At 71.7% G+C, this 57671-nt stretch carries 48 protein-coding genes and 4 pseudogenes (1 of these 52 running past the window's edge); 15 read left to right on the top strand and 37 right to left on the bottom strand.

What is annotated here, in order from left to right; translation table 11 throughout:
- The 3 genes from AC07AB_RS19140 to AC07AB_RS19130 form a co-directional block, all read left to right on the top strand.
- A protein-coding gene (locus tag AC07AB_RS19140) for an aldo/keto reductase (protein ID WP_478568023.1) crosses the window boundary here: on the top strand, positions 1-770 show its 3' portion. Its footprint begins 223 nt before the window's first position; only the last 770 of its 993 coding nucleotides appear in the window; its start codon lies off the left edge, out of view; it ends in the stop codon at positions 768-770.
- Positions 771-940: 170 nt separating this feature from the next.
- The gene (locus AC07AB_RS19135) at positions 941-2107 is read left to right on the top strand and encodes a PQQ-dependent sugar dehydrogenase (protein ID WP_478568020.1); all 1167 of its coding nucleotides are present in this window, start codon (positions 941-943) and stop codon (positions 2105-2107) included.
- Positions 2108-2220: 113 nt separating this feature from the next.
- Complete coding sequence (locus AC07AB_RS19130) at positions 2221-2385, top strand: DUF6191 domain-containing protein (protein ID WP_478568017.1); 165 nt, start codon at positions 2221-2223, stop codon at positions 2383-2385.
- Between the two features lie 79 nt (positions 2386-2464).
- Here the strand turns inward: AC07AB_RS19130 and AC07AB_RS19125 are convergent, their stop codons facing one another.
- The 8 genes from AC07AB_RS19125 to AC07AB_RS19090 all read right to left on the bottom strand — a co-directional run bounded on the left by AC07AB_RS19125 (position 2465) and on the right by AC07AB_RS19090 (position 14853).
- The gene (locus AC07AB_RS19125) at positions 2465-5518 is read right to left on the bottom strand and encodes a helix-turn-helix transcriptional regulator (RefSeq protein ID WP_478568568.1); all 3054 of its coding nucleotides are present in this window, start codon (positions 5516-5518) and stop codon (positions 2465-2467) included.
- Positions 5519-5561: 43 nt separating this feature from the next.
- The gene (locus tag AC07AB_RS19120; protein WP_478568014.1) at positions 5562-5771 is read right to left on the bottom strand and encodes a hypothetical protein; all 210 of its coding nucleotides are present in this window, start codon (positions 5769-5771) and stop codon (positions 5562-5564) included.
- A gap of 209 nt (positions 5772-5980) precedes the next feature.
- Positions 5981-6628, bottom strand: a complete 648-nt coding sequence (locus AC07AB_RS19115; RefSeq protein WP_478568011.1) for a hypothetical protein — start codon at positions 6626-6628, stop codon at positions 5981-5983.
- Positions 6629-6758: 130 nt separating this feature from the next.
- Positions 6759-8885 (bottom strand): phosphocholine-specific phospholipase C, encoded by a 2127-nt coding sequence (locus tag AC07AB_RS19110; RefSeq protein WP_478568008.1) that lies wholly within the window; start codon positions 8883-8885, stop codon positions 6759-6761.
- Positions 8886-9169: 284 nt separating this feature from the next.
- Complete coding sequence (locus tag AC07AB_RS19105) at positions 9170-11200, bottom strand: ABC transporter ATP-binding protein (protein ID WP_478568005.1); 2031 nt, start codon at positions 11198-11200, stop codon at positions 9170-9172.
- 10 nt (positions 11201-11210) lie between these two features.
- The gene (locus AC07AB_RS19100; protein WP_478568002.1) at positions 11211-12110 is read right to left on the bottom strand and encodes an ABC transporter permease; all 900 of its coding nucleotides are present in this window, start codon (positions 12108-12110) and stop codon (positions 11211-11213) included.
- The gene (locus AC07AB_RS19095) at positions 12107-13057 is read right to left on the bottom strand and encodes an ABC transporter permease (RefSeq protein ID WP_478567999.1); all 951 of its coding nucleotides are present in this window, start codon (positions 13055-13057) and stop codon (positions 12107-12109) included. The genes AC07AB_RS19100 and AC07AB_RS19095 overlap by 4 nt, the downstream gene beginning before the upstream one ends.
- The gene (locus tag AC07AB_RS19090) at positions 13054-14853 is read right to left on the bottom strand and encodes a peptide ABC transporter substrate-binding protein (RefSeq protein WP_478567996.1); all 1800 of its coding nucleotides are present in this window, start codon (positions 14851-14853) and stop codon (positions 13054-13056) included. The genes AC07AB_RS19095 and AC07AB_RS19090 overlap by 4 nt, the downstream gene beginning before the upstream one ends.
- A 207-nt stretch (positions 14854-15060) precedes the next feature.
- Here AC07AB_RS19090 and AC07AB_RS19085 point away from each other — a divergent pair, with 207 nt between their 5' ends.
- Positions 15061-16218, top strand: coding sequence for an ROK family protein (locus AC07AB_RS19085; RefSeq protein ID WP_478567993.1), 1158 nt, complete (start codon positions 15061-15063; stop codon positions 16216-16218).
- Between the two features lie 74 nt (positions 16219-16292).
- Positions 16293-17798 (top strand): M81 family metallopeptidase, encoded by a 1506-nt coding sequence (locus AC07AB_RS19080; protein ID WP_478567990.1) that lies wholly within the window; start codon positions 16293-16295, stop codon positions 17796-17798.
- A 17-nt stretch (positions 17799-17815) separates the two neighbouring features.
- Here AC07AB_RS19080 and AC07AB_RS19075 read toward each other — a convergent pair whose 3' ends face one another.
- Complete coding sequence (locus AC07AB_RS19075) at positions 17816-18793, bottom strand: ArsR family transcriptional regulator (protein WP_478567987.1); 978 nt, start codon at positions 18791-18793, stop codon at positions 17816-17818.
- A 178-nt stretch (positions 18794-18971) separates the two neighbouring features.
- Between AC07AB_RS19075 and AC07AB_RS19070 the strand changes: the two genes are divergently transcribed.
- Positions 18972-20210, top strand: a complete 1239-nt coding sequence (locus tag AC07AB_RS19070; protein ID WP_478567984.1) for an alpha/beta hydrolase family protein — start codon at positions 18972-18974, stop codon at positions 20208-20210.
- Positions 20211-20298: 88 nt separating this feature from the next.
- On the opposite strand, the gene gatB is transcribed toward AC07AB_RS19070, so the two are convergent.
- From gatB to AC07AB_RS19035, 7 genes are all read right to left on the bottom strand, one after another.
- Positions 20299-21807, bottom strand: coding sequence for an Asp-tRNA(Asn)/Glu-tRNA(Gln) amidotransferase subunit GatB (gatB, locus tag AC07AB_RS19065; RefSeq protein ID WP_478567981.1), 1509 nt, complete (start codon positions 21805-21807; stop codon positions 20299-20301).
- Positions 21808-21821: 14 nt separating this feature from the next.
- Positions 21822-22064: a hypothetical protein gene (locus AC07AB_RS19060; RefSeq protein ID WP_363132168.1), complete on the bottom strand. Its 243-nt coding sequence runs from the start codon at positions 22062-22064 to the stop codon at positions 21822-21824.
- Positions 22061-23554, bottom strand: a complete 1494-nt coding sequence (gene gatA, locus AC07AB_RS19055) for an Asp-tRNA(Asn)/Glu-tRNA(Gln) amidotransferase subunit GatA (protein ID WP_478567978.1) — start codon at positions 23552-23554, stop codon at positions 22061-22063. The genes AC07AB_RS19060 and gatA overlap by 4 nt, the downstream gene beginning before the upstream one ends.
- A 1-nt stretch (position 23555) precedes the next feature.
- Positions 23556-23852: an Asp-tRNA(Asn)/Glu-tRNA(Gln) amidotransferase subunit GatC gene (gene gatC / locus AC07AB_RS19050; protein WP_478567975.1), complete on the bottom strand. Its 297-nt coding sequence runs from the start codon at positions 23850-23852 to the stop codon at positions 23556-23558.
- Positions 23853-24115: 263 nt separating this feature from the next.
- Complete coding sequence (locus tag AC07AB_RS19045) at positions 24116-26269, bottom strand: putative bifunctional diguanylate cyclase/phosphodiesterase (RefSeq protein WP_478567972.1); 2154 nt, start codon at positions 26267-26269, stop codon at positions 24116-24118.
- Positions 26270-26454: 185 nt separating this feature from the next.
- Positions 26455-28644, bottom strand: coding sequence for an NAD-dependent DNA ligase LigA (ligA, locus tag AC07AB_RS19040; RefSeq protein ID WP_478567969.1), 2190 nt, complete (start codon positions 28642-28644; stop codon positions 26455-26457).
- Positions 28645-28677: 33 nt separating this feature from the next.
- The gene (locus tag AC07AB_RS19035; protein ID WP_478568565.1) at positions 28678-29673 is read right to left on the bottom strand and encodes a methionine synthase; all 996 of its coding nucleotides are present in this window, start codon (positions 29671-29673) and stop codon (positions 28678-28680) included.
- Positions 29674-29775: 102 nt separating this feature from the next.
- On the opposite strand from AC07AB_RS19035, the gene AC07AB_RS19030 reads away from it, so the two are divergent.
- Positions 29776-30225 carry a DUF3592 domain-containing protein gene (locus tag AC07AB_RS19030; protein WP_478567966.1) on the top strand — a complete coding sequence of 150 codons (450 nt, stop codon included), beginning with the start codon at positions 29776-29778 and terminating at the stop codon, positions 30223-30225.
- A gap of 39 nt (positions 30226-30264) precedes the next feature.
- On the opposite strand, the gene AC07AB_RS19025 is transcribed toward AC07AB_RS19030, so the two are convergent.
- The 5 genes from AC07AB_RS19025 to AC07AB_RS19005 all read right to left on the bottom strand — a co-directional run bounded on the left by AC07AB_RS19025 (position 30265) and on the right by AC07AB_RS19005 (position 36435).
- A complete protein-coding gene (locus AC07AB_RS19025) occupies positions 30265-30954 on the bottom strand; it encodes an SDR family oxidoreductase (protein WP_478567963.1) in 690 nt (229 codons plus the stop codon).
- 24 nt (positions 30955-30978) lie between these two features.
- Positions 30979-31518 (bottom strand): LOG family protein, encoded by a 540-nt coding sequence (locus tag AC07AB_RS19020; protein ID WP_363132158.1) that lies wholly within the window; start codon positions 31516-31518, stop codon positions 30979-30981.
- Positions 31519-31752: 234 nt separating this feature from the next.
- On the bottom strand, positions 31753-33081 hold the full coding sequence (gene gdhA, locus AC07AB_RS19015) for an NADP-specific glutamate dehydrogenase (protein ID WP_478568562.1): 1329 nt from the start codon (positions 33079-33081) through the stop codon (positions 31753-31755).
- Positions 33082-33797: 716 nt separating this feature from the next.
- Positions 33798-34931: an FAD-dependent oxidoreductase gene (locus AC07AB_RS19010; RefSeq protein WP_478567960.1), complete on the bottom strand. Its 1134-nt coding sequence runs from the start codon at positions 34929-34931 to the stop codon at positions 33798-33800.
- 577 nt (positions 34932-35508) lie between these two features.
- Positions 35509-36435 (bottom strand): alpha/beta hydrolase family protein, encoded by a 927-nt coding sequence (locus AC07AB_RS19005; protein ID WP_478567958.1) that lies wholly within the window; start codon positions 36433-36435, stop codon positions 35509-35511.
- A gap of 150 nt (positions 36436-36585) precedes the next feature.
- Here AC07AB_RS19005 and AC07AB_RS19000 point away from each other — a divergent pair, with 150 nt between their 5' ends.
- Positions 36586-37170 carry a TetR/AcrR family transcriptional regulator gene (locus AC07AB_RS19000; RefSeq protein ID WP_478567955.1) on the top strand — a complete coding sequence of 195 codons (585 nt, stop codon included), beginning with the start codon at positions 36586-36588 and terminating at the stop codon, positions 37168-37170.
- Positions 37171-37882: 712 nt separating this feature from the next.
- Here AC07AB_RS19000 and AC07AB_RS18995 read toward each other — a convergent pair.
- Positions 37883-38125 (bottom strand): winged helix-turn-helix domain-containing protein, encoded by a 243-nt coding sequence (locus AC07AB_RS18995; protein WP_478567952.1) that lies wholly within the window; start codon positions 38123-38125, stop codon positions 37883-37885.
- 23 nt (positions 38126-38148) lie between these two features.
- Between AC07AB_RS18995 and AC07AB_RS18990 the strand changes: the two are divergent.
- Together AC07AB_RS18990 and AC07AB_RS18985 are read left to right on the top strand one after the other, a co-directional pair.
- A pseudogene (locus tag AC07AB_RS18990) lies at positions 38149-38472 on the top strand (NmrA family NAD(P)-binding protein); the annotation flags it as partial.
- Positions 38473-38821: 349 nt separating this feature from the next.
- Positions 38822-39229 (top strand): annotated as a pseudogene (locus AC07AB_RS18985) (alpha/beta fold hydrolase); the annotation flags it as partial.
- Here AC07AB_RS18985 and AC07AB_RS18980 read toward each other — a convergent pair.
- Positions 39226-39369: a hypothetical protein gene (locus AC07AB_RS18980; protein ID WP_478567949.1), complete on the bottom strand. Its 144-nt coding sequence runs from the start codon at positions 39367-39369 to the stop codon at positions 39226-39228. The pseudogene AC07AB_RS18985 and the gene AC07AB_RS18980 sit on opposite strands and share 4 nt — an antisense overlap.
- A gap of 73 nt (positions 39370-39442) precedes the next feature.
- Positions 39443-39613: pseudogene (locus AC07AB_RS18975) on the bottom strand (winged helix-turn-helix transcriptional regulator); the annotation flags it as partial.
- A 153-nt stretch (positions 39614-39766) separates the two neighbouring features.
- Between AC07AB_RS18975 and AC07AB_RS18970 the strand changes: the two are divergent.
- Positions 39767-40639, top strand: coding sequence for an NmrA family NAD(P)-binding protein (locus AC07AB_RS18970; RefSeq protein WP_478567946.1), 873 nt, complete (start codon positions 39767-39769; stop codon positions 40637-40639).
- Between the two features lie 19 nt (positions 40640-40658).
- Here AC07AB_RS18970 and AC07AB_RS18965 read toward each other — a convergent pair whose 3' ends face one another.
- Positions 40659-41096: a hypothetical protein gene (locus tag AC07AB_RS18965; RefSeq protein WP_478567944.1), complete on the bottom strand. Its 438-nt coding sequence runs from the start codon at positions 41094-41096 to the stop codon at positions 40659-40661.
- Between the two features lie 330 nt (positions 41097-41426).
- On the bottom strand, positions 41427-42077 hold the full coding sequence (locus AC07AB_RS18960; RefSeq protein WP_478567941.1) for a TetR/AcrR family transcriptional regulator: 651 nt from the start codon (positions 42075-42077) through the stop codon (positions 41427-41429).
- Positions 42078-42299: 222 nt separating this feature from the next.
- Here AC07AB_RS18960 and AC07AB_RS18955 point away from each other — a divergent pair, with 222 nt between their 5' ends.
- Positions 42300-43457: a serine hydrolase domain-containing protein gene (locus tag AC07AB_RS18955; RefSeq protein ID WP_478567939.1), complete on the top strand. Its 1158-nt coding sequence runs from the start codon at positions 42300-42302 to the stop codon at positions 43455-43457.
- Positions 43458-43747: 290 nt separating this feature from the next.
- Here the strand turns inward: AC07AB_RS18955 and AC07AB_RS18950 are convergent, their stop codons facing one another.
- Entirely contained in the window at positions 43748-44056 is a 309-nt protein-coding gene (locus AC07AB_RS18950) for a type II toxin-antitoxin system prevent-host-death family antitoxin (RefSeq protein ID WP_478567936.1), read from the bottom strand.
- Positions 44057-44147: 91 nt separating this feature from the next.
- On the opposite strand from AC07AB_RS18950, the gene AC07AB_RS18945 reads away from it, so the two are divergent.
- The gene (locus AC07AB_RS18945) at positions 44148-44555 is read left to right on the top strand and encodes a VOC family protein (RefSeq protein ID WP_478567933.1); all 408 of its coding nucleotides are present in this window, start codon (positions 44148-44150) and stop codon (positions 44553-44555) included.
- Between the two features lie 32 nt (positions 44556-44587).
- Here the strand turns inward: AC07AB_RS18945 and AC07AB_RS18940 are convergent.
- From AC07AB_RS18940 to AC07AB_RS18920, 5 genes and pseudogenes are all read right to left on the bottom strand, one after another.
- Positions 44588-44689: pseudogene (locus AC07AB_RS18940) on the bottom strand (aminomethyltransferase beta-barrel domain-containing protein); the annotation flags it as partial.
- Between the two features lie 116 nt (positions 44690-44805).
- Entirely contained in the window at positions 44806-45654 is an 849-nt protein-coding gene (locus AC07AB_RS18935) for an RloB family protein (RefSeq protein WP_478567930.1), read from the bottom strand.
- Positions 45651-46925, bottom strand: coding sequence for an AAA family ATPase (locus tag AC07AB_RS18930; RefSeq protein ID WP_478567927.1), 1275 nt, complete (start codon positions 46923-46925; stop codon positions 45651-45653). The genes AC07AB_RS18935 and AC07AB_RS18930 overlap by 4 nt, the downstream gene beginning before the upstream one ends.
- A gap of 118 nt (positions 46926-47043) precedes the next feature.
- Positions 47044-48192: a tRNA 2-thiouridine(34) synthase MnmA gene (gene mnmA, locus AC07AB_RS18925; RefSeq protein ID WP_478567924.1), complete on the bottom strand. Its 1149-nt coding sequence runs from the start codon at positions 48190-48192 to the stop codon at positions 47044-47046.
- Positions 48193-48233: 41 nt separating this feature from the next.
- Positions 48234-49403, bottom strand: coding sequence for a cysteine desulfurase family protein (locus AC07AB_RS18920; RefSeq protein ID WP_478567921.1), 1170 nt, complete (start codon positions 49401-49403; stop codon positions 48234-48236).
- A gap of 234 nt (positions 49404-49637) precedes the next feature.
- Between AC07AB_RS18920 and AC07AB_RS18915 the strand changes: the two genes are divergently transcribed.
- Positions 49638-50474, top strand: a complete 837-nt coding sequence (locus AC07AB_RS18915; protein ID WP_478567918.1) for an alpha/beta fold hydrolase — start codon at positions 49638-49640, stop codon at positions 50472-50474.
- A gap of 117 nt (positions 50475-50591) precedes the next feature.
- On the opposite strand, the gene AC07AB_RS18910 is transcribed toward AC07AB_RS18915, so the two are convergent.
- A complete protein-coding gene (locus AC07AB_RS18910) occupies positions 50592-51434 on the bottom strand; it encodes a thioesterase family protein (RefSeq protein WP_478567915.1) in 843 nt (280 codons plus the stop codon).
- Positions 51435-51762: 328 nt separating this feature from the next.
- Between AC07AB_RS18910 and AC07AB_RS18905 the strand changes: the two genes are divergently transcribed.
- Positions 51763-52368: a trimeric intracellular cation channel family protein gene (locus tag AC07AB_RS18905; RefSeq protein ID WP_478568559.1), complete on the top strand. Its 606-nt coding sequence runs from the start codon at positions 51763-51765 to the stop codon at positions 52366-52368.
- Positions 52369-52515: 147 nt separating this feature from the next.
- On the opposite strand, the gene AC07AB_RS18900 is transcribed toward AC07AB_RS18905, so the two are convergent.
- The 4 genes from AC07AB_RS18900 to AC07AB_RS18885 all read right to left on the bottom strand — a co-directional run bounded on the left by AC07AB_RS18900 (position 52516) and on the right by AC07AB_RS18885 (position 57483).
- Positions 52516-53964, bottom strand: coding sequence for a M1 family metallopeptidase (locus AC07AB_RS18900; RefSeq protein ID WP_478567912.1), 1449 nt, complete (start codon positions 53962-53964; stop codon positions 52516-52518).
- Between the two features lie 299 nt (positions 53965-54263).
- Positions 54264-55379, bottom strand: coding sequence for an ABC transporter ATP-binding protein (locus AC07AB_RS18895; protein ID WP_478567909.1), 1116 nt, complete (start codon positions 55377-55379; stop codon positions 54264-54266).
- Positions 55380-55390: 11 nt separating this feature from the next.
- Positions 55391-56488, bottom strand: coding sequence for an ABC transporter ATP-binding protein (locus tag AC07AB_RS18890; protein WP_478567906.1), 1098 nt, complete (start codon positions 56486-56488; stop codon positions 55391-55393).
- Positions 56485-57483: an ABC transporter permease gene (locus AC07AB_RS18885; protein ID WP_478567903.1), complete on the bottom strand. Its 999-nt coding sequence runs from the start codon at positions 57481-57483 to the stop codon at positions 56485-56487. The genes AC07AB_RS18890 and AC07AB_RS18885 overlap by 4 nt, the downstream gene beginning before the upstream one ends.
- Positions 57484-57671 lie beyond the last annotated feature (188 nt).

The raw sequence follows: 57671 nt of genomic DNA, 5'->3' as shown, positions 1-57671 counted from the left end.
GTTCGGACGTCTTCGTCTCCACCAAGTGCGGGCTGCTGGTCGGCGAGCAGCACATCGTCTCCAACGGCCGTCCCGGCTATGTGAAGCGTGCCTGCGACGCCTCGCTGAGGCGGCTCCAGACCGACGCCATCGACCTGTACCAGCTGCACCGGCCCGACCCCGAGGTGCCGATCGAGGAGACCTGGGGGGCGATGGCGGAGCTGGTCGCGGCCGGCAAGGTCCGCTCGCTGGGGCTGTGCGCCGTGGGCGCGCGGGCGCACCGGCGGTCGGGCGGCGGCCTGTACGACACCACGATCCGGCAGTTGGCGCGGCTCCAGCAGATCTTTCCGGTCAGCTGTGTGCAGGCGGAGCTGTCGGTGTGGTCGCCGGAGGCGCTGGACGCGCTGGTGCCGTGGTGCGCGGCGCGGGGCGTCGGCGTGCTGGCGGCGATGCCGCTGGGCAACGGCTTCCTCAGCGGGACGCTCACGCCGGGGCAGGGTTTCGAGCCGGAGGACGTACGGGCCCGGCATCCGCGCTTCACGGCCGAGATGATGGCCGCGAACCAGCCGATCGTGGCGGGGCTGCGGCGGGTCGCCGAGCGGCACGGGGCGACGGCGGCGCAGGTGGCGCTGGCGTGGGTGCTGGCGCAGGGCCCGCATGTGGTGCCGGTGCCGGGCACGAAGAAGGAGCGGTGGGCGGTGCAGAACGCCGGGGCCGCCGGACTGCAGCTGACGCACTCGGACTTCGCGGAGATCGCGGCGCTGCCGCCGGTGCGGGACTCCTGGGTCTGACGGGCCGTCCGGCAGAAGGGTTCGCGGAGGGGGCGCACGCCGGAGCGTGCCGCGCAGCCGCGTGGATTCGGCCCGTACGGCGCCGGCGGGCCGGGGTGCGGGGCGGAGCCCCGGTGTATAAGGAACAGGACCGCGCCCCGGCGCACCTCCCCCGGCGAGAGGACCCCACCGTGCGACGTCCCACCGTCACCGCCGCGCTGGCCGCTGCCGCCCTGCTGCTCGTGGCGGGCTGCTCGTCCGGTGACGACGGCCTCCCCGGAGAGCGGAAGGCCACCGGCGCGCCGGACGGCACGCCCCCGTCGGCGAACGGATCTTCGGCCCCGGCTGCGGTCTCCGCGCCCGCCAAGGGCTCGGTACGGGTGGAGCGTACGGTCGCGACCGGGCTCAAGTCGCCCTGGGGGCTCGCGCCGCTGCCCGGCGGCGACCTGCTGGTGTCCTCCCGCGACACGGGCAGGATCGTCCGGGTGGGCGCCGAGGACGGCAAGCGGACGGAGCTGGGCACCGTGCCGGGCGTCGCGGCGGCGGGGGAGGGCGGACTCCTCGGCCTCGCGCTCTCCCCGGACTACGGCTCGGACCACATGGTGTACGCGTACTTCACCACCGACTCCGACAACCGCGTCGCCCGCATGCCCTACGACGAGAAGAAGCCGGCCGGCCACCAGCTCGGGGCCCCGAACACGGTGTTCCGCGGCATCCCGAAGGGCTCCAACCACAACGGCGGCCGCATCGCCTTCGGCCCCGACAGGATGCTCTACGCCGGTACGGGCGACAGCGGGCAGCGCGACCTCGCCCAGGACGAGAAGTCCTTCGGCGGGAAGATCCTGCGGATGACGCCCGACGGGCAGCCGGCGGACGGGAATCCGCACCCCGGCTCGGTGGTCTACTCCCTGGGCCACCGCAATGTGCAGGGCCTCGCCTGGGACGCCGACAAGCGGCTGTGGGCCGACGAGTTCGGCCAGGACACCTGGGACGAGCTCAACCTCATCGAGCCGGGCAAGAACTACGGCTGGCCGGTGGTCGAGGGCAAGAGCGAGAAGAGCGGCTACATCGCCCCGGTCGAGCAGTGGAAGACCTCCGAGGCGTCCCCCAGCGGCCTCGCCTACGCCCAGGGCTCCCTGTGGATGGCGGGGCTGCGCGGCGAACGCCTGTGGCGCGTACCGCTCAAGGGGGCGCGGCCGGTGGCCGAGCCGCAGTCGTTCCTGGAGAAGAAGTACGGGCGGCTGCGCACGGTCGTCCCCACGGACGACGGCGGCCTGTGGCTCGCCACGAGCAACACCGACGGCCGCGGCGACCCGACGGGCGAGGACGACCGCATCCTCCGGCTGAAGGTCAGCTGAATCCGACGGCCACCCCTTGACCTGGGCAGGGGCGCGGCCCTTCGGTCCCCGGCCCATTCGGCGGCCCCCCATCTACAATGTACGGGGGGACCACCACGTCACCGGGGGTTCAAGTGTTCAACATCTTCGAGGCGATCTTCGCTCCTGGCCGCAAGCACACCGAGGACGAGCAGAACCGCCTGGAGCTGACCCGCGAGGACGTCGGCGACGGCACACCGGGCCACGGCCCGATAGACCTCGACTCGGGCCAGGTCGTCATACGGCCGCAGGAGCACTGACCCGCAGGAGCGCCGCCTCGCGGGAGCACTGACACCGCGCGAACGCCGCCCCGGGCGCTCCGGCCGGAGCGCCGCCGGCTCAGGCGCTCTCCGGAGCGCTGAACAGCCGCAGCCGGTGCGCCAGCGCGCCCGCCTCGCCACGCCCCGACACCCCCAGCTTCGCCAGGATGTTGGAGACATGCACGCTCGCCGTCTTCGGCGAGATGAAAAGCTCCTCGGCTATCTGCCGGTTGCTGCGGCCGGCCGCGACGAGCCGCAGTACATCGCGCTCGCGCCGGGTCAGACCGAGCGACTCGGCCGGATCGGCGGGGCGGCTCGGGGCGGCGGGCCTACCGGCGGGCGGCGCGTCGACCGGCAGCCGAGCGCGGGCGGCCAGCTGCTCCAGGTCCTCGCGCAGCGGCCTGGCGCCGAGCCCGACGGCGACGTCATGGGCCCGCGCCAGCAGCCCCGCCGCCTGCTCACGGGCCGCGCCGCCGCCCTCGGCGAGGAGCGCTTCGGCCCACCGGTGGCGGGCCCGCGCCAGTTCGTACGGCCGCTCCAGCGGCTCCAAGGCGGTGGCCGCCGCCATCCAGCGCCCGGGGTCGCCGGTGCCTTCCGCGCGCCGGATCTCGGCCTCCAGCAGCAGTGCGTAGGCCCGCCAGAGCGGCACCGGCTGGGCGATCCCCTTCGCCGCCCGCCCGATCCGGCGCAGCGCCTCCGCCCGGCCCGCCTCGGCACGCGGCAATCCGCGCGCGTCGGCCTCGGCGGTGGCCGCGGCGAGCAGCAGCGGCCAGGCATACCGTCCCGCGGTGGGCGGGACCCCGGTCGCCAGCACCTCGTCCAGCGCCGCGCGGACGTCGTCGATCCGGCCCCGCGCCGCGGCGAGTTCGAGACCGAAGCGCGCGAGGACGAGGGTGTGCTGCGGCTGCAGGTCGTGGCTGCCGTAGTGCTCGCGGGCGAGGGCGAGCTCGCGCTCGGCCGTCTCCCAGTCCCCGCGGGCCAGCGCGATCCTGGTGAGCCTGCTGGCGGCAGTCCCGCGCGGCTTGGCGCTCCGCGCGAGACGGCGGACCTTCAGCACGGCCCGCTCCACCTCGCCCCAACGCCCCAAGGAATACAGCGAGTCGGCCTGATTGCCGTACGCCCATGCCTGGGCGTCCGACAGCCCGAAGCCGGCCAGCACCTCGATGCCCTCGGCCGTCACCTCGACGGCCTCCGCCGACCGGCCCACGCCCTCCAGCGCGGAGGCCAGGTTGGTGTAGCAGCGCCCGAGCATGCCGATGTGGCTCAGCACGCCGGCCCGCCCGAGCTCGACGACCCGGTCGCGGACCGCGCGCATTTCGGCGAGGCCGCCCGCCACGTCCCCGGCCTCGGCCGTGAGCCCGCCCAGCGTGAGGCGCGCGTTCAGCTCGATGCCCTCGGCGCCGACGAGCCGGGCGAGCTCGATGGCGCGCTCCGCCATGCCGAAAGTCTCCGGGCCGGGGGCGTGGGTCGCGTCCAAGGCGGCGGCCAGCGCCAGCACATCGGCGTGCACGGAGGACGGCGGCATCCCGCGCACCAGCTCCCGGGCCCGGTCCAGCTCGGCCCGCCCGTCGCCGCGGGCCAGCCCCTCCATCAGCTTGGCCCGCTGGTTCCAGAACCAGGCGGCCCGCAGCGGGGCATGTTCCTCGTCCAGCTCGCGCAACGCCCACTTGATGACGGCCAGCGCGCGCTCCTGATCCCCCGACAGATGGGCGGCGACGACGGCCTCGGCCAGCAGGTCGAGGTGGCGCAGCGCCTCGCCGTCGCAGCCGCGGACGGGGTAGCCGTCGGCGTGGTCGATGGGCCGCTGCGCCTCGCGGACTTCGGCCGGGGCGATCTCCCACAGTTCCAGCGCCCGTTCCAGCAGCCGCAGTTGTTCGGCGTAGGCGTATCTGCGCCGCGAGTGCACGGCCGCTTCGAGGGCGGCGGGCAGCGCCTTCGCCGCGTCGTGCGCGTGGTACCAGTAGCTGGCGAGGCGGGCGGGGCGCTCCTCCGCCCGTACGACCGCGGGGTCGGACTCCAGGGCCCGCGCGTAGCGCCGGTTGAGGCGGGAGCGCTCGCCGGGCAGCAGGTCCTCGCCGACGGCCTCGCGGACCAGGGAGTGCCGGAAGCGGTAGCCGTCGCCGTCGGGTGTGGGCAGCAGGATGCCGGCGCCGACCGCTGTCCGCGCCGCCTCGATGAGGGCGTCCTCGTCGAGCCCGGCGACCGCGCGCAGCAGGTCGTACTCGACGGCGGAGCCGCCCTCCGCGGCGGCGCGCACCACGCGCTGGACGTCCTCCGGCAGCGCTTCGACGCGGACGAGCAGCAGGTCGCGGAGCGATTCGCTGAGCCCGGCGCGGACTCCGTCGGCGAGGGAGCGGGCCAGCTCCTCCACGAAGAAGGCGTTGCCGTCGGAGCGCTCGAAGACGCGGTCGAGCAGCGAGCGGCCGGGCCGGGAACCGGCGATCCCGGCGAGCTGGTCGCTCACCTCGGCGCGCGTGAAGCGCGGCAGCTCGATGCGGTGGACGGTGCGCATCCGGTCCAGCTCGGCGAGGAAGGGCCGCAGCGGGTGGCGGCGGTGGATGTCGTCGGAGCGGTAGGTGGCGACGATGACCAGGCGGGCCCGGTCCAGGGAGCGGAAGAGGTAGCCGAGCAGTTCGCGGGTGGAACGGTCGGCCCAGTGCAGGTCTTCGAGGGCGACGACGAGGGTCCGGTCGGCGGCGAGCCGCTCCAGCAGCCGTGCGGTGAGCTCGAAGAGCCGGGCCCGGCCGTCCTCGCCGCGCGATTCGCGGGCCGTCTCGCCCAGCTCGGGCAGCAGCCGGGCCAGCTCGCCCTCCTGCCCGGCGGCGGCCTCGGCGAGGGCGTCCCCGAGCTGTCGGCGCAGGGAGCGCAGGGCGGTGGAGACGGGGGCGAACGGCAGGCCGTCGGCGCCGATCTCCACGCAGCCGCCGACTGCGGTGACGGCGCCACCCGCGCGGGCGGCGGTCAGGAACTCCTCGATGAGCCGGCTCTTGCCGACGCCCGCCTCGCCGCCGACCAGCAGCGCCTGAGGCTCGCCCACGGCGGCGCGTTCGAGCGTGCCGGTGAGCGCCGCGAGTTCCGTGGCGCGGCCGACGAACACCGGGCTGACAGAGGTGATCCGCACATCGCCGAGCATCGCACAGCCCACTGACATCCCGGCCGGCCTGGTTCCCGGGCGTTCACGCGGTCGCCCGGCGCGCGCGGGCTCCGTCGACCCGCCGGACCGTACGGCTCGCCCGCCTCTCCCCGCCGTCGCGCTCCTCTCCCGCGTCGCGCCGGGCGCGGCGGATGGCGGCGCGGACCCGGCGGGCCTCGTTGAGGAGGCGCTGTCGGGCGGCCTCACGGCGGAGTTCGGCGGCGCGGCGCTGGTGCATTTCGTAGTGGAACATCGTGTGTCTCCCTGGTGGGACGGCTTCTCGCGGTACGAGAAGCCTCGTCCCCCAGGGAGACCCGGCGCATCGGGAAGGTGCCGCATCTTCCGCCCCGAAGGGGCCTTAGGAAGCGCGCCGGAAGGTGCCTTATGAAGCCCGGCCTGAAGGGGCCTTGGAAAGCGCGGCCTCAGCGCCCGCTCGTCGCGGGGACCTTGGGAAGCGCGGCCTCAGCGCCCGCTCGTCGCGGGGACCTTGGGAAGCGCGGCGAAGAGGTCGAAGTACATGCCCGCGGAGATCAGTACGCCGATGACGCCGAGCGCCACGCCGCCCCACGCGACGGCCCGGACCCAGGGGGCCAGCGGGCCGGCCGGGGAGGTGCGGGAGCGGGAGGCGAGGACGGCGGCCGCGATCACGACGGCGATGAGCGCGAAGACGCCGTTGACGAGGGCCGTGGTGTGCCAGGGGGCGCCGTAGACGGTGCCGATCTGGTCGGTCGACCCACCCGACTGGACCTTGATCTGTCCGGTGAGGGTCTTGCGTTCGGCGAGCAGTGTGCCGAGCCAGGTGCCGCTCAGGGAGGCGAAGCCGAGGGCCGCGGAGACGACGGCCGCGGCTCCGGCGAACACGCCGGAGGAAGCGGGCCGCACGGCGGGGTCCTCGGGGGCCGCGTCCTCCTCCTCGGCGCCGTCCCTCCCGTCGGCGTCCGTGTCGGCGTCGGCGTCGAGCCCCGCCTCACTGACCTCGGAAATGCTTCCCCCGGCAGCACCCTCCTCCTTCACGGCCTCCTTCTTGGAAAGCGGGGACGTCTCATCGGCCGGGCCGTCCGCCCCGGCGTCGGTCTTGGCTGTCTTCGTCTTGGTGCTGTCCGTGTCCATGGCCGCACACCGTAGGGGTACTTTCTGAGAGCCGTCTGAGCGCCCCCGCACAGCCGGCCTCCGCGTGCCCCCGCGCATTCCGGCGGACCCCCCGCGCACCCCTTTGACCAGGGCGGCGGCCGGGTTCGCGTCAGCCGGTGACCGACTCCTTTCCGTTCTCGATGTGCCCCATCAGCCGGCGCCGGAACGCGGCGTCCTCCTTGGCGGTGAGCCGGAGGTCGTACCAGCCGTGCGCCCGCGCCGCCTCGTACGGCAGGGTGCGGCTGCGGCCCGGCGCGAGGGTGACGGTCCGGGGCCGCGCGTGCCCGTACGCCTCGACGCTCAGGGTGAGCGTCAGCGTCTCGCTCCCCCGGTTGTCCAGGGTCAGGTGCAGCTCGCGCCGCCGGGTGCTGACGGTGCTGCTGACGTGCAGCCCGGCGGCGGCGCCACGGTCGGCTCCGGCGTACTCGCGGCGGAAGCCGTTGGGCCCGGTGAGCGTGAAGTCGTACGCGCCCTTCTTGACCGGTACGTCCCAGGTGTCCGACCCCAGGACATCGCGGTGGCGCGGGGTGGCGTACTCCCCCGCGTACGGGTAGAGCGCGAAGTGCGCGCTCGCCGCGCCGGTGTTGTGCAGCGCGAGGCGGAACGTGCCCGCTTCGCGGTCGTACGAGCCGTGCGCGTCTGGCTGGTAGGGCAGCGGCCGGGCCGGGCGGGTCCCCTCCTCCTGGTGCGGCATCTTCTGGTCGGCCGGCGGTTTGGGGTTCCAGCGGCCGGTGAACGGGGGGATCGGGCCGGGGCGGTCGACGGCCGGCCGGCGGCGCCCGCGCGAGAAGTCGAAGGCTCCGGTCAGATCGCCGCACGCGGTGCGCCGCCACGCGCTGATGTTGGGCTCGCGCACCCCCAGCCAGCGCTCCAGGAAGCGGGTGATGGAGGTGTGGTCGAAGAGCTGCGAGCAGGCGTAACCGCCGACGGTCCAGGGCGAGATGACGACCATGGGGACGCGGATGCCCAGCCCCACGGGGCGGTTCTTCCAGAACTCGTCCTTGGTGCCGTCCGGGGGCACGGGCGGCGGCACGTGGTCGAAGAAGCCGTCGTTCTCGTCGTAGGTGAGGAAGAGGGCGGTGTGCCGCCAGACGTCCGGGTTCTTGCCGAGAGCGTCGAGGATCTTGTAGACGATGGTGGCGCTGGCGATCGGCGAGGACGAGCCGGGGTGCTCGGATTCGACGGCTGACGGCACGATGTAGGAGACCTGCGGGAGCTTGCCGGAGGCGACGTCGTGGGCGAAGGCGGTGGCGGTGGTGCCGGGCTCGCCGCGGTGCAGGGCGCGCCGGTAGAGGCTGCGTTCGTCGGCGGTCAGGGCGGCGACGCCCTCGGCGAGGAGCTTCTCCAGCCGGGCCCGCCCGGCGGTGTCGGCGGCGCCCAGCTTGGCGTAGTAGGCGGTCATGTTGTGCACGCCGTCGACCTTGGCGAGGGCCTTGCGGGCGATGGCCTTGAAGCTCGCGTAGAACTCCAGGTTGTTGTCGGTGAAGTTGTCCCACTCCTGGTAGACCTGCCAGCTGTGGCCGGCGCGCTGGAGCCGCTCGGCGTAGGTGGTCCAGGCGTAGCCGGGGTGGGTGTCCTCGTCGTACGCGTCGTTGCCGACGGCCCGCGCGCCGCCGCCCGGCTCGAAGCCGGTCCAGCCGCTGACCAGGTGGTTGCGGTTGGGGCTGGTGGAGGAGTGGATGGCGGAGTGGTAGGCGTCGCAGACGGTGAAGGTGTCGGCGAGTTCGTAGTGCAGGGGCACGTCGGTGCGGTCGTAGTGCGCCATGGTGGCGGCGGTCTTGGCGGTGACCCAGCCGTCCATCCAGCCGCCGCGCCACGCCTTGCCGCCGCCCTCCCAGCTGTGGTCGAGCGCCCCGATGTACTGGAGGTCCTTCTTCTGCGCGGCGGCGGCCTCGCGGACGGCGAAGGGCAGGACGGTCCCGACGCCGAGCGGGCCGGGCTGCTCGAAGACGCTCTTGCCGCTCGGCAGTTTGATGGCGTTGCGGTCGGCGTAGCCGCGTACGCCCCTCAGCGCGCCGAAGTAGTGATCGAAGGAACGATTCTCCTGCATCAGCACGACCACATGCCGGATGTCGCCCAGGCCGCCGGGCCTGACGCCCCGTCCGGCCACCGCCGCCTCCGGCTCGGCCGCGAGCGCCTGCTGGAGCGACGGCGGCAGGAGTGATCCGGCGGCGGCCGCGGCGGCGGCGCCCGTGCCCAGTGCCAGTGCGCGTCTACGCGTTATCTCGGATGACAAGCTCGACCTCCCAGTCGATGGCCAATGGTCCAGTGCTGTGCCATTGGAGACTTGGGGGGACGCTAGCGACGGCAGGTGGACAGGGGAAGACCTCGCACCGACGCGGCGGTTACGAACTGGACGTCAACGCTCCGCACGAGGGCGCGCGAACGCGACGGAGAGGACGCGCGGACACGGGGCGGGGAGAGCGGCTGTACGAGGACGCGCCGCGGCGGGGACGCCCGTACGAGGCGCGGCGGGGGACGCCCGTACCAGCGCGACGTGCCCCGCCGCCGCCCCCGCCCCTACGCCCCCGCCGGCACCAGCGGAAAGTGGCAGGCCACCCGGTGTCCCACCGCGGTCGGCTCGGCCGGCGGCGGCTCCGTGGTGGCGCAGACGTCCTGGGCGATCGGGCAGCGCGTGCGGAACCGGCAGCCGGACGGCGGCGCGGCGGCCGAGGGGGTCTCGCCGCCGAGCGGGGAACCGGTGGACTCGGCCGTCGGGTCGGGCTCGTTGACCGTGTCGAGCAGCCCGCGGGTATAGGGGTGCAGCGGGGCGCCGAAGACCGCCTCGGCGGGGCCGGTCTCGACGAGCTTGCCCAGGTACATCACCCCGACCGTGTCGGCCAGGTACCGCACCACCGCGAGGTCGTGCGAGATGAAGAGGTAGGTCAGGCCCTTGTCCCGTTGCAGGTCGCGCATCAGGTTGAGGATCTGCGCCTGCACGGAGACGTCCAGCGCGGAGACCGGTTCGTCGGCGACGACGAGGTCGGGGCTGAGCGCCAGCGCCCGTGCGAGGCCCAGGCGCTGGCGCTGGCCGCCGGAGAACTCGTGCGGGTAGCGGTCCACGGCCCCGCGCGGCAGCCCGACCTCGTCGAGGAGTTCGGCGATGCGCGCGTCCTGCGCGGCCCGGTCGCCGATTCCCTGGATGACGAGCGGCTCGCGCAGGATCGCGCCGACGCGGGCGCGCGGGTCCATGGAGGCGTACGAGTCCTGGAACATCAGCTGCACCTCCCTGCGGTGCGCGCGCAGTTCCTTCCGCCCGAGGGCGGTGATGTCCTGGCCGCCGAAGCGGATCTCCCCGCTGGTCGGCGCCTCCAGCCCGACGACCATCCGGCCGAGGGTGGACTTGCCGCAGCCGGACTCGCCGACGATGCCGAACGTCTCGCCGCGCTTGACGGTCAGCGAGACCCCGGCCACCGCGCTGACGGCGGAGGCGCCCTTGCGGCGGGCGAACGGTCCGCCGTGCAGCGGGTATTCCTTGGCGACCTCGCGCAGTGCGAGGAGCGTCTCGTCGGTGCGTACGGGCGCGGCGGCCGGCGCCGGGGGCACGACCTCGGCGACGGGGTCGGTGTCCGGGGAGACGGGGTGGAAGCAGGCGAAGGCGTGCTCGCCCGCGCCGTCGACGGCCTCCGTCAGCTCCGGCTCCGCCGACCGGCACTCGTCGGTGGCGAAGCCGCAGCGCGGCGCGAACCGGCACCCGGTGGGCCGTACGACCAAGGACGGCGGCAGCCCGGGGATGGTGGCGAGCGGCTGCGACTCGTCGGCGGCGCGCTCGGGCAGGGCGGCGAAGAGGGCCTGGGTGTAGCGGTGCCGGGGGGCCGCGAACAGGGGGCGTACGCCCGCCCGTTCGGCGACCTTGCCCGCGTACATCACGGCGACCTTGTCGACCCGCTTGGCGATCACCCCGAGGTCGTGCGTGACCAGGATCATCGCCATGCCGAGGCGGTCGCGGAGCTCGTCGATGAGTTCCAGGATCTGGTGCTGGGTGGTGACGTCCAGGGCCGTCGTCGGCTCGTCCGCGATGAGCAGCTTGGGTTCGCAGACCAGGGCCATGGCGATGGCGACGCGCTGCCGCATGCCGCCGCTGAGCTGGTGCGGGTAGTTCCTCATCCGCTCGCCGGGCTGCGGCATGCCTACCAGCCGGAGGGTCTCCTCGGCCTTCTGCCATGCCTGAGCCTTGGTGGCCCCGGTGTGCAGCAGGAGGGGTTCGGCGACCTGGGCGCCGATGGTCATGGTGGGGTTGAGGGAGGTCAGCGGGTCCTGGAAGACCATGCCGATGGTGTTGCCGCGCACATCGCGCAGTACGGGCTGGGCGGCGGCGGCCAGGTCGGTGCCGTCGAAGAGGATCCGGCCGCCGCTGACGCGCCCCCCGCTCGGGAGGAGCCCGAGCACGGACAGCGCGGTCATGGTCTTTCCGCAGCCGGACTCCCCGACGATGCCGAGGGCCTCGCCCGGCGCGAGGTCGAGGCTGACGCCGTCGAGGGCGTGCACGGTGCGGGTGCGGGAGGCGATCTCGACGTGCAGGTCTTCGATGGCCAGGAGCTTGTCGGTCATGGTGGTTGCCTCAGTTCTTCTGGAGCCGCACGTCGAAGGCGTCGCGCAGGCCGTCGCCGATGAAGTTGAAGGCGGCGACGACGAGGACGATCGCGATGCCGGGCGGGAAGATCAGCCACCAGTAGCCGACCTGCGTGTAGGTGATGCCGGAGGAGAGCATGGAGCCCCAGTCGGCGGCGGGCGGCGGGATCGACAGGCCGAGGAAGGACAGATAGGCGACGTAGAGGATGGCGTCGGCGATCTGGAAGGTGGCGTTGACGATGACCGTGCCGATGGCGTTCGGGACGATGTGCTTGAAGACGGCCCGGGTGCCGCCGCCGCCCATCAGCCGCATGGCGTGGATGTAGTCGCGGCTGCGCAGGGCGAGGGCCTCGCCGCGGATGAGGCGGGCCGGGGAGAGCCAGGCGACGGAGGCGATGATCAGGATCAGCACCGGCTTGCTGGGCGTGATGATCGCGGCGACGACGACGAGCAGGAAGAGCGCGGGGATGGCGAGGGCCGCGTCGGTGATGCGCATCATCGTGGCGTCGACCCAGCCGCCGAAGTATCCGGCGACGGCCCCGTAGACGGTGCCGAAGAGGGTGGCCAGCAGGCCGGCGGCGAGGCCGACCTCCAGGGAGGTCTGGCCGCCGTACATCAGCCGGCCGAGCATGTCGTAACCGAGGTCGGTGGTGCCCAGGAGGTGGCCGGGGCTGCCGGGGGCCAGGTTGGCCTGGCTCAGGTCGGTGTGCACCTGGTCGGTGTGGAGGATCAGCGGGCCGAGGAAGCAGAACGCGATCAGGCCGACGAGCAGCACCGCGCCGAGCAGGGCGAGCTTGTTGCGGGCGAAGACGGTCAGCGTGCGGCGGGCGAGGCTGGGGGTGGCGACGGCGGCTTCCGGCTGCGTCGCCTCGACGGCTGCGGCGGTCACGAGACGCTCCTGATCCGGGGGTCGAGGACGGCGTACGCGATATCGGTGATCAGCGAGCCGATGACGGTGGCGACGCCGACGACGAGGGTGACGCCGAGCAGTACGGGGAAGTCGGAGCCCTGCGCCGAGTTCCAGAAGAGCAGCCCCATCCCCGGGTAGTTGAACATCGACTCGACAACGAGGGCGCCGCTGATGAGGGTGGGGAGGTAGAGGCCGAGGAGGGTGGCGAGCGGGATGAGAGCGTTGCGCAGTACGTGCCGGGCCATGATGCGGGCCTCGGACTGCCCCTTGGCGCGCGCGGTGCGTACGTACTCCTCGCTGAGGTTGTCCAGCACGGCCGAGCGCATATAGCGGCTGAAGGCGGCGATGATGCCGAGCGCCATCGTGACCACCGGCAGCACCAGCGCGGACAGGTTGGAGAGGATGCCGCCGATCGTCTCGGCCTGTGGGGCCTCGGCGGGGAACAGCTGGAGTTGCTGGCTGAAGACCAGGATGAGGACGAGGCCGAGGAAGAAGACGGGCGTGGCGTAGGCCAGGAAGGCGGCGCCGGTCAGCGCGTAGTCGGCGGCCTTGCCGCGGCGCACGGCCTGGATGATGCCGAGCGGGATGGCGAGGATCGCGGCGAGCACGATGGCGAGGCCGGTCAGTACGAGCGTCTTGGGCAGCCGTTCGCCGATCAGCGAGGCGACGCTCTGGTTGAGCTTGTACGACTCGCCGAGGTCGCCGGTCAGCAGCCGGCCGAGGTACTGCACGTACTGGACGGGCAGCGAACGGTCGTATCCCTGCTGGTGGTTGAAGTGCGCGATGGCGTCGGGGGTGGCGCGCGGTCCGAGGATCGCGCGGGCCGGGCCGCCGGGCAGCAGGTGCAGGAGGACGAAGACGATGACGGAGACGAGGAGCAGGACGATGACCGCCTGCCCGACGCGTTTGATGAGGAAGCGGGTCACTTGCCCTCGCCGCCCTTCTTCACGAAGTACCAGTCCTGGGGCGAGAGGGAGAGCGTCGGGTTCTGGCCGACGCCGCGCAGATCGTTGCGGATGACGGAGACCTGGTACGCGGGGTTGGGCGTCCACAGGACGGGCACCTGATCGGCCACGTACTGGGCGTACTCGCGCATCGCGGCCGGGTCGCCGGAGTACTCGGTGGCCTTGACGAGCTGGTCGGTCCTCGGGTCGGACCAGTTGCCCATGTTGGAGGGCGCGTTGGTCGCGAAGAGTGTCTCGCCGCTGGGGGCGGGCGGGAAGTACCAGCTGCCCTGGGAGCCGAAGAAGCCCATCTGCCAGCTCTTGCAGGCGGCTTCGGTCTCCTTGCAGGGGACGGTGGTGCCGAGCACGGTGTTGAGCGGCTGCTGGCGGATCTCGAAGTCGATGCCGACCTTGCTCATCGCGGACTTCATCACCTGCATGGTGTTGGAGGTCTCGGTCGAGCCGGACTGGGAGAGCAGTTCCAGCTTGAGCTGCTGCCCCTTCTTGATCCCCTTGCCGCACTGGTCGTCGCCGGTGCCGGGCTTCGCGCACCGCATGGCGCCGTCGCGCGAGACCCAGCCGTGGCCGGTGAGCAGCTTCTCGGCGGCCGCCGGGTCGTACGGGTAGGGGTCCTTGGGGAGCAGGCTGGCGGGTACCGGGCCGCGGGTGGCGGCGGCGGAGCCCTGCCAGACGACCTTGGAGATCTCCTTCTGGTCGATGAGGTGCTGGAGCGCCTGGCGGATGTAGAGCTGGCGCAGCATGGGGCCCGCCGTGGGGCTGTTGAAGTTCAGGACGATGTAGGTGATCGCCCAGCCTTCCCACGGGTCGATGCGGTAGCCCATCTCCTTGAACTTCTTCGACTGGGCCATCACCGAGGGCGGGATGTAGCCGTAGTCGACGCCGCCCGCGCGCAACACGTTGAACTCGGAGTCGGCGGTGGTGAAGGGCTTGAAGACGACGCGGTCCAGGTGCGGCTTGTCGGGGCCGCTGTACTTCTTGTTGGGTACGAGCGCGACCTCGCCGTTGGTGGTCCACTTCTCGATCCGCCAGGGGCCGGCGACGGTCTTCCACAGCGGGTCGGTGGAGAACTTGGAGAGCTGCTTGCCGTGCGCGGTCAGCCGGGTGAAGACCTTCTTCGGGTCCTCGTGGTCCGGGTTCCAGGCGTGTTCGGGCAGCGGCTTGAAGTACTGGAGCGTGTTGTTGGTGAACCAGTCCGGGTTGTACGAGCGGTCGAGCCGCAGCCGGAAGGTGTGCGCGTCCAGGACGTCGAAGCTCTTGACGTTGTCCGGCATCAGGCCGGGCGAATAGCCGCCCCAGTCCTTCTTGTTGGCCTTGATCAGGTCGAACCAGAACTTGACGTCGGAGGCGGTGACGGGCTTCCCGTCGGACCAGTCGTAGCCCTTCTTGAGCTTGACGGTCACTTCCTTGTTGCCGTCGCCGTAGACGGGCATGCCGTCGGCGAGGTTGCCCGGGCTGTCCATCGTCAGCTTGTCGCCCTTCTGCTCCGGGTTGAAGAGCAGCGGGTAGAGCAGGTTCTGGATGGAGCTGTTGTACGTGGCCAGGTAGCCGGGCGCGCCGATCGGGAAGATCCAGTTGGGGGTGGCGGCGGGCGGCAGCGCCATGGTGGCCGTGCCGCCCTCGACCTTCACGCCACCGCTGGCGCCGAGTTCGGTGACGGCGGAGCTCTTCGGGCCGCAGCCGCTGAGCAGGCCGACGCCCAGCACCGCCGCGAGAAGAGCGGCGACGGGCCCGCGTATTCGGATCTTGCGCAGCCCCATGCCGCCTCCATAGTCAACCGATCGAAGATTGCGAGCAAAGTACGGACGAATACGAAAAGAAGTCAAGGGTCTAGCGCACAAGCCTTCGATTGATGTCTACTGTCAGCGAACCAAAGGCCGCACTTGCTTCGTTCGCCGAATGAAGTTCTCCGAACGAGAAGCCCTGACGAAGCCCCGACGAAGCCACCCGACAGAAGGGCCGCCAACATGACGGCAGCGGACGAGCAGTCCGGCTCCGCCGCACACGTCCTCGATCTCGTCGCGAGCGGCGCCGCCACCTCGCGTGCCGATCTCGTACGGGAGCTGGGGCTCGCCGCCTCCACCGTCTCCGCCCGCGTCCAGGAGCTCGTCGACGCGGGGCTGCTGACCGAGGGCGGCGAGGGCGCCTCGCGCGGCGGGCGCCGCCCCCGGCTGTTGCGCATACCGGACAGCGGGGCCGTCGCCCTCGCCGCCGACCTCGGCAGCCACCACGCCCGGATCGGCGCGGTCGGCCTGACCGACGCCGTCTTCGACACCTCCGAGCACGGCTTCGACCTCACCGCCGGCCCCGGCCCCGCCCTCGACCTGCTCGCCGCCCGGCTCGGCGAGCTCGCGGACCAGCAGCGCGCGGCGGGCCGTGCGGTACGGGCGGTGGGCGTCGGCTTCCCCGGCCCCGTCGACACCGCCACCGGCCGGGTCATCGCGCCCTCCCGGATGCCCGGCTGGCACCTGTACGAACTGGGCGACCGCCTCCGCGACCGGCTCGGCCTGCCCGTGCTCGTCGACAACGACGCCAACCTCATGGCCGCCGGCGAGCACCGCGCCGCCCACCCGGCGCTGCGCCACCTCGTGGTCGTCAAGGCCGGGCGCGGCATCGGCTCCGGCGTCATCAGCGGCGGCCGGCTCTACCGCGGCGCGGGCGGCAGCGCGGGAGACATAAGCCACGTCCGGGTGGACGCGGCGGCGGAGCGCCCCTGCTCCTGCGGGAACATCGGCTGCCTGGAGACCGTGGCCAGCGGCGCGGCCATCTCCGCGGCGCTGCGCGAGGGCGGCATCGCCGCGGACGGCGCCGCCGACATACTGCGCCTGGTCGCCGACGGCGAGCCGCTCGCCACGACGCTGGTCCGCCAGGCGGGGCGGCACATCGGCGGGGTGCTCTCCGTGGTCGTCAACTTCTTCAACCCCGAGGCGGTCGTGCTGGGCGGCGCCCTGTCCCAGGCCGAGCCGCTGGTCGCCGCGGTCCGGGGCGTCCTGTACGAGCGGTGCCTGCCGATGGCGACCAGCGCGCTGACGATAGCGGCGGCGACCTGCGGACCGGACGCGGGGCTGCTGGGCGCGGGCCACGCGGCGCTGCGCGAGTGCGCGGCGGGCATGCCGGGGCCTTGAGCCTCGCTTGAGGAGAGCCCCCGCCCCTTGAGAACCCATCGAACGGTCCGCCACCCCACGGAAAGTGAGCAACCATGACCACCCCCACCGGCCGCCTCCGCATAGGCATCGGCGGCATGTCCATCGAGTCCAGCACCTTCTGCCCGCACCGCTCCACGTACGACGACTTCCGCGTCACCCGCGACGCGGACCTGCTCGCCCGCTACACGTGGACCGGCCCCGGCAGCGACCTCGACGGCCTGGTGGAGTGGGTGCCGCTCGTGCACGCCGTGTCCCTGCCCGGCGGGGCGGTCGAGCGGGAGACGTACGACCGGATCAAGACCGAGCTGGCCGACCGCCTCCGGGCCGCGGGCCCCCTCGACGGACTGGTCTACGACATCCACGGCGCGATGAGCGTGGTGGGCCTGGAGGACGCCGAGGGCGACCTCACCGACGCCGTACGGTCCGCGGTCGGCCCCGACGCGCTGATCTCCGCCGCCATGGACCTGCACGGCAACGTCTCCCGCCGCTTCGCCGACCAGCTCGACCTCATCACTGCCCACCGCCTCGCCCCGCACGAGGACGCCTGGGACACCCGTGAGCGCGCGGCCCGCAAGCTCGTGGAGCGCCTCACCTCCGGCAAGGGCCGCCCGAGCGTCGCGTGGGTGCAGATCCCCGTGCTGCTCCCCGGCGAGAAGACCAGCACCCGGCTGGAGCCCGCCAAGTCCCTGTACGGGCGGCTGGCCGGCATCGAGGCGATGGACGGCATCGTGGACGCCGCGATCTGGGTGGGTTACGCCTGGGCGGACGAGCCGCGCTGCAAGGCGGCCGTGGTCGTCACGGGCGACGACGCCGAACTCGCCGTGGAGCAGGCGCGCTCGCTGGCCGAGGAGTACTGGCGGGTGCGCCGCGACTTCGTCTTCGTCGGCCCGACCGCCGACGCGGACACCGCCATCGCCAAGGCCGTCGCCTCCGACGCCCGCCCGTTCCTGATCAGCGACTCCGGCGACAACCCCACCGCGGGCGGCGCCGGCGACCTGCCCCACATGCTCGAACGCCTCCTCGCCGACGAGGAGCTGGCGTCCGGCCGCAGCACCGCGATCCACCCGGGCATCATGGACCCGGCGGCGGTGGCGGCGTGCTTCGAGGCCGGCGTCGGCGCGACGGTGAACCTGTCGGTCGGCGGCCACATCAGCAAGTGCGAGCCGTACGCGCTCACCGGCACGGTCACCGCCCTCCAGGGCGCGACCGCGGCCGACGGCGACGGCCCGCGCGGCAACCCGGCCTACGACGAGGGCGGCCGGACCGCCGCCGTCACCTGCGGCGGCGTGACCACCGTGCTCACCGAGCGCCGCAAGCCCTTCCATACCCTCGCCGACTTCGGGGAGCTGGACCCGCGCACGTACGACCTGGTGGTCGTCAAGATCGGCTACCTGGAGCCGGAGCTGTACGACATGGCCGCCGACTGGCTCCTCGCCCTCACCCCCGGCGGCGTCGACCAGGACCTCCTGCGCCTGGGCCACCACCGCGTGGAGCGCCCCCTGTACCCCTTCGACGACGAGGGCTTCGAGGACCCGGACCTGACGGTCACCCTGCTGTAGGGCCGGGTCACAGGCTCTCAGCCCCGGCCCCGTACCAGCAGCGTCCCCAGCGCCGTCCGCCGGTGCAGGACCGCGCGCCCGGCGCGGACCGTGGTGATCAGGCCCGCGCCGCGCAGCGCCGCGGCGTGGGCGGACGCGGTGGCGTTGCCGACCTTCAGCCGCCGGGCGAGGCCGGTGGTGGTGTGCTCGTCGGCGAGCACGAGCAGTGCGTCGAGCCGGGTCCGCCCCAGCACCCCGGCCAGCGCGTCGCCGGGGTCGTGCGCACCGTCCGCGGCGGTCAGCGCGGGCGGCAGGACGGTGCCGACCGGATAGGTCACATACAGCGGGCGGCCGGGCAGGTCGGCGACGAGCGGATGCCCCGTCCAGTGGAAGGTGGGCACGAGCACCACGCCCCGGCCGCCCAGGCGGATCTCCCGCTCCGAGGGGCCCGCGAACTCCCAGACGCCGTCGTCGCCGAGCCGCGCTCCGGGGACGAGCGCGGTGAGCGCGGCGCCGATGCCGTGCTCGGCGACGGCCAGCGCGTGGCGGGCGAACTCCGCCTGGTGCAGGTCCTGCACCAGGCCCCAGGCCGGGCGCAGCATGGCGTCGAAGGCCGTGTGCTGGGCGCGGCGCAGGAGCTGCCAGGAGTCGGCGTCGCCCCGGTGCAGGCCGCGGATCCACGGCGGGGCCGGGGACGCGTGCCGGGCGTACACCCGCTCCATCTCGGCGCGCACCAGCGCCGGGCGCGCGGCCCGTACGGTGTCCAGCCCCTCGTCGAGGGTGTCGCTGAACACGTCGATGAACTGCGGTGCCACCGCCCCCGGCACGAGATCGCGCAGTGGTGCGGCCGTGTTCGGCAGGGACCGCATCGCCCGCTGCCGCCAGTGGCCGAAGAGCAGCCGGCCGTCGCGGCGGCACATCATGGAGAGCGCCGCGTTCAGCTCCTGCAAGGGCGCCGGCCGGGGTGCGAACCGGACCCGGGCGAAGTCCGCCGCCGTGAGCCGAATCCGTACCACTACTCCCCCTCGCCGCGCCGCGCCATCGTTTCGGCCAGGCCCGAAACCTTCGCCCGCGCTCCCCGCCGGACCTCAGTATCGGCGCACGCCCCTTCATTCACACAGAGGGCGGCGGACCGGGACAAGGAGCACAGGGGAAGGCGGACGAGTCATGATCAGCGGCGCGGGAGGACTGGGTATGGACCGGCGGACCGTGGTGCGGTCGGCGGCGCTGGCGACGGCCGGAGCGCTGCTCGCGAGCGGCGGCGCGGGCGTCGCACGAGCCCGTCCGGGAACAGCGGCCGCGGACGGCGTCACCCTGCGACTGCCGAAGCCGACCGGCCCGTACCGTACGGGCGTCACCACCCTCTATCTGGTCGACCGGCGCAGGCCCGACCCCTGGGACCCCGAGATCCGTGTACGGGAGGTGATGGTCACGGTCTACTACCCGGCCCGTGCCGTCCGCGGCTTCCAGGTCGCGCGCCAGATGACGGAGGAGGCCGCGGCCGTCTTCGCGGAGATCGCTCCCTTGACGCACCCGCAACTCCCGAAGACCGGGGTGGACTGGGCCGCCACCAGCACCCATTCCCATACGGACGCGCCCGCGCGGCCCGTACCGTCCCCGGTGCTGCTCTACAGCCCAGGCGGCGGCGACCCACGCACCTTGGGCACGGGCGTGGCCGAGGAACTGGCGAGCCGCGGCTATGTGGTGGTGACCATCGACCATCCCGGCGACGCAGCCGTGGTGTCCTTCCCCACCGAACTTCGCGGCAGGACCGGTACGGTCCGCCCGACCGTGTTCCGGGGCGATCCCCGGGAGCAGCCGAAGGTGTTCCGCACGGCGATCGACACCCGCGTGGCGGACATCGGCTTCGTACTGGACCGACTGGAGACCCTCGCATCCGGTCACAACCCGGACCCGACGGGCCGCCCCATACCGAAAGATCTAGACCGGGCACTGGACCTGCGGAGGGTGGGCGCCTACGGCCACTCGGCGGGCGGCACGGCCGTGGCGGAGGCGATGTACGAGGACTGCCGCATCGACGCGGCGATCAACCTGGAGGGCTATCTGGACTACGCCCCACAGGCCCCCGGCCGCCCGGGGCCGCTCCTCCCGGTCGCCCGGCACGGCGTGCGCCGCCCGCTGCTCCTGCTGGGCACAGCGGGCTTCCCGCACCGAAGAGAACTGTCCCGCTCCTGGTCCGCCCTGCTCACCCACCCCCGCGGCCACACCCACCACGCCCGCCTCGGCGACGCCGCGCACTGGGTGTTCACCGACTACGCCGCCATGGCCCCGCAGATGCAGACCGCGGGCCTGATGACCCCGGCCGACAGAACCTCCCTGATCGGCACGGCCGCCCCGACCCGCTCGATCCCCCTGGTCCGCGGCCACGTGCTCACGTTCTTCGCCCGGCACCTGCCGACGCGTCCGCGCTGACCCGCCGGAGGGGCGGCGATATACGAGCCGGCCGCCCCCTTCCGTCTCGGAAGGGGGCGGCCGGCTCGTATGCGTACAGCAGCGGGTGTCAGCCCTCGACCCCCAGCCGCTCCAGGATCAGTTCGCGGACGCGAGCGGCGTCCGCCTGGCCCCGGGTGGCCTTCATGACCGCGCCGACCAGGGCGCCCGCGGCGGCGACCTTGCCGCCGCGGATCTTGTCGGCGATGGCGGCGTTGGCGGCGATGGCCTCGTCCACGGCCGTGCCCAGCGCGCCCTCGTCGGAGACGACCGCGAGGCCGCGCTTGCCGACGACCTCGTCCGGCGAGCCTTCGCCGGCGAGCACGCCCTCGATGACCTGGCGGGCCAGCTTGTCGTTGAGGGAGCCCTCGGCGACCAGCGCGCAGACGCGCGCGACCTGGGCCGGGGTGATCGGCAGGGCGGCGAGGTCGACGCCGTCCTCGTTGGAGCGGCGGGCCAGCTCGCCCATCCACCACTTGCGGGCCTGGTCGGCCGGTGCGCCCGCGTCGATCGTCTGCACGATCAGGTCCACCGCGCCCGCGTTGAGGATCGACTGCATGTCGTGCTCGGAGACGCCCCACTCCTCGCGCAGCCGGTTGCGGCGCAGGCGCGGCAGCTCGGGCAGTGCGGCCCGCAGCTTCTCCACCCATTCGCGGGCGGGAGCCACCGGCACCAGGTCGGGCTCCGGGAAGTACCGGTAGTCCTCGGCGTTGTCCTTGATGCGGCCGGAGGTGGTGGAGCCGTCCTCCTCGTGGAAGTGCCGGGTCTCCTGGACGATCGTGCCGCCGGAGGAGAGCACCGCCGCGTGCCGCTGGATCTCGAAGCGGGCGGCGCGCTCCACGGAGCGCAGCGAGTTGACGTTCTTCGTCTCGCTGCGCGTGCCGAACTTCTCCACGCCCTGGGGGCGCAGCGACAGGTTCACGTCACAGCGCATCTGGCCCTGCTCCATGCGTGCCTCGGAGACGCCGAGCGCCTTGATGAGCTCGCGCAGCTCGGCCACGTACGCCTTGGCGACCTCGGGGGCCCGTTCGCCGGCGCCCTCGATCGGCTTGGTGACGATCTCGATGAGCGGGATGCCGGCCCGGTTGTAGTCCAGCAGCGAGTGGGAGGCGCCCTGGATACGGCCGGTGGCGCCGCCCACGTGGGTGGACTTGCCGGTGTCCTCCTCCATGTGGGCGCGCTCGATCTGCACGCGGAAGATCTCGCCGTCCTCCAGCTGGACGTCCAGATAGCCGTTGAAGGCGATCGGCTCGTCGTACTGGGAGGTCTGGAAGTTCTTCGGCATGTCCGGATAGAAGTAGTTCTTCCGGGCGAAGCGGCACCACTCGGCGATCTCGCAGTTGAGGGCGAGGCCGATCTTGATGGCCGACTCGACGCCGATCTCGTTGACGACCGGCAGCGCGCCGGGCAGACCGAGGCAGGTCGGGCAGGTCTGGCTGTTGGCGTCCTGCCCCAGCTCGGTGGAGCAGCCGCAGAACATCTTGGTCTTGGTGCCGAGCTCGACGTGCACCTCAAGGCCCATTACGGGGTCGTAGGTGGCCAGCGCGTCGTCGTACGACACCAGGTCGGTGACAGTCACGGAAAACTAACCTCTCAGCCCTGCAGGACGTCGTCGTCGCCCATGCGGCGCAGCTCGCGTACGAGCAGGGCGACGCCGGTGGCGATGGCGGCGGCCGAGACGACCGCGTCGATCAGCTGGAGCGTGTCCTGCTCGAAGCGGGCCTTCTTGGCCTGCTTCGCGACGCTGATCGCACCGAAGAGCGTGGTGCCGATGGACAGGTACGTGCCGGGCTTGGACTTCTTGAAGCCCTTGGCCTTCTCAAGCTTTCCACTCATAGCGACGGTGCCTCCTCAAGCAGCGGGTGTCCCCAACGTGCCTCGAAGGCGGCCTCCACGGCCGCTCCGACACGGTAGAGCCGGTCATCGGCCATGGCGGGGGCGATGATCTGGAGCCCAACGGGCAGCCCGTCCTCGGGCGCCAGTCCGCAGGGCAGCGACATGGCCGCGTTGCCCGCCATGTTGGTCGGGATGGTGCACAGGTCGGCGAGGTACATCGCCATGGGGTCGTCCGAACGCTCCCCGATGGGGAAGGCGGTGGTCGGCGTCGTCGGCGAGATCAGCACGTCCACGGATGCGAAGGCCCGCTCGAAGTCGCGCGTGATGAGCGTGCGGACCTTCTGCGCGGAACCGTAGTACGCGTCGTAGTAGCCGGAGCTGAGCGCGTACGTGCCGAGGATGATGCGGCGCTTGACCTCGTCGCCGAAGCCGGCCTCGCGGGTCAGCGCGGTGACGTCCTCCGCCGACTTCGTGCCGTCGTCGCCGACCCGCAGGCCATAGCGCATGGCGTCGAAGCGGGCCAGGTTGGAGGAGCACTCGGACGGCGCGATCAGGTAGTACGCGGCCAGGGCCTTGTCGAAGGACGGGCAGGAGATCTCCACGACCTCCGCGCCGAGCTCGCGCAGCAGCTCCACGGACTCGTTGAACCGCTGCATGACGCCGGCCTGGTAGCCCTCGCCCGCGAACTCCTTGACGACGCCGACGCGCATGCCCTTGACGTCGCCGTTGCGCGCCGCCTCGACGACGGACGGGACCGGTGCGTCGATGGACGTCGAGTCGAGCGGGTCGTGCCCGGCGATGGCCTCGTGCAGGAGGGCCGCGTCCAGGACCGTACGGGCGCAGGGCCCGCCCTGGTCGAGGGAGGACGAGAAGGCGACCATGCCGTAACGGGAGACGCCGCCGTAGGTGGGCTTGACGCCGACGGTGCCGGTGACGGCGGCCGGCTGGCGGATCGAGCCGCCGGTGTCGGTGCCGATGGCGAGCGGGGCCTCGTACGAGGCGATGGCCGCGGACGAGCCGCCGCCGGAGCCGCCGGGGATGCGGGTGAGGTCCCAGGGGTTGCCGGTCGGGCCGTACGCGCTGTTCTCGGTGGAGGACCCCATGGCGAACTCGTCCATGTTGGTCTTGCCGAGGATGACGATGTCGGCTTCCTTGAGGCGCCGGGTCACCGTCGCGTCGTACGGCGGGATCCACCCTTCGAGGATCTTGGAACCGACGGTGGTCGGGATCCCCTTCGTGGTGAAGATGTCCTTGAGCGCGAGCGGCACGCCGGCCAGCGGGCCGAGCTTCTCGCCGTTCTCGCGCTTCTCGTCCACGCGGCGGGCCTGCGCGAGCGCGCCGTCCCGGTCCACGTGCAGGAAGGCGTGCACCTTCTCGTCCACGGCCTCGATGCGGGCCAGGTGGGCCTCGGTGACGGCGACGGCGGTCACCTCGCCCGAGGCGATCTTCTCTGCGGTCTCGGCGGCGGTGAGCCTGGTGAGATCGGTCATGTCAGTCCTCCCCCAGGATCTGCGGCACCTTGAAACGCTGCTGCTCCTGGGCCGGGGCGCCGGAGAGCGCCTCCTGCGGGGTCAGCGACGGACGGACCTCGTCCGGTCGCATGACGTTGGTCAGCGGCAGCGGGTGGGACGTCGGCGGTACGTCCTCGTCGGCCACATCGGAGACGCGGGCGACCGCGCCGATGATGTCGTCGAGCTGTCCGGCGAAGTGCGCAAGCTCTTCGTCCTTCAGCTCCAGACGCGCCAGCCGGGCGAGGTGGGCGACCTCCTCGCGCGTGATGCCAGGCATGCAGCGATCCTCAGGGTGGGTGTGTAGGTGTCGGGCCCAATCCTATGGCTCCGAATGCGGTGCCCGCGAAACCCTTTCCGCTGCCCCGGTCCGAGGCCGCCGGCGCGGACCGTGCCAGGCGCCTCACCGGCCCGTTTACGGGCCCGGGTGCAGGTCCCGTTTACGGGCCCGGGTGCGGGTACGGGCCTCCAGCTCGCGCGAGGTCTCGGCTCACGCGCGTACGGCCCCCGCCGGCCCCCGCTCGCCCTTCTCCGCCCCGAGGCTCAGAGCGCCGGGCGGCGCGACACCGTTCCCGCCTCCTCGGCCGGGGCCGGGTCGGTGGGCAGCTCGGGCTCCTCCGGTGGCGCGGGGGCCGCGGCGGGCCGCGGCTCGCCCTCGCGGTGCCAGCCGCTCTTGCTGCGCAGCCGCAGCCAGGCCGTGGTCTCGTCCGGCGGCATCGCGGCGGCGACCAGCCAGCCTTGCACCGCGTCGCAGCCCAGGTCGCGCAGCCGCTCCCAGGTCTCGTCGTCCTCGACGCCCTCGGCCACCACGATGAGGCCGAGCGAGTGGGCGAGGTCCAGGGTGCAGCGGACGATCTCGGCGTCCTCGGTGTCGACGACGAGCCGGGCCACGAAGGACCGGTCGATCTTCAGCTCGCTCACCGGGAGCCGGCGCAGATGCACGAGCGAGGAGTATCCGGTGCCGAAGTCGTCGAGGGACATCTTCACGCCGTGCCCCGTGAGCCCCGCGAGGGTGTCGGCGGCCCGCTGCGGGTCCTCCAGCAGGACGTGTTCCGTTATCTCCAGTTGCAGCGACCCCGGCGGCACCCCGTGGCGGGCCAGGCGGGCCGCGACGGCGCCGGCGAAGCCGGGCGAGTGGACGTCACGGGGGGAGACGTTGACGGCGACCGGCACCTCCAGCCCCATGGCCCGCCACTTGGCGACCTGTCCGAGCGCGGTCTCCAGGACGTACTCGGTGAGCCGGGGCATCAGGCCGGACGACTCGGCGATGGCGATGAACTCGTCGGGGGGCACCCGGCCGCGGTCGGGGTGCACCCAGCGCACGAGCGCTTCGAGCCCGGCGACATGGCCGTCGAAGCCCACCTTCGGCTGGTAGTGCAGTTCGACGTCGCCCGCGTCCAGGGCGCGCCGCAGGTCGCCCAACAGGCCCAGCCGGTCGGGGGTGTTGCCGTCCCGGCGGGCCTCGTAGACCTCGACGCCGCTGCGGTCCCGCTTGGCCTGGTACATCGCGACGTCGGCGCGGCGCAGCAGCCCTTCCGCGTCGAGCGCGTGGTCGGGGTAGACGGCGACGCCCGCGCTCGCTTCGAGGACCAGGGTGAGCCCGTCGAGGTCGAGCGGCGAGCTGAGACCCGCGACGAGCGAACGGGCCACGCGCTGCGCGCTGGTGAGCGAGTCGACGGTGGGCAGCAGCACCGCGAACTCGTCGCCGCCGAGCCGGGCGGCCTCCGCGCCGCGCGGCAGGGCGAGCCGGAGCCGGTCGGCTATCTGGAGCAGCAGCCGGTCCCCGGCGAGGTGTCCGAGGGTGTCGTTGACGGAGCGGAAGCGGTCGAGGTCGATGAGGACGAGGGCGGTACGCGAGCCGTCGCGCTGGGCTTCGTCCAGCGCGGACCAGGTGCGCTGGAGCAGCCGCTGGCGGTTGGGCAGCCCGGTGAGCGGGTCGCGCAGCTGCTCCTCGGCGCGGGCCCGGGCGATCCACAGGGTGGAGTCGAGGGCGATGAGGGGGACCGCGAAGAGCGGCAGCACGATCGGCTCGCTGACGGCGACGACGGCTATGAGCGGGGCGAGGCCGAGCAGCGCGACGCCGATGAGGGCCTGCCGGACGAGGGCGGCGCGGGCGACGGTGGGCAGTCCGGTGCGGCTCGGGGCCATGGAGTACCAGAGCAGCAGGCGGGTGACGACAAGATAGGCGAAGGCGGCGAGGGCGATCTTCGGCGCGGTCCCGACGTCCCACTCCTCGGGCCGCCAGGGGGATTCGACGCTGGGCACGGTGGAGAACGCGGCGAGCGTGAGCGCCGCGGCACCGATGCCCAGGATGTCGACGGCGCTGTGCAGCGCCGTCTGGCGCCAGCGGTGTCTGCGGGCGGCGGCGACCAGCGCCACCACGGCGAGGCTGATGAGGACGGCGGGCAGCCAGCCGTAGAGCAGCAGGACCGCGAGGGTGAGGGCGGCCCCGGAGCCGGTGCCGCCCCACCAGCGGTCGCGGCCTAACGCGACCAGATGGCCGACGATGATCCCGGTGAGGGCGGCCAGCCCCCAGCCGACGGTGGCGCCGGGGAAGAGCGCCCGCCCGGCGTCGAGTGTCCGGTAGGCCGCGATGACGAGTGCGGTGACGGCCAGGGCGACCGCTGTCGTCGGCAGCGCCGGCAGGGCCAGCCGGCGCAACCGTGACGCCGGTTCGGCGCTGTCGGTGGGTTTCATGCCCGTCCCTCTCACAGCCTTCGGTGCCCGCGCCACGGCAGGCGCACATCTCAACAGTAGGCCGCAGAGGGTTGCGGCGGGCCGCGATCGGCAACGGTTTCCCGATTACGGCCTGGCCATCCGCGGCCCTCTGGTATCCCCTCTAGGTGTGATGCCCGCTGACTATGCCGGGACTCCTGATCGGGCTACTCGGGTGGGGTCACGGCCGCTTCACGTGCGGCGTCCGGCCCCTGTTCGAGGAGTACGGCGAAGCCGTCCTCCTCCAGTACCGGCACCTTCACTTGCATCGCCTTGTCATATTTTGACCCGGGGTTATCGCCGACGACCACAAAATCGGTCTTCTTCGAGACCGAACCGGTCACCTTCGCCCCCCGGCTCTGAAGCGCCTCCTTAGCGCCATCCCGCGTGTATGACTGGAGCGTTCCGGTGACGACGACGGTCAGGCCCTCCAGCGGCCGCGGACCCTCATCCTCCCCCGCCTCCTCCTCCATGCGTACCCCCGCGGCGCGCCACTTCTCCACGATCGCGCCGTGCCAGTCCTCCGCGAACCACTGCTTCACGGACGCCGCGATGGTGGGGCCGACGCCCTCGGTGGCCGCCAGCTCCTCCTCGCCGGCCTCCGCGATCCGGTCCAGCGACCGGAATTCGCGGGCCAGCGCCTCCGCGGCGACCGGCCCCACGTGCCGGATCGACAGCCCGGTGAGGATCCGGGCCAGCGGCCGCTCCTTCGCGGCCTGGATGTTCTCCAGCATCGACAGGGTGTTCTTCTTCGGCTCGCCCTTCTGGTTGGCGAAGAAGGTGACGATCTTCTCCTCGCCCGTCTCGGGATCGCGCTTGGGCAGCCCGCTGTCCGGGTCGAGCACATACGACTTGATGGGCAGCAGCTCCTCGACGGTGAGGTCGAAGAGGTCGCCCTCGTCCTTGAGCGGAGGCTCCGAGGGCTCCAGCGGCTGGGTCAGGGCGGTGGCCGCCACATAGCCGAAGTTCTCGATGTCCAGGCTCTTGCGGCCCGCCAGATAGAAGATCCGCTCCCGCAACTGGGCAGGGCAGGAACGGGCGTTGGGGCAGCGGAGGTCGATGTCGCCCTCCTTGGCGGGGCGCAGCTCCGTGCCGCAGTCCGGGCACTCGGCGGGCATCGAGAACTCCCGCTCGCTGCCGTCGCGCAGGTCCACGACGGGCCCCAGGATCTCGGGAATCACGTCGCCCGCCTTGCGCAGCACCACCGTGTCGCCGATCAGGACGCCCTTGGCCTTGACCACGTCCTGGTTGTGCAGGGTCGCGAACTCGACCTCGGAGCCCGCGACCGTGATCGGCTCCACCACCGCGTACGGCGTGACGCGGCCGGTGCGTCCGACGCCGACGCGGATGTCGACCAGCTTGGTGTTGACCTCCTCCGGCGCGTACTTCCAGGCGATGGCCCAGCGCGGGGCGCGCGAGGTGGAGCCCAGCCGCCCCTGCAAGGGGATCTCGTCGAGCTTGACGACCACGCCGTCGATCTCGTGCTCCATGGAGTGCCGCGTCTCGGTGTCGCCGAAGCGCGCGATGAAACTCCGCACGCCCTCCAGCGAGTCGACCACCTCGTTGTGCTTGGCGGTCGGCAGCCCCCACTGGCGCAGCAGGTCGTACGCGTGCGACTGGCAGTCGATGTCGAAGCCCTCGCGCGCGCCGATGCCGTGCACCACCATGTGCAGCGGGCGGGACGCGGTGATCTTCGGGTCCTTCTGGCGCAGCGAACCGGCCGCCGCGTTGCGCGGGTTGGCGAACGGCGGCTTCCCCGCCTCCACCAGGCGGGCGTTGAGCTCCTCGAACTTCTCCATCGGGAAGAAGACCTCGCCGCGCACCTCGACCAGCTCCGGGACGCGCTCCCCCTCCAGCCGGTGCGGGATCTCGTCGATCGTACGGACGTTGGGCGTGATGTCCTCGCCGGTGCGGCCGTCCCCGCGGGTGGCGGCGCGGGTCAGCCGGCCGTGCTCGTAGGTGAGGTTGACGGCGAGGCCGTCGACCTTCAGCTCGCACAGGAAGTGGTACGGGGTCCCCTCCCCCACGTCCTTCGCGACGCGCTCGGCCCAGGCCGCCAGCTCCTCGTCGTCGAAGGCGTTGTCCAGGGAGAGCATGCGCTCGCGGTGCTCGACGGTGGCGAAGTCGGTCTCATAGGCGCCCGCGACCTTCTGCGTCGGCGAGTCCGGGGTCCGCAGCTGCGGATGCTCCTCCTCCAGCGCCTCCAGGGAGCGCAGCAGCTTGTCGAACTCGGCGTCGCTGACGACCGGGGCGTCCCGGACGTAGTACCGGAAGCGGTGATCCTCGATCCGCTCAGCGAGCCGCGCGTGCTCCTCCCGCGCCTCCGCGGGTACCGCTGCGTCCTGTTCGCCTGCCACCGTCTCGTCCTCCCGTTTGCTCCAAGAGCGCCGTCACTCAGGGTTGTCCGCGAGCGATCTCGCCGCCTTGACGCAGTGCGCGAGGGCCGTACGGGCATATGCGGGCGAAGCGCCCGCGAGCCCGCACGACGGGGTGACCACGACGGACTCCGCGAGAGTCCCCGGTGCCAGCCCCAGCCTGCGCCACAGCGTCCTGACACCCATGACGCTACCGGCAGGGTCCGACAATGGGCCGTCGGTGCCCGGCACCACGCCCGCGAAGAGCGCCGTGCCGGCCTCCACCGCCTCCCCGATCGTCTCCTCATCACGCTCGGTGAGCAGCGAGAAATCGAACGAGACACCCGCGACCCCGGCCCTCCGCAGCAGGGCGAACGGCACCTCCGGCGCGCACGAGTGGACGACGACCGGCCCGCCCCCGGCGACGGCCACCATGTCCCGCAGCGCGCCTTCCACCACACTCCGGTCGACGGCCCGGTGGGTGCGGTAGCCGCTGGCCGAACGGACCCGGCCGGTCAGCACCGCGGTGAGCGACGGCTCGTCCAGCTGGAGCACGACACGGGCCCCGGGCACCCTGCGCCCCACCTCCGCGAGGTGGGCGCGCAGCCCCTCGGCGAGCGAGGCGGTCAGGTCCCGGCAGGCCCCCGGATCGCGCAGCGCCACCTCGCCGCCGCGCGTCTCCAGGGCGGCGGCCAGGGTCCACGGGCCGACGGCCGACACCTTCAGCGGCCCCTCGTACCCCTGGGTGAACTCCTCCAGCGCGTCGAGGTCTTCGCCCAGCCACGACACCGCCCGCTTGGTGTCCCGCCCCGGCCGGTCGCTGATCCGCCACCCGCTGGGCTCGACGTGCGCGTACACCTCCACGAGCAGCCCGGCGGTCCGTCCGATCATGTCCGCGCCGGGCCCCCGCGCGGGCAGCTCCGGCAGATGGGGAAACGCCTCCAGCGCCCCGGTGACGGTCTTCGCGGCCTCTCGCGCGTCGCCGCCGGGCATCGACCCGACGCCGGTCGCCACGCCCGCGGTCCAGCTCATCTCGCTCTTCTCAGTCACCCCGGAAGGGTACGAGAGTACGAGCACGCGGGAACCGCGACGGCCCGGGCGGAGTCTCCGTCCCAGAAACCGGAGGTGTGTGCCATGTCTTCTCTGTCCAGCGCACTAGTGCTCGCCATCCCCGCGCTGATGGCCTGCCTCGCGCTCTACGGCATCGGCAGGGTAGCCGAACGGCGTCGGCGTCTCACCACGCTGTGGCGTACGGGCCTGACCGCCCAGGGGCGCTGTCTGCGCGCGTACGCCACCACCCGGGGCGGCGGCGACGGTGCGCCGGCCGTCCTGCACCACGTGTACGAGTACCGGACGCGCGAGGGCCGTCCGGTGCGGTTCGAGGAGACGGGCAGCCCGGCCACCGTGATGGCGGGCGACACGCTCACCGTCCGCTATTTACCGGACCAGCCGGAGCAGGCGACCGCCCTCCAGCCGGACAACTCCGGGATGCTGCGCGCGGCAGCGGCGTCGATGGCGGTCCTCACGGCGCTCCTCGCGGTCATCGTGTGCTGCCTGGCGGTGTACGTGGCGGTGTTCATGTGACGCGTACGCGCCGCCCGAACCCCCTGCCCGTACCCCGCGTCACCGGCCCGGCCGCACCGTGATGTCGTTGATCTCCGCGTCCCGCGGAAGGTCGATCGAGAGCAGGATCGTCTTCGCGATCGACTCCGGGTCGATCCACCGCTCGGCGTCGTACTCCTTGCCCTCCTGCTGGTGCACCTTCTCCTGCATCGCCGTGGCGGTGCGCCCCGGGTAGACGGAGGTGACGCGCACCCCGTTGCCGTGCTCCTCGGCGCGCAGCGCGTCGGCGAGCGCCTTGAGGCCGTGCTTGCTCGCGGCGTAGGCGCCCCACTGGGGACCGGCGCTGAGACCGGCGCCGGAGTTGACGAAGAGGACGTGGCCCTTGGCGATGCGCAGCTGGGGCAGGAACAGCCGGGTCAGCTCGGCCGGGGAGACGAGGTTGGCCGCGAGCTGGCGATTCCACGCCTTCGTGCTCAGCTCGCCGATTCCGCCGAGGTCCACGACGCCCGCGATGTGCAGCAGCGAGTCGACCCGGTCGGGTACCGACTGCTGGCTGAGCGCCCAGGAGAGCCGGTCGGGGTTGCCCAGGTCGGCGACGAGGGTACGGGCGCCGGGGAAGCGCTCCGCGAGCTCCTTGGCCCGCCCGGCGTCGCGCGCGAACAGGAACAGCTCGTCACCGCGCGCCAGCAGCTTCTCGACGACGGCCGACCCGATACCCGAGCCGGCCCCAGTGATCATATGCGTACTCATGGGGCCAAGCTTGCCTTACGGGCCTTACTGGACTCCGGCCGACTCTTCGAGATATGCCATGGTCCCGACACCGTCCTCGGCGAAGAACACGAGCTCCGTCAGCGGGACCGGCAGGAAGCCCTCCTCCTCCATCCGCTGGAACTGCTGCTTCAGCCCGTCGTAGAAGCCCGCGGCGTTCAGCAGCACCACCGGCTTGGTGTGCATCCCGTGCTTCTTCAGCTCCAGGATCTCGGTCGCCTCGTCCAGCGTGCCGGTGCCGCCCACCATGATCACGATCGCGTCCGCGCGCGCCAGCAGCAGCGCCTTGCGCTCCGCGAGGTCCTTGGTGACGATCATCTCGTCCGCGTTGGTACGCGCCTTCGCGGCCAGGAACTCCACCGAGACGCCGACCAGCTTCCCGCCGTTGTCCTGCACCCCGTCCGCCATGACCTTCATCAGGCCGGACTCGGAGCCGCCCCACACCATGGTGTGTCCGCCCTTCCCGATCAGCTCGGCGAATTCACGAGCGGGAGCGGTGTAGCGGTCGTCGAGGTCGGCGGCGGAACAGAAGACGCAGATATTCATGGGTGCCACGTTACGCGCGGCACGTGCCTTGCCGCCCCCGCCATTGCGGGCGACAAGGGCTTGGGCCCCTGGCTGGATCTGTGTGTATCCGCATGGATCTCTACGGTCTCACCGGCTGAGCGCCTTCGCTCGGCCTCTGGGCGCGGCGGCCGGGCGTAGTGCTCCCGGCTCAGGCCCTGGGTTCATCGCGTCAGCCCCGACTCGGCCTGCCGGCCGGGCTGTTCACCGGGCCGTTCAGATGAGCCCCTGCTCCAGCATCGCGTCGGCGACCCGCTCGAACCCGGCGATGTTGGCGCCCGCGACGTAGTCGCCCGGCGCGCCATAGCGCTCGGCGGTCTCGTAACACGTGGCGTGAATGCCGCGCATGATCTCCGCGAGCTCGCCCTCCGCCCGCTCGAAGGTCCAGGACTCGCGCCCGGAGTTCTGCCGCATCTCCAGCGCGCTGGTCGCGACGCCGCCGGCGTTGGCCGCCTTGCCCGGCCCGAACGCGACCCCGGCCTCCCGCAGCACGTCGACGGCCTCCGGCGTGGCCGGCATGTTGGCGCCCTCGGAGACGGCCTTGACGCCTGCGCGTACGAGCGTACGGGCGGCGGTGCCGTCGAGTTCGTTCTGCGTGGCCGAGGGCAGCGCGACGTCGGCGGGCACGTCCCATACGGAGCCGCCCGGCACGTACGTGGCCGAGGCCCCGCGCCGCTCCGCGTACTCGCTGATGCGGCCCCGCTCGACCTCCTTGATCTGCTTCAGCAGAGCGAGGTCGATGCCCTTCTCGTCAACGATGTACCCGCCGGAGTCCGAGCAGGTCAGCACGTTGGCGCCGAGGGCCTGGGCCTTCTCGATCGTGTAGATCGCCACATTGCCGGAGCCGGAGACCACGACCTGCTGCCCATCGAGGTCCTCGCCGCGCTGCTTGAGCATCTCGGCGGTGAAGAGCACGTTCCCGTACCCGGTGGCCTCCGTACGGGCGTGGGAGCCGCCCCACTGGAGCCCCTTGCCGGTGAGGATGCCGGCTTCCCAGCGGTTGGTGATGCGGCGGTACTGGCCGAACATGAAGCCGATCTCCCGGCCGCCGACGCCGATGTCGCCGGCCGGTACGTCCGTGTGTTCGCCCAGGTGGCGATAGAGCTCCGTCATGAACGACTGGCAGAACCGCATCACCTCGGTGTCCGACCGCCCGTGCGGGTCGAAGTCGCTGCCGCCCTTGCCGCCGCCGATGTTGAGCCCGGTGAGCGAGTTCTTGAAGATCTGCTCGAAGCCGAGGAACTTCACGATGCCGAGGTTGACCGAGGGGTGGAAGCGCAGACCGCCCTTGTACGGGCCGAGGGCGCTGTTGAACTCCACGCGGAAGCCCCGGTTGATATGGATCTCACCGGCATCGTCCTGCCACGGCACCCGGAACATGATTTGCCGCTCCGGCTCGCAGATCCGCTCCACCAGCTTGGCGGCGGCGATCTCGGGCCGCGCGGCGAGGACCGGCGCGAGCGTCTCCAGGACCTCCAGCGTGGCCTGGTGGAACTCGGGCTCGCCGGGGTTGCGGCGTATCAGCTCGTGGTGAAAGGACGACATCACATCAGTACTCACATCGGTCCCCTTCCAGGACAGCGAATATGACCATGCCTTCTCTGGTATGGCCATGCGACTTTAAGCGCCGGGCGCACCGGGGAGGCCGCCGGGGCGGCCGCGGGGCATCGACCGCGCCGCGCGGGGAGGGCGCACTCGCCGTACCGCGAGGGGACGCTCGCCCTGCCGCGACGGGCTGAGCGGGGCCCGCGCCGGGCCACCCCGGCGCGGCGCGGTCAGAACGCCCCTTCGTACGTGCCCCGCCCGCCGGGGAGATGTTCCCGCCCCATTCGCCGAGGGGACCCGGCGCCTCCATCAGGAGCCGCCAAGCGGAGTGAGCGCGCACGCGACACGGCGTGCGGCTCCCTCGAACGCCTCCTCCCGGAAAACGACGCCATCTGCTTCCATTGCCCGCGAATGGGAGGTGAGAACCCCCTCTGTCCCACGCCTCCAGAGGCCGCCTTCTGCGAGTCAGGGGTCGCACGGTGCGGGGATGGCCCGGCTCTCGATGCGTTCGGACCGCTACGGCGGTGCGCGGTGCTCGACCGGCGGTCCAAGGAGAGCAGACGCCGCCTTGAACGGCGGCTACGACCGCCCGGAAGGCGAGGCGGTCGAAAGCCTCTGCGGTACGGGCGGGGGGCCGTTCCGCAGACAGGAGTCATGGAGCGGGTGGGGCTCCCGGGCAGGAGGTGGCAGTCACCGTGATGACCTCGGCCAGTGGCTCATGCGGTCTTGTCGTCCCGGTCCTGGGTGAATGAGTTGATCAACTCCTCGGGGGTGGCGCTGTTGACCGCTTCGGCCGCGGTGGCGGCTGCGGCGCTGCGGGGGAACAGCGCTTGCTCGTAAGCGGCGAGTGCGGCCTCGATGTCATCGGGGTACGCGGCGAGGGACGTGCCGAGCTCGGCACCGTCCTGCATGGCGTGGTTGGCGCCTTCGCCGTCGGGGGCCGTGAGATGGGCGGCGTCGCCGAGCAGGGTCACCCCCGGCACCCGGTCCCAGCGGTGCCCGGTCGGCAGGGCGTGGAGGGGGCGCAGGACCGGCGCGGTGTCGCCGTCGGTGATCAGGGCGGTGAGCTCCGGCGCCCAGCCGTCGAACTCGGCCGCGATGCGCGCGGCGGCCGCGTCGGCATCGGTGAAATCGATGTCGGTGAACCAGTCCTGCGGCCGGGACAGCGTTATGTAGGTGTGGAGATTCCCGCCGCTCTCCCGGTGAGCTGCGATCCACTTCCCTTGGTCACCCCGATCGAGCGCACCGAACGACCCGCCGCCGACCGCTTTCGCGCTGACCGGGTGCCGGGTGTCGGCGTCGTGCAGGTAGATCTCGACAAAGGACCGGCCGACGTATTCAGGTGTGGCGTCGGAGAGCAGCGGGCGTACCCGTGACCAGGCCCCGTCCGCGCCGACCAGCAGGCTCGTGGCAACGGTGGAGCCGTCGGCGAAGACCACCTCATGGCGGCCCTCGCCGAGGGCGCGGGCGGCGATGACCTTGTGCCCCCACCGGACGGTGCCGGCCGGGAGCGAGTCGAGCAGAATGCGGCGCAGTTCGGCGCGCTGCACCTCGGGGCGGCCACCCGTACCGTCGTCGGGCTGGTCAAGCAGAACGTTCCCGTCCCGGTCGACGAACCGCATCGCCTGGCGGCCTTCCAGGATGATGCCGTGGAACTCGTCCATCAGGTCAGCCGCTTTGAGGGCGAGCTGCCCGTTGTAGTCGTGGATGTCGAGCATCCCGCCTTGCGCGCGAGCCATCGGGGAAGCCTCCGCCTCGTAGACCGTCGCCGTAATGCCGTGAACGTGCAGGACACGAGCCAGTACGAGTCCGCCGAGCCCGGCGCCGATGATCGTGACGTCAGTGGTCATGGTGATTCCTTGCCTTTCGCGCGCCTGCCGGATGGGTGCCCGGCAGGTCTCCGGAAAGGTTCCGGCCCCTCGCCGACAAGCGGCCGATGTCAGACCGACAGCCACCGACGCGCGACCGACGCCCCGACTCCGCCGCTCGTGGGTGATGCCTCGCCGCCCGGCACCGCCTCCTTCGACGCCCCGACCCTTCCGGTCAGCTCCCGTACACAGCTGGCCTTTTCCGAGGGGGCGGCGTTGAATCCGGTCGGCTCCAGGCGTTTGATCCACACCATCGCCGAGGAGTCGCAACCGACGCCGCATGCGGCCCAGACCGGTTGGCTGAACCCCTCCCTTACCGGCGACGGCGGCAGCAACTGCCCTGAGCTGACCGGCGACACGCAGCGACAGCATCACAACCAGAGACAGCCAGAGGCGCGACAGCCCAGCCACCGTCGCCACGACGAGCCGACCCGCCCTACGCGCGCCACTACGCCACGTGAAGGACAACAGCAGTGCCACCGAAGACGGCGCCTGAACCGACATGGCGTCATCCGCCTACCCCGAAAGGCGGGTGTCGGGCAAGGGCCTCCCCCTCGCGTCACTTGGATTCGATACGGCCCATCGGATCGGCGCTCTCCGCCAGTTCGGCAGCGGCAGCGGACCAGCACGTGTCCTCGGGGTAGAGCGTGCTGCGCAGGAAGGCGGACGTGAGCCGCTGGAGCAGGGCGACCCGTTCGGGGTTCTCGTCCGTCGTCTCGGTGACGGCATACCCGGATATCCCGCCCAGCGAGTGCTCCGCCCCGAACAAGGTGAGCAGGCTCTTGGCCCCGGGGCTGAGAACGTAGGCGTCGGTGAACCAGTCGGGCCCCCGGCTGGTCAGGGCAGATTGGTCCTTGTCACCGGCGACCACCAGGGACGGCGTGGTCAACTCGGCGAAGCCCGGGTTCATGAAGGAGAAGTGCTCGGCGGCGAACGGAGACAGGTCGGCGCCGCCCGTGCCCGCCGCGGCGAGCAGCACGCCGGCCTTGATCCGCGGGTCGGACATGTCCTCGCCCGGGACGCCCTCGGCGTCGAGGACGCGCGCGCCCAACAACATGCCGACCGTCTGGGCGCCCCAGGAGTGGCCGACGCCGGCGATGCGGCTCCGGTCGAGGCGCCCGGCGAGGCCGGGCACGGCAGCTTCGAGGAGGTCGAGCCGGTCGATGACGCGGGTCAGGTCCTGGACCCGGGAGCGCCAGATCTCCGGGTGCCGGGGGTCCTCGGGCGTGATGTTCAGCGTCCGGGAATCGAGGTGGGTCGGCTGGAGGACCGCGAATCCGCAAGCGGTCCAGAAGTCGACCAGCGGGGCGTAGTCGTCCATCGACTCGCCGAAGCCGTGGGAGAAGAGGATGACCGGCAGCTCGCCGCCGGTCACCGGAGCCGATACGCGCACCTGCAAGTCTTCGCCGCGCCCCGGAGCCGCGAGCACCACTGGGCGTACCGAGATGATGGGAACGGGCGCGAGGGCTTCACCAGGGTGGAACAAGGGATTCTCCTCGGAAGAGCTTGAGCGGACGTACGAAACTGGGCACGGGGCATCCGCTCTGCCATCATGGACAGGCGGAACCATGTTCCACTTAGAAATATACGGAACACGGTTCCGATTGGCAAGGCTAGTGATGGGAACTTCAGAGCAGTGACCGACATCGGCAGCGCATCAGGATCACCGGCGCCCCGGAAGCGGGCCGACGCCCGGCGTAACGAGAAGACCCTGCTGGAAGCGGCAGCGGCGGCTTTCGTCGCCTCCGGCGTCGACGCGCCCGTGCGCGACATCGCGACCAAGGCCGGCGTCGGGGTCGGCACGATCTACCGCCACTTCCCCACGCGGTCAGATCTCGTCGTCGCCGTGTACCAGCATCAGGTGGAGGCATGCGCCGAGGCGGGCCCCCACCTACTGGCGAAGAGCGACTCACCGCACACCGCCCTGACGCGATGGGTGGACCTCTTCGTCAACTTCCTGGTCACCAAGCACGGCCTCGCCGAGGCGCTGCGCTCCGACGACCCCACCTTCTCGACTCTGCACACCTACTTCATCGACCGCCTCGTACCGGTCTGCGCCGACCTGCTCGACGCCGCCGCCGACGCGGGCGAGATCCGCCCCGACATCGGGGCCCTGGAACTGATGGCCGGCGTGGGCAACCTGTGCATCGGCGCCAACAACCCCCGATACGACGCCCGCCGCCTGGTCGAACTCCTGCTGGCCGGCCTGCGCCTGCAATAGCCGACTCGGCGTCGACCGCGGCCCTCATCTCGAACCCTCCGGGTCCAAGGCGCCAGCAGCGACAGGGAAGGCGGCGGGGCCCGGGTGGGTTCGCTACCTGCGGGGGCAGTCACGACCAAGGTCAGAAGAAGCTCCGCACTTGCCCGCCGCCACGATGGAGCCGGCGCAGGGGCGCTACCCAAGGGCCTCATCGACTACCGGCAAGTAGGGTGCGGTTACCGCCCGACAAAAGTCGCATACCGGACCCGGGATCGGGCAGCAAGCCAACTCTGTTACCCATTCAACCTGACATGTCGGGCATATCGGGCGCACGGGCCGTCGGAGTAGAGTTTCCACACCCTTAGCCCCCCGCCCTGCGGGCGGAAACCACCCTCCGACGGAAAGCGCAGCCGAGGCGCAGCGCAACGCGCCGCAGCGCCGCATTTCCGCTACTCGCCGCCGTGTGGGCCGTAGGCCCGAGACGAGACCCGCACACGACAGCACCACAACGACCACTTCGCGGCAGCAGCCAGCGGCGTAGCGCAGCGGAGCCTGACCCCAGCCCAGAACCGAGCCGCAGACAGCGAACCGACCCCAGCCCCGCCCCCTCCCCTCCCGCTGCCGGCGCCTTGGACCCGGAGGGTCCGAGACGAGAGCCGCAGCCGGCCGGGCGCAATACCGCCCCATACAACAACAGCCGTTGCGGAGCGCAGCGGAGCTCCCCGCAGCAAGCTCAACCAATCCGCCCCTCAGCCCTGTGGCTGTCGAACAGTGACTGCCACGCCCGGCCGAGGTCGTCCCATACGGCGGTGACGCGGGCGATGCGGCCGGCCACCGGGGTGACGAGTACTCGGCGGCGGTCCCGCCGATCGGGGGTGCGGGCTACGTAGCCCCCTCGCTCCAGCCGGTCCACGAGCCAGGTAGCCGGGCCGGTGGGCAGGCCCGTCATGTCGGTGATCTCGCGCTCACCCGCCACCCCGGCTCACCCACCACCTCGGCTCGCCCGCCGCCGACGAACTGCGCGCGCTGGGTGCCGACGTCCGTTACGCCGACTTCGACGACCGCGTCTCCCTCGACGCCGCCTTGTCCGGCGCGGACGCCCTCTTCGCGGTCACCACCCCGTTCGGCGCCGACACCGCCACCGGCACGACCGCCGAGGCCCGGCAGGGCAAGACCCTCGTCGACGCCGCGACAGCCGCCCGCTCGGGCACATCGTCCTCACCTCCGCCGCCCACACCGACCGGGGCACGTCGGCACCGCACTACGAGAGCAAGTACCTGGTCGAGCGATACCTGCTCACAGCCGGCGTGCCCTGGACCGTGATCGCCCCGGCGGCGTTCATGGACAACTACGCCGGCGGCTGGCCCCTCGACGGGCTGCGTGACGACACGTTCGCCTGGCCCATGCCCGCCGACCGGCCCCGCACCCTCATTCCCGCCGCATTCCCGCCGCGTTCCCGCCACCGACGTCGGCGCATTCGCGGCGCTGGTCCTTCAGCGCCGCGACGAGTGCGCCGGCCACCGCGTCGACATCGCCTCCGACGAGTGCGCCCCGAGCCTGATCGCCGAGATCCTCGCGGCGGCCACCGGTCGCCCGCGGCTTTCCGCAGCGCTGTCACCCCCGTCCACTAACCTCGGGCACTTCAGCGGTCTTGGCCGCGAACCGGGCCGAGCCAAGAGCCGGCGGCAGTCGGGGGATCGCCGCCTACTCGGAAGCGGAGTTCTTGAGGGGCGGGGGCTGGGAGGAGACTCGGGAGCGGTCCGGAGGCCACTGGTGGGCCACCATGCGCTTGGCCGGACGGGTGGCGTTGCACCGCAGCGCCGTACACCTCGTCGCCGGGTCCGTACCGACGATGCGGGAGCGGTTGCTCAAGCTGGAGATCCCCCGGACCTTTCTGCTGCCGGCCTATGACGCGCCGCTGCCCGGCGCCGACGAACTGGCCGCCGCGGGCGTGTTCGTCGTCGCCGTTCCCGACTGCGGGCACAACATCATGCTCGGCAACCCGGGGGAGTTCGTACGGGCCGTCGCCGAAGCCGGACGGTCCGGACTGCTCGGCCGGGTTGGGCAACAGCCCCGCTAGGAGAGGTCCTGGTCCGCGGCGCGGCTGTCGTAGGCCGAGCGGGCCGCCTGGACGCGAGAGACATTGTCCTTGGACCAGTCCGCGATGGCCGTGGTGAGAGCGCCGACCTCGACCCCGAGGTCCGTGAGGGCGTACTCCACGCGCGGGGGGGATGGTCGGGTAGACGGTACGGCTGATCAGTCCGTCGCGCTCCAGATTGCGGAGCGCTTGCGTCAGGGACTTCTGCGTCACGCCCTCGATGTGGCGGCGCAGCTCGGTGAAGCGCAGCGGCCGTCCCCGGCGACGCAGCACGCCGAGCACATACAGCGACCACTTGTTCGCGAGCGCGCTGAGCACGGTGCGCGACGGGCAGTCCTTCGCGTAGGTGGCCTGGTCGGTATCCATCAGGTACCTATATACCCAATAGGTGCCTACTTCACGATCAATACCTTCCATGTGCAGGCTGAATACCGGTCTACAGAGGCCCGCCCGTACAAGCCGCGCAGGCCGCGCAGGCCCGCCCATACGGACACCACCCGCGCATCGAAGGAGAACGTCGTGATCGTAGTCACCGGAGCCACCGGAGCCACCGGCAAGATCGGTTCGGAAACCGTTCGGCTGCTCGCCGAGCAGAGCGGCGTGGCTACGAGGGCGCTGGTACGCGACCCGTCCCGCACGCTGGGAGGGCGCTTCCCGGCCGCCGTCGATATCGCCGTCGGCGACTTCGAGCGTACGGACACACTCGACGCTGCCATGCGCGGCGCCCACACCGCTGTACTCATCAGCCCGTCCGTCCCGGAGCACGAGATCGCGGTCATCGACAGCGCCGCCCGGCAGGGCGTGCGGCATGTCGTCAAGATCACCAACCACAAGGCGTCGGAGTCCTCTCCGGTCGACCGGCGACGGGACCACGCGCGGATCGAGGCTCATCTCAAAGCGAGCGGGCTCGAATTCACGCTGCTGGCGCCGAATCTGTTCATGCAGAACCTCTTCGGCGTCGCACCGATGATCAAGCGGACGCGGGGCTTCGTGATGTCGGCCGGCGACGGACGGTTCGCGATGGTCGACTCCCGCGACGTCGCCGCCACCGCGGCCGCCGTCGCCGCCGCGCCGGCCGAACACGCGGGACGCACGTACTTGCTGACGGGCCCCGAGCTGATCACCTACGCCGACGTCGCGAAGGCGCTGACCGACGCGGTGGGGCATGAGATCAAGTACCGCCGGGTCTCCCCCGCCGAACACCGGGCGGCCATGACCCGGGCCGGCGTCCCCGAGGCGGTCGCGACCTCCAACGCGCAGGTGTTCGGCCTCATCGCCGAAGGCGACGCTGCATGGCGGTCCGATGACGTGGCCGCCGTCACCGGCGCCCCTCCGCGCACCGTACGCACCTTCATCGCCGACCACCTCGGCGCCTTCGTCCAGGAACCGTGACCCGCCTTACCCGTCCGCCCTACCCGTCACACGGAGTCGGCGTGATCGGCGGCGTCGCGTCCAGCAGCCAGTGTCCGTCATCGGAACCCACCTGCCACGCCGTGCAAATGGCCTCGCCCTTCGGAGACTTGCCCGTCAGCGTCAGGAAATCGACACCACCGAGACCGCGAATGGACGCCTTCAACCCGCCGGGCTCGGCCTCGTCCAACTGGTCCAGATAGTTCTTCGCGTAGTCGTCGGAAACGCTGCCCTTCGCGAAGAGTTGGTTCAGGCTGTCGGAGTCTTTGCTCCGCGCGGCCTTGAGCACCTGTTCCTCAAGGTCCGTTCGCGATGAGGCCCCTGGCTCCGGGTCGTTGTTTATGAGGAAGACCTCGGCAGCCACCCAGATCGCCAGGGCGGCGAAAATGGCATACGGGAGAAACCGCAGCCGACTCTTCTTTACGGCTTCTCCTGTCACCGCTCCGTCACCCTTCCCGAAACGCAGTCGGGATCATGTGCCATATCGACCCGCGATTACGCTTCACCGTCGCCCCTCGCGCTCGCCGCACGCTCCACCAAACCACCCCCATGAGGCATCCGGTCGCCCCGGTCCCCCTCACTCCGGCCGGAAGCCGCCCCCGCCCAGCCCCGCATACAGGTCGCCCCGCATGCAGGTCGCCTCGCACACAGATCGATGTGAACTACAAGCAGCTGCCCGGCAATAGGGTACCCAGCGCTATAGGTAGTTGATCAGGGGCCTCGACGGATCCGCGGCCGGCTCCCCACACGAGCGGCAAGCGAGGCGGGCTCACTCCTGGCCGGCACCCGGCTCCTGCTCGGCACTCGGCTCCTGGCCTGCACCCGGCCCCCTTTCAGCCCCTGATTCCCTTTCAGCCCCCGGTTCCCGCGCCGGCAGCCCCCGTAGCAGCGTGCCGAGGAAGAGTTCGAAGCGAGGTGCGCTACGGCCGAGGTCCAGGGGGCTCTCCTGGACGGCGAGCCAGCTGACGACGGAGGTGATGAAGATGTACCAGCTCTGTTCGGCCAGTTCGCTTTCCACGCCGGCGTTGGTGAACGCGGCGATGACCTCTTCCCGGAGCCGGCCGAAGGCGGCGGAGTGGCGGTGCGGCCGTGAAGTCCGGGTCGCGTAGCCGGGTACGGCGAGGAACTGGTCGTGCATGGCCCAGGCGACGCGTGCCAGCCACGGCCGCCAGTGGTCGCCGTGCGGGCCCTCGGCGGGGAGGACGCGTTCGACCATGACGTCATTGATGAGGTCGAAGAGCTGGTCGCGGTTCTTGACCCAGCGGTAGAGGGCCCCGTGGGTGACGCCCAGGCGCGTGGCGAGCTCCCGCATGGTCAGCGCGTCGAGGTTCCCGGCCGAGAAGGCGGCGTCGACGATCCGTTCACGGCTGATCTGCGCGGGGCGCCCGGGGCGCTGTCGGGTGGGTGCGGCGTCAGCCATGGCCACGACTATACGGTCCGCCCAACGCCGTCGGGGGGCCGCAGTCCGGCGGCCGTGAAGTACCGATCACGGGCCCCGACGGGCCGCTGCCCAGGGCAGGCATTGCACGGCGAGACGGGGTGGCCAGCACCACACCATCATTTGTAACCAATGGTTATTAACTGCGTTAGGCTCGCCGGTGTCCGACCCGGTCGGACATCACAGCGGCATTGGGAGGAAGCGATGACCGAAGTCAGTGCGATACAGGGCACCGTGGCCGACGGCTTCGAGCTGGTACGGGCCGAGTTCGCGGCGGCCGCGGCCACGGAGGGCGGCGACTACGTCGCGCAGGTGGTGGCGTACCGGAACGGCGAGCGAGTCGTGGACCTGTGGACCGGCCCGGAGATCACCGCCGATTCGCTGCTCGGCGCGTACTCGGCGAGCAAGGGCGCCGCGCACCTGATCGTCGCCCTGCTCGTACAGGACGGTGTACTGGATCCCGACCAGAAGGTCGGCCACTACTGGCCGGAGTTCGCCGTCGAGGGCAAGGGGGACATCCCCCTCCGCGACCTGCTGTCGCACCGGGCCGGTCTGGTCGGCGCGGACGCCGGGTTCACCCTCGACGAGCTCGCAGACGACCGGATCGTCGCCGAACGGCTGGGCCGGCAGCGGCCGTATTGGCGGCCGGGCAGCGCGTTCGGCTACCACGCGCTGGTCATCGGAGCGCTGAGCGGCGAAGTCGTACGGCGGGCCACCGGGCGGACCGTTCAGGAGCACTTCGCCGAGCGCGTCCGCGACGCCTACGAGGTGGACTTCCACCTCGGGCTGCCGGCCGACCAGGAGCCCCGCTACCTGAGCGCGCGGCCGGCGGTGGCGACCCCCGAGCGGCTGGCCGCCCTCGCGGCGCGCGCGACGGGCGCGCACAGCCTGCCCGGCATCGCCTTCAACCGGAACCACCCGGACAACCCGGAGCTGTGGAAGTTGCCGAACTTCCCTGCGGTACGGGCCCTCGGCCCGGCATCCCTGGGCGGCGTGGCCTCGGCGCGCGGCCTGGCCCGGATGTACGCGGCCGCGATCAGCGAGGTCGACGGTCGGGCGCCGCTGCTGAAGCCGGACACCGCCGCCGCCTTCGCGCAGATCCACTCCATCGGCTACGACCTGGTCAACCGCGAGCGGAAGGCGTTCGCGGTCGGCTTCCACGCCACGTCCGAGGTGTATCCGGTGCTGGGACAGGGAGCGTTCGGCCACAGCGGCGCGGGCGGCCAGCAGGCGTTCGCCGACCCGCGCCACGGCCTGGCCTACGGCTTCAACCGCCGCCGCTTCCCGTTCCCCAACGGACCGGCCCCGGAGAACGAGCGCCTGATCCGGGCACTGGTGACCTCGGCCGAGGCGCTGCGCTGAGGGGCGACGGGTAAAGGGCGCACGAGACGAAGCGGGGGCCTCAGCCGATGCGACCGAGGGCCATCACCGTGACGATGACATCGCTGCCGCTCATGCGTGGTGCTGGCACCGGTATCGACCGACTGCTATGCGTCGGAATCCAGCGCCGTCCATGGCTCGGCTGTTCGCGGGGTGAGGGTCCCGCGCGAGCCCGGCGACCGCCGCCTTCAGCGGTCGCACCCCTTCCGGATCGTCTTTGAGGAACCTGGCGAGGGCCGTCCGCGCGCTGGACTCCCAGGTCACGTTGTACCTCACACGTTCCCCGGCTCCGCGTCCAGTTCCTCGGTCGTACGGCAGCCGCAGTCGACCCCCGGGGGCGGCTTGACCGGGCCGAACCGGCACCCCTCCCGCTGATGCTCGGCGTGGCGCAGCGCCGCGACAGCGGCCTCCAGTTCTTCGAGGAGCTCCCAGGACAGCACGGCCGCCACAGGTTCGCCGTTCTCGGTCAGCGCCGTCGGAATCCCGGTCGCCCGGACCCGGCTGATGATGGTTTCGAGAGAGGCGGCCGCGGTGGCCGTGCCCTCGGTCGGCAACTCGGAGAGTCGGTCGAGAATGTCCACGTCGTGACGGTAGAAACCGGGGTGCCGAAGCACAAGCTCGCCAGGCCGGGCCGGCCGACCGCTGAAGCGCCGGCCGGGGCATCATTCCCGGATGACGCATATCGGAATGGTGACCCTCGTCGTGCGTGACTACGACGAGGCCATCGCCTTCTACGTGGACGCTCTCGGCTTCGAACTCGTCGAAGACACGCGCATCGACGAGCGGAAACGCTGGGTGGTGGTCGCTCCGCCCGGGGCGCGGGAGACGGCGGTGCTCCTCGCCCGGGCCGACGGCCCCGCCCAGGAGGCACGGGTGGGCGACCAGACGGGCGGGCGTGTCGGGCTGTTTCTCCACACCGATGATTTCGCACGGGACCACGCCCGGATGCGGGCAGCCGGTGTCGTCTTCGAGGAGGCTCCCCGGCAGGAGTCCTACGGCACGGTGGCCGTCTTCCAGGACCTGTACGGAAACCGCTGGGATCTGCTCCAGCTACGCCGCGACGGGCACCCCGCCGTCTGAGTCGTCCGGACGGCAGGGCATTCCCCTTACGCTCAGACCGCCGCCGAGACCCGCTCCGTCGTCGCGATCGTCGCCGACCCCACCACCCGCGCGCCGTCGTACAGGACGATCGCCTGGCCAGGGGCCACGCCCCGCCCCCCTTGGTGCATCAACCCCACGGACCGGTGTCGACTTCACGCCGACGGAGAGCACAGGACGAAAGCCCTTCTTGCCGACAGGACAGGTCCACGATGCCCGAGCCGGCTCGTCGCTACTCGATGCCCAGACTCACCAGCAGCCGCCAGACATCGGTGGACGGGTCCCGGCCGAGCATCGGGCAATCTGGGGCGTGACCGGAGCGGGCGGTCCATGTGCCGGGGGCCTTGACAGACGGCTTGCTGTTCGGCGACCGGAGTTTGGCGTTCTTCGCCTTGCAGGCACCGTGCTCGCACTGGTTGACCAGGCTCCTCGCGTGAGCGATGGCCTCGGCCTCCTTCTCATTCAGCGCTTCCCGCCGAGCACCCATGACGCTCTTATCGTTGCCCTTGTCGAACCGCTTGAAATCCGTGTGGGCCTGCCGAAGCTTCTTCACGACATTCTCGTTGCTACCGCTCTGCGCCCCGCCGAAAGCCTGAAAATGCAGCAGCAACCACAGGTCGAAGGACGGGTGCGAGAAGCAGACCTCGGTACCGTCCGCGGCCGCGTCCTCGACGGCCTGCGGAATGTCGTGATGCTCGTCCCGGTCGAACAGGACCCAGGTCTCATCCTCCGCCGCTTTGTCGCGTACGGCCGCCACGGCCCTGGAAGGCGTCAGACCGTTCTTGACGTAGACCGGCTGGATTCTGAACGGCCGCCGCAGGTCACCCCCGGCGCCATGGATTCTGAACGGCCGCCGCAGGTCGCCCCCCGCGCCGAACCGCTCGTTGAGGTATCTCAGATAGTCCGGCTCCGTGGATTCCCCCTCGCAGCCGACGTACAGCACCCGTTGTGCCCGCGACTCGGCCGGGGGCGGCGGCTGGTACGGCTCCAGCGGGCGCGCGTCCCCCTTCGCGCTACGGCGTGCCCGACGCCGCTCCGCCTTGCTCATGTTCTGGTTCTGCTGTCCGCCCCACTCGCTCACGCTGTCGCCTTCGCCTCCTGCCAGGACAGAGCGCGGGCGATCTCGCCCGCGGTGACACGCGGCACCCCGCCGTACCGGCCGCGCAGGTAGCCGCGTTCCAGGTCTTCGCCGTCGCCCGGGTGCGCCGCGAGGAGGGGATAGAGCTCGGTCTCCCCGGCTTTGTTCTTCGCGGCGATCCACACCTGCTCACGGTCGAGCGGCCGGTCCAGGACCGCGCTGCCCAGCAGCGTGGCGTCATGCGTGGCGAAGATCAGCTGGGCGTGGCGCGGATTGGACCGCGGGTCCTGGAAAAGTCGTACGACTTCCGCCGCCAGCGTGGGGTGGAGGCTGGAGTCCAGCTCGTCCACGAGCAGTGTCGTGCCTTTGTCGAGCACGCTGAGCATCGGGCCGAGGAAGGCGAACCAGGCGTGCGTGCCGAACGATTCCTCGCCCAGGAATTCCAATGGCACGTCCCCCCCGTCCGGGGCGCGGTGCCGCAGTCGGATGCCGCCCGTCTCAGGGTGGATATCGAGTCCGGTGAGGCCGAGGTCGGCGAGGGACAGCAGCTCGACGATCCGTTCTCGGTACTTGTCCCTGGTCTTCGGCCCGGTGAGCAGGTCCTGCGTCCAGTTGGTCCGGTCGGCGATGTCGGCGCCCGGCGTCACCATCCACAGGTTGTCCAGGAACCACCGGTGCAGCGCGGAAAGTTGAGGATGGTTCAGCGTGGCACCGGTGGACAGGAACAGGGCATTGGGCCGGGTCGCCGCGACCACGTCGTCGCGCCGCTGGAATCCGTCCCCTTCGAAGGCGTACTCTCCGCCTTCCTCCTCGGCCCGGTCCGCCTCCCGATCGAACCAGATCTCTCGCTCACCGCCCGGGTAGGCGTGCAGCCACTCGGCCTCCACGCGCTCGTCCGAGAGCTCGAAGCCGTAGGTGTAGCGCACCGGGTTCCGGCCCAGGATCAGGTCCACCTCGAAGAGAGTGGTCTCTTCCGCGCACGCCGGATCGAGCTTGAACGGCTGTCGCGCGGGAATGCCCGGGTATTTCGCCCAGTCGGCAAAGGAGGTACGCACCGCGGAGCGCATGTCGCGCATCGCGTTCAGCAGATTGGTCTTGCCCGATGCGTTGGCCCCGAATACACCCACCACGGGCATGGCAGGCACCGGCCGGTCGTTGTATCGCAGACCGGTGTCGCGAGCCGGTCCTTCACCGACCTCGGTGCCGATCAGCGACAGCTCGCACTCATCACGAATCGAGCGGTGATTGGCCACCCTGAAACGCAGCAGCACCATCGGCCTCCCGACAAGACGGGGAGGCTGCCCCCGTCGTACACACAGCTACAGCGGACGATCCGCAGAGGCAGCCTATGACGGCTGCCCAGGCGGAGCCAGTCCTGAGCAGTCTTGAGGCTCAGACCGCCGCCGAGACCCGCTCCGTCGTCGCGATCGTCGCCGACCCCACCACCCGCGCGCCGTCGTACAGGACGATCGCCTGGCCAGGGGCCACGCCCCGGACCGGCTCCGTGAAGGTGACCGCCAGCTCCGAGCCGTCGATCAACTCGGCGCGGACCTCCGTCTCGCCGCCGTGGGCGCGGAGCTGGGCGGTGTACGTACCGGGGCCGGTGGGCGGGGCGCCGCACCAGCGGGGCTTGATGGCGGTGAGGGCGGTGACGTCCAGGGCCTCGGCGGGGCCGACCGTCACCCGGTTGTCGACGGGTGAGATGTCCAGGACGTAGCGCGGCTTGCCGTCCGGGGCCGGGGTGCCGATGCGCAGGCCCTTGCGCTGGCCGATGGTGAAGCCGAAGGCGCCCTCGTGGCTGCCGACCTTGGCCCCGGACTCGTCGACGATGTCGCCCTCCGCCGCGCCGAGGTGGCGGGCGAGGAAGCCCTGGGTGTCGCCGTCGGCGATGAAGCAGATGTCGTGGCTGTCGGGCTTCTTCGCGACGGCGAGCCCGCGCCGCTCGGCCTCGGCGCGGATCTCCTCCTTCGTCGTGAGGGTGTCGCCCAGCGGGAACATGGCGTGGGCGAGCTGCTTCTCGTCCAGGACGCCGAGCACGTACGACTGGTCCTTGGCCATGTCGGAGGCGCGGTGCAGTTCGCGTTCGCCGGATCCGGTCCGTACGACCGTGGCGTAGTGGCCGGTGCAGACCGCGTCGAAGCCCAGCGCCAGCGCCTTGTCCAGCAGCGCCGCGAACTTGATCTTCTCGTTGCAGCGCAGGCAGGGGTTGGGCGTCCGGCCGGCCTCGTACTCCGCGATGAAGTCGTCGACGACGTCCTCGCGGAAGCGTTCGGCGAGGTCCCAGACGTAGAAGGGGATGCCGATGACGTCCGCCGCGCGGCGCGCGTCCCGCGAGTCCTCGATGGTGCAGCAGCCGCGCGCGCCCGTACGGAAGGACTGCGGGTTCGCGGACAGCGCCAGGTGGACGCCGGTCACATCGTGGCCGGCCTCGGCGGCGCGGGCGGCGGCGACGGCGGAGTCGACGCCGCCGGACATCGCGGCGAGTACGCGCAGCCGGGAGCCGTCGCGGGGACCAGTGGGCGCACCAGGGAAGTCAGTCATAGCCCGTCCAGGGTAACGGGCCCCGGCGCCTCAAGGTCGCGCTATGACAGCCCCGCCGAGCGGGCCCGCTCCACCACCGGGCCGATGGCGTCCGCCACCACCGCGACGTCCGCCTCCGTGGACGTGTGGCCGAGCGAGAAGCGCAGCGTGCCGCGCGCCAGCTCGCGGTCGGTGCCGGTGGCGAGGACCACGTGGCTGGGCTGCGCGACGCCGGCCGTGCAGGCGGAGCCCGTGGAGCACTCGATGCCCTGGGCGTCGAGGAGGAGGAGCAGGGAGTCGCCCTCGCAGCCCGGGAAGGAGAAGTGCGCGTTGGCGGGGAGGCGGCCCGCCGGGTCGGGGTCGCCGCCGAGGATCGCGTCGGGGACGGCGGCGCGTACGGCCGTGATCAGTTCGTCGCGCAGCGCGCCGACCTCGCGGGCGAAGCTCTCCCGGTGCTCGGCCGCGTACTGGCCGGCGACGGCGAAGGCGGTGATCGCCGGAACGTCGAGGGTGCCGGAGCGCACATGGCGCTCCTGGCCGCCGCCGTGCAGCAGCGGCACAGGGGCGTACTGGCGGCCGAGGAGCAGCGCGCCGATGCCGTACGGGCCGCCGATCTTGTGGCCGCTCACCGTCATGGCGGCGAGCCCGGACGCCGCGAAGTCGACGTCGGCCTGACCGAACGCCTGGACGGCGTCGGCATGCATGGGGATGTCGAACTCCCGCGCCACACCGGCCAGTTCACGCACCGGCATGATCGTGCCGATCTCGTTGTTGGCCCACATGACAGTGATCAGCGCCACGTCGGCAGGGTCGCGCTCGATCGCCGCGCGCAGCGTGTCGGGGTGGACCCGCCCGTACCTGTCGACGGGCAGGTACTCCACCCGCGCGCCCTCGTGCTCGGCGAGCCAGTCGACGGCGTCGAGCACGGCGTGGTGCTCGACGGGGCTGGCGAGTACGCGCGTACGGGCCGGGTCGGCGGCGCGCCGGGCCCAGTACAGGCCCTTGACGGCGAGGTTGTCGGATTCGGTGCCGCCCGCGGTGAAGACCACCTCGCTGGGGCGCGCGCCGAGGCAGGCGGCGAGGGATTCGCGGGACTCCTCGACGGTGCGGCGCGCCCGCCGCCCGGCGGCGTGCAGCGAGGAGGCGTTGCCGGCGACGGCGAGCTGGGCGGTCATCGCCCGCACCGCCTCGGGGAGCATCGGCGTGGTGGCGGCGTGGTCGAGGTAGGCCATGGTGGGGACGATTCTACGAGCCGGGGCGGGGACCCGTACCGGGCGCATCGGCACAGGCGGCTCCGAATGCCCGGAGCGCGGTGGAGCCGGGGCGGCGAGCAGCGCCCGAAGCCGCACCGGAGCGGGCGCGTACGACCGGGTCCGGAGCGGTGCGGAACGGTGCGGTGCAGAGCGGAGCTGCCGCTGCCGCCGCCGGACATTGACTGCGCGTAATGAGTCACTAGGGTTTGACCTATGACCGAATGGACGCTCGACCGCACCTACCGCAGCTCCACCGGAGAGGTCCGCTGGGCCGTGCTCGGGGACCCCGCCGCGCCGCCCGTGGTGCTGCTGCACGGCACACCCTTCTCCTCCTACGTCTGGCGCGGCGTCGCGCGCTCACTGGCGCAGCAGGGGTACCGGGTCTTCGTGTGGGACATGCCCGGCTACGGGACGTCGGAGCAGACCGAGGGGCAGGACGTCACGCTCGGCGCCCAAGCGAGGGTCTTCACCGAGCTGCTCGCGCACTGGGAGCTCGATGAACCGCTGGTCGTCGCGCACGACTACGGCGGCTGCGTGGCGCTGCGCGCCCGGCTGCTGCACGGGGCCCGCTACCGCGCGCTGGCGCTCGTGGACCCGGTGGCGCTCGCGCCGTGGGGCTCGCCCACCTACCGGCTGCTGGGGGCGCACGCCGAGGTCTTCGGGCAGCTGCCGCCCGCGCTGCACCGGGCGCTCGTACGGGAGTACGTGAGCTCCGCCAGTCACCGGGGGCTGCACCCCGCGACCCTGGAGCGGCTCGTCGAACCGTGGACCGGGGAGGCGGGGCAGCCCGCCTTCTACCGGCAGATCACACAGAACGACCAGCGGTTCACCGACGACATCCAGGGCCGGTACGGAGAGCTGGACCTGCCGGTGCTCATCTGCTGGGGCACGGCGGACGCCTGGATTCCGGTCGCCAAGGGGCACGAGCTGGCCGCCGCCGTGCCGGGCGCGCGGCTGCGGCTCATCGAGGGGGCGGGGCACTTGGTGCAGGAAGACGCACCAGCCGAACTCGCCGCCGCGCTCCTCGACTTCCTCCGCGACCAGGGCTGAACCCGGCCGGCTCCCTCGCCACCCGACGCTGATCCGTCAGGCCCGCCGGGTCCGTCGGGTCCATCGGGTCCGTCAGGTCCGTCAGGTCCGTCAGGTCCGTCAGGTCCGTCAGGTCCGTCAGTCCATCATCGGGCGGGCCAGCTGGCGGGACTGGGCTACGAGACGGTCCGCGCTGTCCCATATCTCGGCGTCCTCCTCCATGAAGCCGCCCGCGAGGTTGCGGGTGGTCAGGGCGACGCGCAGCGGGCCGGGGGCGGGGCGGCAGCGGATGTGGGCGGTCAGCTCGATGGTGGGGACCCAGCCCTTGAGCCCCAGTTCGAAGGCGGTGGGCGGCATCGCGTCCACGGCCAGCAGCAGCGCCAGCGGGTCGGGGTCGCGCCCGTCGGCGAGGCCGAACCAGCCGCGTATCTCGCCCAGGCCGCTGGGCGAGCCGACGGCCCAGCCGCAGGTGGCGGGGTCGAGCCGGATGTCGAGGCGGTCCGCGATCTCACTGACGTCGGGGACCTCGCCGTCGTGCCGGCTCAGGCAGCGCTCGTACGGGGGCAGGTTCGGCGGCTTGGCCGCGGTGCGGACGTCGTCGGTGAGCGCGTCGAGGTCGCCGTGGGTGGCGAGGGCGCGGAGCCGTTCCACCTCGTTGCCGTCCTCGTCGCGCTGGAAGAGGGACGCCTGGCCGACGGAGAGCGTACGGCCGATGCGTACGGTCTGGGTGCGGATGACGGCGGGGCCGGGGCGGGACGCCGAGAGGTAGTGCGCGGTGATGGAGTACGGGTCGGGGTGCGGCAGCGCGTCGCCGAGCGCGCGGCCGAGCAGTGCGAGCAGGAAGCCGCCGTTGACCGCGCCGAAGATCGTCCAGCCGAGCGAGAGGTTCGCCTCGTACACCCCGCTCTCGCGGAGTGTGAGCGTCGAATCGCGGTCGAATTCGCTGACGAACGCGCTGTCCCCGATGGTTGCCTGTGCCATGCACCGCACGCTACACCGAGAGGTTACCGACAGGTAAGGGCAATCGGCGGCAGGCTCCTGACCGGCGGGTACGAGCGACTGGCCGGCCCCGTACGAGCGACTGGCTGCCCCCGTACGGGCAGCTGACCGCCCCCGTACGAGCGACTAGCCGGCCCCGTACGGGCAGCTGACCGGCCCCCTACGGGCACCACGAAGCAGCCCGTACGGGCGCCACGAAGCGGCGCTTACAGAACCGCCGACCGGCCGGTGCGAGAGCCCGGTCGGCCCGGCGGAGGCCGCCGCACCGCGGAAGTCCGGAATGTTCCCGGAGCCTGAGATGATGACGCCCATGCTTCACGTGCTCTACCTGGTGGGTGTCTCCGCTTTCGCCGCGAGCGGGGTACTGGCGGCCCACCGGGCCAACATGGACCCCTTCGGCGGGCTCGTCCTCGCCTTCGCCGCCGCGATCTCCGGCGGCACCCTCCGCGACCTCATCCTCAACCGGCATCCGCTGTACTGGACCCACGACTGGGTGCTGCTCACGATCATCGCCTGTGTGGGCGCCGCGACCATGGCGTTCCTGCGCTATCGCGAGCTGCCGCAGCGCACGCTGCTGTTCGTGGACGCCGTGGGCCTCTCCGTCGTCACCGTGATCGGCGCTCGCGCCGCCATCGGCGCGGGCGCCACCCCCGTCGCGGTGCTCATCCTCTCCGTGCTCACCGGAGTGGCCGGCGAGGTCATCCGGGACGTACTGTGCGGCGAGTTCCCGCCGCTGCTGCTGCGCGAGGACGTGTACGCGACCGCCGCGCTGGCCGGGGCCCTCTGCTACCTCCTGCTCGACCGGGCCGGGGTCGCGGCCACGCCCGCGGCGGTGGCCTCCGCGGGGGCGGTCTTCGCGCTGCGCATGGGAGCGATGTACTTCGGGCTGCACCTGCCCCGACCGCGCCGGACCTGAGAACCCGCACCCACCCCGGCCACGCCGGACCTGAGAGCCCGTGTCACCTCCCTGGCTCCGAGCGGCGCGCGCCCCCACCAGTCCGCATCGGGCCGGGCCCTCCCCCTCCAGGGGCGGGGCCCGGCCCTTCTCACAAGTCCCCGACGACTACGGCGCGCTCGGCGAACCCGGCTTGCCCGGCTTGCCCGGCTTGCTCGGCTTGCTCGGCTTGCTCGGCTTGCTCGGCTGGTAGATCCACGTTTCGAAGAGCCCGTCGAGCGACTGGCCCGAGATCTCCTCGGCGAGGTCCACGAAGTCGTCGACCTCCGCGTTCCCGTACCGGTTCTCCTCGGTCCACGCGGGCAGCAGCTTGAAGAACGCCTTGTCGCCGATCCGCTCGCGCAGCGCCTGAAGCGCCATGGCGCCGCGCTGGTAGACCGCGCTGGCGAACATCGTGTCGCGCTGCGGGTCCGCGACGACGGTCGTCCAGAACTTGTCGGCGGCCGGGTAGCGGTTGTACGCGGTGACGAAGGAGTCGTGCGCGGAGCCGCGGCCCTTGTGCTCGGTCCACAGCCACGACGCGTAGGTGGCGAAGCCCTCGTTGAGCCAGATGTCCTTCCACTTCTCGACCGACACCGAGTCGCCGAACCACTGGTGCGCCAGTTCGTGGGCGATGGTGCCCTCGCTGCGCACGGCCGAGTAGATCGGCTTGGACTGGGTCTCCAGCGAGAAGCCCGCCTGCGGCATGTCGTCGACGATCGCGCCGGTCTCCTCGAAGGGGTACGGGCCGAAGACCTTGGACCAGTAGTCGGTGATCTCGGAGGTCAGGCCGTAGACGTCGACCTGCCCCGAGTTCTTGAGCACGGGGTCGATCGCCACGTAGACCGGCGTGCCGCCGGGCGTCGTCCCGGTCCGCACGTCGAACTTCCCGATCGTGGCGGTCGCGAGGTACGTCGCCATCGGCTTGGACTCCCGCCAGTGGCTGACGGTGTCGGAGCCCACGTCCCGGGTCGAGACCAGCCGCCCGTTGGAGACCCCGGTCAGTCCCTTGGGCGCCTTGATCCGGATGTCGAAGGTGGCCTTGTCGGAGGGGTGGTCGCTGGACGGGAACCAGGTGGAGGCCGCGTTGGGCTCACACGCGACGAAGACGCCGTCCTTGGTCTTCATCCAGCCGTAGTCGGAGCCGAAGATGATGGGACCGCCGAGCGGCTCGGGCACGCCGCCGTAGGTGACGGTGACATCGAAGGTGTGCCCCTGGTGCAGATAGCTCTTCGGCGTGATCTTGACTTCGTCACCGGAGCGGCTGAAGCCGGCCCGTCTGCCGTTCACTTCGACGGCGGTGACCTCCAGTTTCTGGAGGTCGAGGTCGAAGGAGGAGAGATTCTTGGTCGCTCGCGCGGTGACGGTCGTACGGCCGTCGAGCCGGTCGGTGTCCGGGTTGTACCCGACGTCGAGGTCGTAGTGCCTGACGTCGTAACCACCGTTGCCGAGCTGCGGGAAGTAGGGGTCCCCGACGCCCGGCGCGCCGGGCGAGGGGGCGGGGGCCGCTGAGATCACCCAGGCGGAGGCCGCCGCGGTGGCGAGGGCGAGGAGCCTGGTCGAACGGGAGAGTGCCATGAGCTGTCCCTTCGAACGCGTGAGCCCAATGGAGCAGACGCGCCGACTCTGCACTCTCCCGTACCGCCATGCGCACGGCTTTGCCAACTCGTCATGAACCACAGGGCGGTTGAGGGATGACGCCGCCAGTACGCGCGCCAGTCCCCGCCCGTACGGCGAGCCAGCACCCGCCCGTACGCGCGCCGGCCCCCGCCCCTACGCCCGTACGCGCGCCAGTCCCCGCCCCTACGCCCGTACGCGGCCGACGCCCGTACGCCCGTAAGCCGCCCCCGCCCACGCGACCCCTACTCCGCCGGCCCCTACTCCGCCGGCCCCTCCTTGGGAGTCGTCGACGTCACCACATCCGACTCCGGCTGGAGCTTCTTGGTGCTCGCCGGCGCCTGGTCCGGGGCGTTCTCCGGGTGGTGGCAGGCCACCCGGTGGCCGGTCTTGAGCGCCAGCAGCGGCGGCTCCTCGGTGGAGCAGATATCCGTGGCCTTCCAGCACCGGGTGCGGAACCGGCAGCCGGAGGGCGGATTGATCGGCGAGGGCACGTCGCCCTTGAGCAGGATCCGCCCGCTCTCGGCCGACTTCCGCCTGGGGTCCGGCACCGGCACGGCGGAGAGCAGCGCCCGGGTGTAGGGGTGCATCGGCGACTCGTAGAGCGACTTGCGGTCGGTCAGCTCCACGATCTTGCCGAGGTACATGACCGCGATCCGGTCCGAGACGTGCCGGATCACCGAGAGGTCGTGGGCGATGATCACATACGTCAGGCCCAGCTCCGCCTGGAGGTCGTCCAGGAGGTTGACGACCTGCGCCTGGATGGAGACGTCCAGCGCGGAGACCGGCTCGTCGGCGACCACCAGCTTGGGGCTGAGCGCGAGCGCGCGGGCGATGCCGATGCGCTGGCGCTGACCGCCGGAGAACTCGTGCGGATAGCGGTTGTAGTGCTCGGGGTTGAGGCCGACGCGCTCCAGCGTCGCCTGCACCGCGCTCTTGACGCCGCCCTCCGGGGTGATGCCCTGGAGCTTGTACGGCGCGCTGACGATCGTGCCGACCGTATGGCGCGGGTTCAGCGAGGAGTACGGGTCCTGGAAGATCATCTGCACATCGCGGCGCATCGGGCGCATGGCGCCGACCCCGAGGTGCGTGATGTCCTTGCCCTCGAACTCCACCTTGCCGCCGGTGGGTTCGAGCAGCCGGGTGATCAGCCGGCCCATGGTCGACTTGCCGCAGCCCGACTCGCCCACCACGCCCAGGGTCTCCCCCGGCAGCACGTCGAAGGTGAGGCCGTCCACGGCCTGCACCGCGCCGACCTGGCGGCGCAGCAGCCCCTTGGTGATCGGGAAGTGCTTGACCAGGCCCTCGACCCTGAGCAGCGGCTCGGCCGAGGGGTCCGCCTTCTGCTTCGGGGTCGTCAGCTCTTTTTCCGGCACGGCGTCGTCCTTCACAGCTTGGGCGCAATCTCTTCGGTCCAGATCCGCGTCCGCTCTTCCTGCGACATGTGGCAGGCCGAGTGGTGCCCGTCGGCGACCTGCCGCAGCTCCGGCCGCTCGGTGCGGGTGATCCCGTCCTTGGGGATGTCCGCGTACGGGCAGCGCGGGTTGAAGGCGCAGCCGGAGGGCACGTTGATGAGGCTGGGCGGGGAGCCCTTCACCGGGATCAGCCGCTCGGTCTGGTCGCGGTCGATGCGCGGCATCGAGCCCAGCAGGCCCCAGGTGTAGGGGTGCTGCGGCTCGTAGAAGACCTGCTCGGCGGGGCCACGCTCCACGCACCGGCCGCCGTACATCACCAGGATGTCGTCGGCCAGCTCGGCGACGACGCCGAGGTCGTGGGTGATGATGATGACCGCGGAGCCGAACTCCTTCTGGAGGTCGCGGATGAGGTCGAGGATCTGCGCCTGGACGGTGACGTCGAGGGCGGTCGTCGGCTCGTCGGCGATGAGCAGTTCGGGGTTGTTGACGAGCGCCATCGCGATCATCGCGCGCTGCCGCATGCCGCCGGAGAACTGGTGCGGGTAGTCGTCGACCCGCTTGTCGGGCTGCGGGATGCCGACCCGGTCGAGCAGTTCGACGGCGCGCTTGCGGGCGGCCTTCTTGTCGACCTTGTTGTGGACCCGGTACGCCTCGACGATCTGCTGGCCGATGGTGTAGTAGGGGTGCATGGCGGACAGCGGGTCCTGGAAGATCATCGCCATCTCGCGGCCGCGCAGCCGCCGTACCTCGTCGGGGTCGGCGGTCAGCAGCTCCTTGCCGTCCAGCCACAGCTCGCCGGAGATCCGGGCCTTGCCGCGTCCGTACTGGCCGACGGTGTGCAGCCCCATGATCCCCAGCGAGGTCACCGACTTGCCGGAGCCGGACTCGCCGACGATGCCGAGCGTCTTGCCCCGCTCCAGCTGGAAGGAGAGCCCGTCGACGGACTTGACGACGCCGTCCTCGGTCGGGAAGTGGATGCGCAGGTCGCGCACTTCGAGGAAGGCGCTGGGGGCCGACGAATCGGCCGGTACGGGCTCGCCGACGGCGCCACTCCTGGTCAGGTCGCTCACGTGAGCCTCACTCGCGGGTCGATCACGGCGTACAGCAGGTCCACGACGAGGTTGGCCATGACCACGGCGGCCGCCGCGATGAGTGTCACGCCGAGGATCAGCGGCAGGTCCTTGTCGCTGATCGCCTTCACCGCGGCCTGGCCGAGGCCGGGCAGGTTGAAGGTGGTCTCGGTGAGGATCGCGCCGCCGAGCACGGCGCCGAGGTCCAGACCGAGGATGGTGAGAATCGGCGTCATCGTGGAGCGGAGCGCGTGCTTGCCGATGACCACGGGTTCCCGCAGGCCCTTGGCGCGGGCGGTGCGGATGTAGTCCTCGCCGAGGATTTCCAGCATGGTGGCTCTGGTGAGCCGGGCGTACATGGCGGCGTAGAGGAAGGCCAGCGTGATCCAGGGCAGGATCAGGCCGCCGAACCATTTCAGCGGGTCATCGGCGAAGGGCGTGTACTCGCCGTCCACCCACCCCAGCCCGTACGAGAAGATCGCCAGCGACACCAGGCCGGTGAAGTAGATCGGCAGCGAGACGCCGGCGAGGGCGACGGTCATGGCGGTGCGGTCCACGGCGGTGCCCCGCTTGAGCGCGGAGAGGATGCCGGTGGAGACGCCGCCGAGCAGCCAGAGCACGCACGCGCCCGCGGCGAGCGACATGGTGACGGGCAGCCGGTCCTGGAGCACCGGCCAGACGGCCTGTTCGGTGCGGAAGGAGTAGCCGAAGCAGGGCGCGGCGCAGTGCACGACGTCGCCGTCGCTGGAGTAGTCGCGGCCCGCGAAGATGCCGCTGACGAAGTGCCAGAACTGCATGAAGATCGGGTCGCCGAGACCCAGCTTCTGCCGGATGCCCTCGATGGCCGCGGGGTCCGCCTGCTTGCCGACGAAGAGCGTGGCGGGGTCGGTTCCGGTGAGCTTCGGAACCGCGAAGAAGATGCCGAAGGTCACCAGGGTGACCACCAGCAACATCACGATGACGGCGATCAGCCGCCGGATGATATAAGCGAACACTGCGGTCGGCCCGGCGGTGGGGGGGGGGGGGGGGGGGGGGGGGGGGGGGGGGGGGGGGGGGGGGAGGGGAAGGGGGGGGGGGGGGGGGGGGGGGGGGGGGAGGGGGGGGGGGGAGGAGGGGGAGGGGGGGGGGGGGGGTGATCAGGGCCGAGCCGTCGAGGCGCCGGCTTAGGTCCCAGGGGATCGTC

The organism is Streptomyces sp. NPDC044033, assembly GCF_056434425.1.
Note: the sequence above shows the minus strand (reverse complement) of the source record. Positions and strands in the feature narration are given on the sequence as shown.

Coding starts and splice junctions, on each gene's coding strand:
- AC07AB_RS19045 (WP_478567972.1), bottom strand. CDS start 26,269: ATGAAACCCACCGACAGCGCCGAACCGGCGTCACGGTTGCGCCGGCTG.
- AC07AB_RS18930 (WP_478567927.1), bottom strand. CDS start 46,925: ATGGTGCTGCTGCGTTTCAGGGTGGCCAATCACCGCTCGATTCGTGAT.
- mnmA (WP_478567924.1), bottom strand. CDS start 48,192: ATGACTGACTTCCCTGGTGCGCCCACTGGTCCCCGCGACGGCTCCCGG.
- AC07AB_RS19125 (WP_478568568.1), bottom strand. CDS start 5,518: ATGCTCGGCGATGTGCGGATCACCTCTGTCAGCCCGGTGTTCGTCGGC.
- gdhA (WP_478568562.1), bottom strand. CDS start 33,081: ATGTCGTCCTTTCACCACGAGCTGATACGCCGCAACCCCGGCGAGCCC.
- AC07AB_RS19010 (WP_478567960.1), bottom strand. CDS start 34,931: ATGACCACTGACGTCACGATCATCGGCGCCGGGCTCGGCGGACTCGTA.
- AC07AB_RS18945 (WP_478567933.1), top strand. CDS start 44,148: ATGACGCATATCGGAATGGTGACCCTCGTCGTGCGTGACTACGACGAG.
- AC07AB_RS19070 (WP_478567984.1), top strand. CDS start 18,972: ATGGACCGGCGGACCGTGGTGCGGTCGGCGGCGCTGGCGACGGCCGGA.
- AC07AB_RS18960 (WP_478567941.1), bottom strand. CDS start 42,077: ATGGCTGACGCCGCACCCACCCGACAGCGCCCCGGGCGCCCCGCGCAG.
- AC07AB_RS19085 (WP_478567993.1), top strand. CDS start 15,061: ATGACGGCAGCGGACGAGCAGTCCGGCTCCGCCGCACACGTCCTCGAT.
- AC07AB_RS18915 (WP_478567918.1), top strand. CDS start 49,638: ATGACCGAATGGACGCTCGACCGCACCTACCGCAGCTCCACCGGAGAG.
- AC07AB_RS18910 (WP_478567915.1), bottom strand. CDS start 51,434: ATGGCACAGGCAACCATCGGGGACAGCGCGTTCGTCAGCGAATTCGAC.
- AC07AB_RS19035 (WP_478568565.1), bottom strand. CDS start 29,673: ATGAGCTGGACCGCGGGCGTGGCGACCGGCGTCGGGTCGATGCCCGGC.
- AC07AB_RS19030 (WP_478567966.1), top strand. CDS start 29,776: ATGTCTTCTCTGTCCAGCGCACTAGTGCTCGCCATCCCCGCGCTGATG.
- AC07AB_RS19090 (WP_478567996.1), bottom strand. CDS start 14,853: ATGGGGCTGCGCAAGATCCGAATACGCGGGCCCGTCGCCGCTCTTCTC.
- AC07AB_RS19080 (WP_478567990.1), top strand. CDS start 16,293: ATGACCACCCCCACCGGCCGCCTCCGCATAGGCATCGGCGGCATGTCC.
- AC07AB_RS18955 (WP_478567939.1), top strand. CDS start 42,300: ATGACCGAAGTCAGTGCGATACAGGGCACCGTGGCCGACGGCTTCGAG.
- AC07AB_RS19120 (WP_478568014.1), bottom strand. CDS start 5,771: ATGTTCCACTACGAAATGCACCAGCGCCGCGCCGCCGAACTCCGCCGT.
- AC07AB_RS19020 (WP_363132158.1), bottom strand. CDS start 31,518: ATGAATATCTGCGTCTTCTGTTCCGCCGCCGACCTCGACGACCGCTAC.
- AC07AB_RS18920 (WP_478567921.1), bottom strand. CDS start 49,403: ATGGCCTACCTCGACCACGCCGCCACCACGCCGATGCTCCCCGAGGCG.
- AC07AB_RS19025 (WP_478567963.1), bottom strand. CDS start 30,954: ATGAGTACGCATATGATCACTGGGGCCGGCTCGGGTATCGGGTCGGCC.
- AC07AB_RS19105 (WP_478568005.1), bottom strand. CDS start 11,200: ATGACCGACAAGCTCCTGGCCATCGAAGACCTGCACGTCGAGATCGCC.
- AC07AB_RS19115 (WP_478568011.1), bottom strand. CDS start 6,628: ATGGACACGGACAGCACCAAGACGAAGACAGCCAAGACCGACGCCGGG.
- AC07AB_RS18900 (WP_478567912.1), bottom strand. CDS start 53,964: ATGGCACTCTCCCGTTCGACCAGGCTCCTCGCCCTCGCCACCGCGGCG.
- AC07AB_RS19060 (WP_363132168.1), bottom strand. CDS start 22,064: ATGAGTGGAAAGCTTGAGAAGGCCAAGGGCTTCAAGAAGTCCAAGCCC.
- gatC (WP_478567975.1), bottom strand. CDS start 23,852: ATGCCTGGCATCACGCGCGAGGAGGTCGCCCACCTCGCCCGGCTGGCG.
- AC07AB_RS18905 (WP_478568559.1), top strand. CDS start 51,763: ATGCTTCACGTGCTCTACCTGGTGGGTGTCTCCGCTTTCGCCGCGAGC.
- gatA (WP_478567978.1), bottom strand. CDS start 23,554: ATGACCGATCTCACCAGGCTCACCGCCGCCGAGACCGCAGAGAAGATC.